A 55,677-nucleotide genomic window follows, 5' to 3' on the forward strand; every position below is an offset into this window, starting at 1 on the left:
GCGCTGGCAGGACATACCCGGGTGGTTCACCTGGCGAGATGCCCAGGAAGAAGCGGTCGCGCACTTTCCCGCGGGCAGCACCTTCGTCGAAGTCGGCAACTATCTCGGTCGCAGTCTGTGCTCGCTGGCGGAGGTCGTTGCCGAGAGCGGTAAAGCGTTCACCGTCGTCGGCGTCGATTATTGCCGCGGTAGCGGACCGGAGGGAGTTCGCGGCATCAACGCGCACGGCAAGGCGGTCTCCGCCGGTGGCGGCACCTTCGCGGGTCTACTGCATCGCAATGTGATCGACTGCGGCTTCGGTGACCGAGTTCTACTCGTGGTCGGCGATTCCGAGGCCACCGCGGCTCTGTTCGCCGACGCCTCCCTCGCCTGGGTGCACATCGATGCCCGGCACGACTACGAGAGCGTGGCCGCGGACATCACCGCATGGCGGCCGAAGGTCAAGCCCGGCGGCTGGTTGTCGGGCGATGACTACATTCCCTCGGCCTGGCCGGGCGTCGTCGCCGCGGTCGACGAACTCCTCCCCCGAGCCCAGCCGTGGTCGGCCATCCAGTGGCGCTGGGTGAACGAGTAGCCCTCTCGCCCACCAGGATCGACCGCTGCCTGAGGTGGCGGCTGCTGACTACGGGCGGGAACCCGCCCGTAGTCGATTCGCATGGCGCGCAGTGTCGGCCTGGCCGCCGCACATCCTTCCGATGGTCAGTCCCGATCGGCCGTTCGATCCTTCGCACAGGCATTCGTTTGCTCAGTCGCGAAATCAGTGCCGGGCTTGCCGAACCAGCGAGTGAGGTGGTCGTCCAGGTGCCGCTGATCGTCACCGAGCCAGGCGATATGGCCGTCGGGGCGCAGCAGGACGCACGGAACATCCAGTGCCGCAGCAGGATCCGCGAGGTAGTCGACGCGGTCCGACCAACCGCCGACGGTCAGGCGTCCGGTGCGGTCCAGCAGCAGGCCGCGGCCGCGATGCAGCAGACCGTAGAGGCGGCCCTGTTTCAGATCTATGTCGGGCAGGCGGCGGCCGAGCAGGTCGGGGCCCTCCCCAAAGTCGTAACAGATGTCGATCGCGGTGATCTGCCCGATCAGATAGCGGTTCACCTCGTCGAAGTCCATCAGTTCGGTGAGCAGCCTGCGCACCGCCTGTGGCCCAGGTTCGGTGGAGTGCAGTTCCATTTGTGCGCGGGTGTTGTCCAGCACGTCCGCGGCGACCGGATGACGTTCGGCCTGGTAGGTGTCCAGCAAAGATTCCGGCGCCCAACCGCGAATCTGCGCGGCCAGTTTCCAGCCGAGGTTGAACGCGTCCTGAACGCCCAGGTTCAGGCCTTGTCCGCCGGTGGGCGGGTGGATGTGCGCCGCGTCGCCGGCCAGCAGCACCCGCCCGACTCGATAACGCTCGGCCAGCCGAGTGGCATCGCCGAAGCGGGACATCCAGCGCGGAGAGTGCACGCCGAAATCGGTTCCGGCGAAGGCGCGCAACTGTTGTTTGAAATCGTCGAGGGTCGGCGGCTCGGCACGATCGCTGACTCCTGCGGCGGGGACCACGACGCCGTAGGACCCCTCGCCGAAGGGCTGGACCCGGAAACGCTTATTGGTCGCGTAGATCTCACCCGCTATGGCGGCGATCTCTTCCTGCGGCACACCCACTTTCATCTCACCCATGAGGGTGTCGTTGCGTGCGGGCTCGCCGGGGAAGCCGACGCCGAGCAGTTTGCGTACCGTGCTGCGCGCGCCGTCACAGCCGATGAGGTAGCGCGCACGCAGCTTCTCCCCGTCGGCCGACTCGACGGTCACGCCCTCGTCGTCCTGCTCGAAATCGGCCACCGCGCAACCGCGTCGGACTTGCGCGCCCAATGCGATCACATGTTCCTCGAGCAGCTGAACGATGACCGGCTGCGGAATGCCCAGCAGATAGGCGTGCGCCGAATCCAGGCCCTGAGGCGCGGGTTTGGGGATGGCGGCGAAGATTGCGCCGACCGGACGCCGCCGTCCGCGTTCGAGCAGATGATCCAGCAGTCCGCGCATCGCCATCAGCTCGAGACTGCGCATATGCAGACTGACTATGCGCACGAATGACACGGGCTCAGGTTCCTTCTCCAGAAGGAGGACTCGCACATCGTGCAGCCGCAGTTCGGCGGCCAGCATCAAACCGGTCGGCCCGCACCCGGCAATGATCACATCGAACGTCAGGGGCGTGCGTTCGCTGCTGGAGGCCCGTGACCGGAGACCGGAGACGTCACCGGCGGTGACATCGCGCTCGATCGCTGCGTTCGACGACGGGGTGGACTGCGGAGAATTCACAGGTGTTGCCTTTCGGAGCGCTGGTGAACGGCGCTCCCGGACGACGACCTATCGCCCGACCATGACCCACGAGGGGAGCACCCATGTCGATAGTGCGTTCACGGATACCACCTCCTCGGTCTCTTGCACGGCCTCCGAAAGGTAACAGCGGTCGCCGTGGTTCGCCAACAGGTTTTGCGGAGTTCGAGCGCCCAGCGGCCCGCCCTCATCGACAGCCCAGCCGCACTATCGCATCCGGAACTGCCGAATCATCCTCTACCGGCGCACATCCCGAACTTCGTTGGACCACTGGGACCCCACAGGTAGGCTCGTCGGAGGCAGTTGCCTGACGAGCAGGTGAGCTGCATACGGGAAGGCATCCAAGGTGGGGCAAGTACGGATTATCGCTCACTTGACCACCTACTCGCCCGCCGTGCTGCGGTCGATGCCGGATCGCCCCGGAGGAAAAACGCTGGAGCAGTGGAGGTATCACTTCGGCGGGTCGCTGGAAAGTGAACTCGCGGACCCGTTCGGCGGTCGACGCCGGATATCCCTCGCACCGCTCGCCGATCTCTCGGACGACACCTACATCGACCTGATGTTCGTGCACTCGCGCCCGGGCGGCTTCCAGCCGGGCGACAACGGCCCGGATTCGGTGGTTCTGACCGAATTCGATGCTCCGCCGGACACTTCCACACTCGGCTGAGTCAGGCCGGATGCCTGGCACACCGGTCTGACTCCCGCCTCGGCCTGTCAGAACCGAGATTCGGCCTGCGGCGTGAGCACGACGATCGGGATCGTCCGGTCGGTGTGCTGCGCGTATTCGTCGTAGAGCGGGAAGATCTGGGCCATCTGCGGCCACAGGGTCTCGCGCTCGGCGGCGGTGGCGACTCGGGCGTGGGCGGTGAATCGGCGGGTGCCGGCCTGGACTCCGACGCTGGGGTCGGCCAGGAGATTTGTGAACCATGCCGGGTCGTGAGCCGCGCCGCCGTTGGAGGCGACGACGACGAAATCTTCACCTGAGCGACCGTAGATGAGGCAGGTGCGGCGCGGTTGACCGGTGGCGCGCCCGGTGGTGGCCAAAACGAGCGCGTGCACTCCGTCGTTCACGTGCCCCTCGGTGCCGCCCGAGGTCATATAGACGCGGGTTTGCTCGGCGACCCAATCCAATGGTGAGTCGGTGGCATGGTCAAGGTCTTCGGCGACGGCCATGTCGGCGGTCCTTTCCAGATCGCAATGAGCGGTGGTCGCGGCCTGCGATGGCCGCTGTACCCCTGGGACGGAGCCCGCACCACATTCTCGACATCCAGACTCCGCTCCGCTCGCCGAATGTGGCGTGGCGGGAATTCCGCGCGCCGGGCGGGTGATCGATCGTCGCCGATACTGTCCGTTGCGCTACAGCCCTGGGTAGCCGACACCTTCGCCGAGCAGCCTGCTGCTCGGACAGATCAGCGAAAGTTGTCTACTGACCAGGTCTTTCGAACGAACGCGGGCAGCCGCGGTCAGCTGTTCATGCCCAGATCGATGATGGCGAGATCCTGCTCGATCTGAGCTTTGGCGTCGAGCACCAGCGGAGCGAGGGTCCGGCCGACCAGTGCGGGGAAGCGATCCGCGCGGCACGACAGCGACAACGCGCCGATCGCACCACCGTCACGGTCGGCGATGGCCGTGCCCACCGCGGCCACCCCTCGTTCGGTGGCCTCGAAATTGACGGCGAAGCCACGCCGCCGCGTGGCCGCCAAATCGGCACGCAGGGCATGGAATTCGCGGTCGGTGAGCAGTGGCTCGCGGCCGGATCGGTAGAGCTGGGTGAGCTCGTCCTCGGGCAGCAGGGCCAGCAACGATTTGCCGCCCGACGCCAGGTGCGCGGGCATGACGACACCGTCGCGATCGTGGGTGGCATACATCGACTGGGCGCGCACGGTGCCCAGGAACCGGACGCTGTCGCGGACCCGGATCATCAGGTTCGCCGATTCACCGCTGCGCCGCGACAGCACCTCCAGATGCGGCTGGCACAGCGCGCGGAAACCCTTGGTCCACGCCAGCCGCGCCGGCGCCGCGTCCAGCGACGGTCCGGGCAGGTAGACGTGCGCGTCGTCCTGCACCGCGAAACCGCGGTAGGCCAGGGTCTGCAGCAGACGATGGGCACTGGACCGCGAGATGTCGAGGTGGGCCGCGGCGTCCATGACCCGCAGGCTGCCGTAGTCGCGCAGTAACTGCAACAACCGCAGGCCACGGTCGAGCGAACCCACCGCCGTGGCCGGTCGCTCGGGCAAGGGGGGATTTCGCATAGCGGAATCATATTCCGTCGCCGGACCCGCCAGGCCCACACTCTCCCGCATGGAAAACTGTGACTCAGGTAACGACCGCGCGCTGGTGGTCGGCGGCGGAATCGGTGGTCTGGCCACCGCACTCGGTCTGCTCAAGTCTGGAAAAAAGGTCGTTGTGCTGGAACAAGCGGCCGAGTTCGGCGAGATCGGCGCGGGACTGCAACTCGGCCCGAACGCGACGCGAATCTTGGACTCGTGGGGTCTGCTGGAACAGGTGACGGCGATCGGAGTCCTGCCGCGCAATCTCGTCATGCGGGACGCGATCTCGGGGGCGGAGCTCGGCCGGCTTCCGTTCACCGCGGAATTCACCGCTCGCTTCGCAGCGCCCTACGTGGTGATCCACCGCACGGACCTGCACGCGATCCTGCTCGACGCCTGCCGCGCGGCCGGGGCGGATCTGCGCACCGGAGTCCGGGTCGAGCACGTCGAGGACGGCGGCTCGACGGTCGTCGCCGAGGACGGGCGCACCTTCAGCGGGGAGGCGACCATCGCCGCCGACGGCTTGCACTCGATCCACCGCCGCGCCCTCGTCGGGGACGATCTCATTCCCTCCGGCTACGTCGCCTACCGCGGCACCATCCCCGTCAGCGCCGCCGGTGCCGCCGACCGCGCGCTCGACGACGTCGTCGTCTGGGTGGGCCCCGGCAGCCATCTGGTGCAGTACCGGCTGCGCGCCGGCGACATCCTCAACCAGGTGGCGGTCTTCGAATCACCGTCCTTCCTGCGCGGTGCGGACCAATGCGGTGGCGTCGACGAACTCGACGCCGCTTTCGCCGGCTGCCACCCCCGGGTGCGCGAGGCCATCGCCCATATCGGCAAGCAACGCCGCTGGCCGCTCTATGACCGGCTACCCGCCCAGAACTGGGCCACCGAGCGCCTGGTGCTCACCGGCGACGCCGCCCACCCCATGCTGCAATATCTCGCCCAAGGCTGCTGCCAGGCCCTCGAGGATGCCAAAACCCTCGAACTGCTCGTCGCCGAAACCCCGCAGGCCACCGACTGGCCCGCGGTCATCCAACGGTTCACCCGGGCGCGCATTCCCCGCACGGCCGAGGTGCAGACCAAGGCACGCCTGTTCGGCGAACTCTGTCACGCCCGCGGCATGCACCGCCTGCTCCGCAACGAACTGCTCGCCAAACTCGACACCGGCGATCTGCTCGACTACGCCGACTGGCTCTATCGCGGCCCCGTCTTCGACCTCATGCGGCACACATCCCGCGCCGTCGCCTGAATTACCCACTGCCACAACGAAAGTCACTATCCCATGCGTCTCGCAGTTCTCGACGGCGACCGTGCCGCGATCGTCACCGACACCGGCGTCCACGACATCACCGACCTGCTACCTACCTGCGCCGGCCCCTCCGGCGGACCCTGGCTGCCCTGGCTCGAACGCGGCGGAAGCGTCGCGGACCTGGCCGCTCTGGACCTGTCGCGCTGCCCGGCCCAGCCCTTGGCCACCGCCGCATTGCGTGCTCCCCTGCCGCGGCCCGGCAAGATCGTCGCCGCCCCGGTCAACTATCTCGACCACAAAGTCGAGATGCGCGAGCAGAAGACGATCGCCGAGTACGGCGTCTTCCTCAAGGCGAACACCTCGGTCATCGGCCCGGGTGACACCGTCGAGTTGCCCTACACCGACAAGCGCACCGATCAGGAAGGCGAACTCGCGGTCGTCATCGGCCGTACCGCGCGGCACGTGCCGGTGCGGCGAGCGCTCGACCACGTCTTCGGCTACACCGGCGTCCTGGACATCACCGTCCGCTCCACCGAGGACCGCTCAACCCGCAAGTCCTTCGACACCTTCACTCCACTCGGCCCGTGGATCGTCACCGCCGACGAGGTCGGTGACCCCGGCACCCTGCCGTTGCGCTGCTGGGTCGATGGTGAATTGCGCCAGCACACCAACACCTCCGAGCTGATTTTCTCGGTGGCCGAACTGGTCGCCTACGCGAGCTCGGTGATGACCCTGCACCCCGGCGACGTCATCGCGACCGGCACACCGGCCGGCGTGGGACCACTTCGGCACGGCAGCTCGATCCGCCTCGAGATCGGCCGCATCGGGACTTTGGAGGTCGGGGTCAGCGCCCGCCACGCCATCGACTACGCCGACCGGCCCGGCGCGCACCTCGATTTCCGCGCGGCGAGCGAATGAGCACCGCCGTGGACATCAAATCGCGGATCGAGTCCGCGCCGATGCGGCCATTGCAGTACGCGGTGGTGACGGTGTGCGTGTTGCTGAACATGCTCGACGGGTTCGACGTGCTCGCGCTGGCGTTCAGCGCCTCCCACATCTCCGAGGAATGGTCGCTCAGCGGCGCGCAACTCGGAATCCTGCTCAGCGCGGCGCTGTTCGGGATGGCCGCCGGATCCATCCTGGTCGCCCAAGTGGCCGATATCGCAGGCCGACGCCGCACGATCGTCGTCGCCGCGGTGGTCGTGGCCGCCGGGATGGCGCTGTCGGCGCTGGCGACCGGTTTCGTGATGCTGCTCGTGGTCCGGGTCGTCACCGGCATCGCCATCGGCACGTTGCAGGCCTGCCTCAACGTCATGGTCGCCGAGTACTCCTCGGCCCGCCATCGTTCGATCGCGATCAGCTTCTATACCGCGGGCCAGCCGATCGGCGGCACCCTCGGCGGCATCGCCGCGGGAGTGCTGCTCGCGCACTTCGAATGGCGCGCGGTGTTCGCGGCCGGTGCGATCGCCACGCTCTGCACGGCGCTGCTCGCGGCCGCGGTGCTGCCGGAATCGGTCGATTTCCTGCTGACCCGCCGCCCGCGCGACGCGCTCGCCCGCACGAACACGATCCTGTCCCGGTTGCGGCTACCCGAACTCACCGAACTGCCACCGGCGTCGAGCCGCAAGAACGCGGCAGCGGCACACTGGCGCGACATCACCACCGGCCCCACCTCGGTAACCACGCTGCTGCTGGGATTCAGTTTCTTCGTACTGATGGCCGGGTTCTATTTCGCCAACTCCTGGACACCGAAACTGGTGACCAGCAGCGGGTTCAGCACCGCGGACGGGGTGCAGGCCGGGGTCTGTTTCAGCGCCGGCGGGATCGTGGGCGCGTTGGCGTTCGGTCCGCTGGCCATGCGTTTCGGTGTCCGCCCCGCACTGACCGCCCTGTTCGGTGTGGCGGGTTTCGCGTTCGCGCTCTACGCCCTGTCGATGGGGTCGTTGCCGACCGCGCTGATCGCGGCGGTCGTCCTGGGCATGGCGACCAGTGCCGTCATGGCCGGCATGTTCTCGATCGGTCCGATGTACTACAGCGCTTCGGCTCGGGCGACCGCCGTGGGCCTGATCATCGGCATCGGCCGCGTCGGCGCGATCTTCTCGCCCATCATCGCCGGCGCGCTCATCGACCTCGACTGGGCACCGAAAAGCCTCTACTTCCTGTTCTTCGTACCGCTGATCGCGGGCGCGGTAGCCGTCTACGCGCTGCGCGGCCGTCAGCCCGTACTCGCCGACAGCCGAGGCGCCGTCGATACCGCACCTCTCGCGCATTAACCCCATCCCGCACCGGAGGATTCACATGACCAGCAACAACACCACCCCGGACGCCAGCGCCGAATTGGACCGTCTCTACGCCGATTTCGCGCGCAACTCGACCGCTCCGCTGTGGACCCAGACCGGCAACCTCATGCCGGAAAGTCCCGCACCCGCGGCGGTCCCGCACGTGTGGCAGTGGTCGGAACTGCTCGACATCGCCCGCCGCTCAGGCGAACTCGTCCCGGTCGGGCGCGGCGGTGAACGGCGTGCGATCGGTTTGGCCAACCCCGGCCTCGCACCCACTCCGTACGCCACCCCCACCCTGTGGTGCGCCATCCAGTGGCTCGGTCCTCGCGAAACCGCGCCCGAACATCGCCACGCCCAGAACGCTTTCCGTTTCGTCATCGAGGGCGAAGGGGTGTGGACGGTCGTCGACGGTGATCCGGTCGCCATGCGCCGCGGCGATCTGCTCATCACGCCGGGGTGGTGTTTCCACGGCCACCACAACCAGACCGATCAGCCGATGGCGTGGATCGACGGTCTCGATGTGCCGCTTGCCCATGACCTGGATCTGGGGTTCTTCGAATTCGGGCCCGACGCGGTCAGCGATGCCTCCACCCCCTCGGTGTCCCGGTCGGAGCGATTGTGGAGCCATCCCGGCCTCACCCCGCTCTCCGCGCCCGGCGCACGCGAGGCGACCCCGATCGCGGCCTACCGCTGGGAACACACCGACCGGGCGCTGCGCGAGCAGTTGCTGCTGCAGGACGAAGGGCATCCGGCAACCCTCGAACCCGGGCACGCGGCGATCAAATACACCAATCCGACCACCGGCGGCGATGTGCTGCCGACCATCCGCTGCGAGTTCCATCGGCTGCGGGCGGCGGCCGAATCAGCGGTCCGCCGAGATGTCGGCTCCTCGATCTGGCAGGTGTTCAGCGGCAACGGGCAGGTCGTACTCGGCACCGAACAACGTGCGCTGGCCACCGGAGACATTTTCGTGGTGCCGTCCTGGGTGCCGTGGTCGCTGCGGGCCGAGAGCGACCTCGACCTGTTCCGATTCTCCGACGCGCCGGTCGTCGAGCGATTGCGGTATCACCGGCCATCGAATAGGTGAGCTTCCAACGGTACTGGCGGCTCAGGAGTGGTTCGCGCCCCCGAACGCTTTGAGGAACGTCGCGGCCGCGGCGTCTGTGCCCGTGCGGATTTCGGTGTCGGGAACCGCGCGGGTGCCGAGCCGGGATCGGCTGTCCAAGCCGCCGGTGAGCAGGGCGGTGAATTGGGTGGCGGCCATTTCGGGGTCGTCGATGTGGAGGCTGCCCGCCAGTGCGAGGCGGGCCAGCCGGTCGGCGAGCGCCTGGGTGACCCGGCGCGGGACCGCACCGACGATGTCGAGCAGGTCGGGGAACTGCGCGGCTTCGGCGGCGACCAGGCGGCGCAGGACGCGCGATTCCTCGGCGCAATAACACCGGGCGAGTTGAAATCCGACCTCGCGCAGGGTCGCCGGGAGGTCGTCGTTGTCGACCAGGTGCTCGACCGCGGCGAGGTTGGCCGCGAGGGCGGTGTCGGACAGTGCCTGCACGACTTGACGGAACAGCGTTTCCTTGTCGCCGAAGTGGTTGTAGACGGTGGCCTTGGCGACCTGCGCTTCGGCGGCGATCTCGTCGACTCGGGCCTGGGCGTATCCCGAGCGTGCGAACACGGTGAATGCCGCCGTCAGCACGGCTTGCTGTTTGTCGATACGTCCGCGGGGCGCGCTCATCGGTTCATCCTAAGGCCGATAGCAGACCTATTGAACACGCGGTCCTGTTTACTTGTACTCACGAGTCTGTATAGACTCGTGAGTCTAGTTAAGCAGACTGGTCAGTGTGTTCGTAGAGGAGATTCGTGTGAAGACCGTGGTCATTTCCGGTGGGACCGATGGCATGGGTAAGGCGCTCGCGCTGACCTACCTCCGACGGGGCGACCAGGTGGTCGTCATCGGCACCAACGCCGCGAAAGGGCAGGCGGTTCTCGACGCCGCCACCGAGCTCGATGCCCGCTCGCGCGTCGAGTTCATCCAGGCGGACTTGAGCTCGGTAGACCGGACTCAACGAGTGATCGACCGGATCACCGCGACGCATCACAGCGTGGACGCTCTCGTCCTGGGCGCGCGATACTTCCGTGCGACACGATCGGTCACCGCAGAGGGCTTTGAAGCCAACTTCGCGCTGTTCTATCTGAGCCGATACCTGCTCGGGCACGGCCTCGTCGCACAACTCGAGCAGGCCGACGCCCCGGTGATCCTCGACCTGTCCGGCCCCGGCGGCGACCTATCCCGAATCCGCTGGGACGACCTGCAATTCGCCCATGCCTACAACCCGGACGAGGTCATGGGCCAATGTGGCAAACTCAGCGACCTGCTCGCCGTAGCCTTCACCCGCCGCTACCCCCACACCCCCATCCGATACGTCCTCCTGCACCCCGGCCTCACCGCAACCGGTTTCACCGGCGAATACGACGCCGCCACAGCCGAATTGGTGGCCCGCATGCGCCAACAGGGCCAACCGGTCGAAGCCGCCCTGCACCGCATCCTCCGACACCTCGACCACCCGCCGGCCGCACCCCTTTCGGCGTTCATGCAAGACAACCCGGTCGACGTACACAGCGCACCATTCGACCCCGCGGCAGCCGACCGATTGTCCGCGCTAACCGCCGAACTCCTGCGCTGAGGCCACGGTCGCCCGGGTCGACTCACACCGCGCCACTCGGGCGCTCCTCGGCACTGTTGAGCGGCTATCACTAGATCCCGCTGGCCGGAACCGAAGGGTGCACCAGAGCGACGCAGGGTTCATCAGTCGAAATGCCAAACCCTGCCTGTGCCTGAATCAAGGTCCTGCTCTTCCTCGAGCTGCCTGTCGTTCTCGTCATTCCACGCTTGATGCGCTGGACTGATAAGCCGTACCTCGACGGCTTCGCCGTCGGTCGCTATCTTGATAGCGACTTGGCGGAGGTCCCAGCGCAACCCGCGGGTCGGCTTGGTCCACGCCCCTGTCGGCCGCTGCCCTACCGCCTCGAACACGCGCTGAGCGAGTTCCTCGAAGGCCTCCGACATCGCAGGTTCGACGCTCGGGTCATCCAGGACGACGTCGCTGGCGTAAAACCAGATCGCGTCCAGAGCGCGCGCGGCACCGTGTTGGCCGACGCGGTCGAGGAAGGCCGTCGCGTCGGTGCGGTTGATATCGAAATCGGTAGTGATCTTCGGGGCGAGCTGATCGATATCGCTCAGTTGCCAGCCGAGGCGTTCGGTGAAGCCGGGCAGGTCCTCGATGGTCCAGGTCCAATCGAACTCTGTGGCTACGCGTACCGCCTGGGTGGCGCGGTCTAGGTCTACTCGCATCGGTCAGGGATTGCTTTCTCGTCAGGGTGGGGGTACCACGCGGTCGGGCACGAATCCCAGCCACGGCAGCGTGCACAACGCGATCGCGATCCCGAGCTGATCAGCCCGACCGCGGCCGCGCCAATCCCCATCCGCGAACACCCGCGTTGCCACGAACCTCGACCTCCGGCACCAATCAATAACGTTGCGAGCCAAGCCAACCAGCAACCGGCGATCATCGCAGGCCGAACCCGCAATTCAGCCGCAGCCCACCGCGGCTACGCCATATCCGTTGTTTTTTCGGCGATTGCTACCGGAACCCCGAGTACCGGCACGCGAAGGGGCGCGGTCGCGCACACACGCGGGTCAGCGGCCGCGCCGCGGTTTACTCAACAACGCACGGCCGCGTTCCGGGGTGAGGCTGTACGCCACCACCGGGTCGGCAAGCAGCGCGACCGGAGCGATGTGGTCCGGAGTACGGGGCTGCCAATGCGGCATCGCCTCCCCGAGCGCGTGCCACAGCGCGGTGGGGTCGGAGCGGTGTTCAGCGAGCGCGTCTCGCACCGCGGTGTCGAAGGTTTGGTTTCCGTAGGAATGCCGATAGCCGGGCTGCCGCACCCGCGCTCGGTGCTCGTCGATGGCGCGTCCAATCTCTAACCCTTGGTCGTTCTGAGTCATTTCGAGGAGTTGGGCAACTTCGAGCTCGGAATACCCCGAGTGCTCATCGGCGGCGTGCCGCTGGGCGATGGCGAGGGCTTGGCGGTGTCCGGCGTGTGCGCGATCTGCCAGGTACTGAGCGGTCTCGAGCGCGGAGGCATACCAGGGTTCCTTATGTTCGTGGTGCAGGAACATGCACGGCAGGAAGTCTTCGGTGAACAGCGGACCGGGAAAGAATCCATCCGGGGCGGATTCCGGCGGCAGCAGATGCGAGAGCAGCCTGGAGGCCTCGTACGGGGAGGAGGTAGCGAGGAACATCTGGAGCTGGACTTGTAGAACTTTGGCACGTGGTCGGCCGAATTCTTGGGCTTTCGCCAAGTGCGCCATGGCGGTGTCGATGTCCCCGGAAAGAGCCTCGCCCCGAGCCTGTTCCACCACCAGATCCCAGCTGTCACGAGTCTTACCCATCGGCTGACGTAACTGATGAAAGCCTTGGTACAGCGATTCCATGAGGGCGGTGAAAGACGGGTAGCGCTGCGGGGACTCGGCCCAGGAAAACACGCTGTAGGCCGCCCACTCGCCGTTCCCGTCACGGTCGCCCGGGTCCAGGAACAGCACCCCGGCGTCGGCGTGCAGCGAGATCAGCAGCCCGCGATCGAACGGGTTCCCCGGCGCGCCGGTTGGCGGCTCGGCGATCAGATCGGCCCACGACTCCCAGTGCGGTTCGAGGTCACGCAGCCACCCCAGATTGGTGGTGTCCCGCATCTGCGACACGAATTCCCCGGCATGGCGCCACCCGTCGGTGGTCAGCAGGAAGCCGCGATAGGAAGGCGGCAACCTCAGACCGAGACGCTGCTCGACCGCTTCGATGTCGGCCTCGGCGGCCGGGGCGTATCCGAGCCAGCGCTGCCGCACGATCTCCGGCTCCAGCTCACCAGGAGCACTGCCGGCGATCTTTTCCTCGCTCCATAGCTCCAACCACGCTCTCCAGTTCATTCCGCGAACGCTACGAGCAGCCACCGACAATATGCGGGGCTGCCGATCTGGTGTGGCGTGGTGAGCCTTGAATCGATGTGCACGCGATCCATTTCAAAGGACGAATACCAGAGCCGTGGCGCAAAGCCCCACACCTCCGATGAACTGATGTCTACTGGCGGCGTGTCGTTACTCGCCCAGTTCTTTTCCGCCGGAGCGCGATTCGCCAATCGACGTGGCATCTACGCGGGGCGCCGCTTCACCAAGGTGCACGTACGCTGCTATCGATGGTCGAACGGCAGGATCGGCGGGCACATCCCTGGCCGACGCGACGCGCGCATTTTGCTGCTCGATCATGTCGGCGCGAAAAGCGGTGTGCGCCGGACCTCCCCGCTGGTCTACATCACCGACGGCGCGGTGACAGCAGTCGCGGCGTCCAAGGCCGGGCAACCGACCCATCCCGCCTGGCTGCACAACCTGCTCGCGCAACCGCACACCACCATCCAACTCGGCGCTCGATCGTGTCGAGTACGAGTTCGTCTCGCCAATGCTTCCGAGCGCGAACAGCTGTGGCGCCGGTTCGTGGAAACGGTCCCCGACTACAAGTTCTATCAACAGCACGGCGGGCCCCGGACTATCCCGATCGTGATCCTCGAGCCGCGGTAGGGATCGAATGCTCTTGGGCCGCAACGACGGTGGGATTCGCGGTGGCCAGTGCCGCCGCGATCGACATGCCTGTACGGTCGGCCAGAATCAGGCGTTGGCGAACGGCGGCCGGTGTGCGGGGGCCGATAGCCCGGCCCGGTGCCGCAGCATCCGCCGTGGAAGTGGAGCCCGGAGTCGAGGACCGCCGCGAGCGCGCGCCAGCCAGCCCGGTCGACTCGCCTGGGCACCTCCAGGTGCGGGCCGGCGTCGATGAGTTCGGCATGGCAGCGCAGGCAGTGGTTGGGACCGTGGGCGATCGGATGTTTGTAGGAGACCCGGCAGGCCGAGCACACGGAGTGGGTCCGGCTGGGGTAGACGCACATGGGGGCAGCGTAGGGCCGGACAGTCCGTGGCGTCGATCGATTATTTCCCCGCAGCTGTTGGGGCGCTACGGGATTGGGCGCGGCGCTAGTTCGCGTCCCGCTCCCGCTTGATCTTGCGCCAGCCGCCCGCGCGGTTGTTGGCGATGATCTGCTCGAACATGGCGGTGAGTGCGGGGGCGTTGATCTTCTCCCCTTCTCGGAACGCGACGGTCCTGGCGGTTTTGTTGTCGTGGCCGGCGGTGATGATGCCTTCGGGATCGGGCACGATCGCACCGTCGTAGAGGAAGACGTTGACGTGGGTTTTGGCCGCGAGCAGGGCGCAGATATTGCCGTCGAGGACGAAATACGGCTGTCTGGTGCGTTTGATGGTCTCCACGACCGCGGGGTCGGCGGCGTGGACGAGCGCGCGGACTTCGTGGCAGATGGCTTGCTGCCACTCGGGCAGCGCGTCGATGTAGGCGTCGACGCGGGGATCGGCGAGATATGTCATGGGGCCCTTCGGTGCCGGAGGTCGGCGGTCTACCCCAGTCTGGCGTCCGAACCTGAGCCGGGCCGGACAGACACGCGGAAGTCGGCGCCAGGGGTGGGCGGACGCCGGATGCCCGCCCACGCTAGGCCCTAGCTGGAGACCAAGGAGACGATGTCCTCGATCCGCACGATCTCCCCGCGCGCTCCCCAGTTGCCTTCGGGGATCTCGTTGATATGCACCCACGCGGTGGCGGCCTCGGCGAACCGCGCCGGGTCCTCGTCGGCATCGGCCAGGACGCGGGTGACTCGGCGCACGATGTCGCCGCGCTTCTCGTCGTTCATCGATCCGGCCGGAACCCCTACGCGCACGACGTATTTCGGCTTCTCACCGGCGGGGAGCCGACGTCCGCCGACGAACCAGGCGTCGATCTCGTTGACCACCAGCCAGGAAATGGAGCGCGCCGCTTCGGTGTCGGGCGCGCCTTCCGCGAGCATCACCTCCGACACCAGCCGGCCGCCGATCTCCTCGCGGCGGTCTTGGTCGAGCGAGCCCTTGGGAACGAACAATTCCACGAACGGCATCAGTTAGTCCTTTCATTGAACTCTGTCGCCCACAACGTATACCTGCTGAGTTCAATCAATCAACCCTCTATACTTGATGCATGCAACGAACCAGCTTCGCGGAGATGCACTGCTCGATCGGACAATCCCTGGAGCGGGTCGGGGAATGGTGGACGCCGCTGATCGTGCGGGACATCTACCTCGGCCTGCACCGGTTCGACGACATCGCCGAGAATCTCGGCATCTCCCGCAATCTGCTCACCAGACGACTCGAGGCGCTGGTCACCAACGAGATCGTGGAGCGTCGGCCCTATCAGGAGCGGCCGGTGCGCTACGAATACCACCTGACCACCGCCGGCCAGGAGCTCGTCCCGGTCCTGATGGCGCTGATGGCCTGGGGCGACAAGTGGGCAACACCCGTGGGCGGGCCCCCGGTCCGATTGGCGCACAACGATTGCGGGCACCAGTTCACCCCGCAGGTCTGCTGCTCGGCCTGCGGAGAACCGGCCACCGCGACGAATGTGACAGCCCGGCCCGGCCCCGGCGCGGCCTCGGGCCCGGGAACCAAAGTGCTCGCACGCCGCAGCGCCCTGGCGATATCCGAGCAGGACGCCGAATCCTGAACCGGGGCAATATGTTCGGGCAGACTCAGTACTGCTCGGTAGCGCGTTTCGCGACATCCTCCAGCTTGTCGCGGTAGCGCTGCCACCAATCCGGGTCGTCGGTGGGCAGGTTGGTGTTGGCGGGCAGCAGGCCGGCGGCGCCGTCGAGGAGTTCGCGGATGATGTCGGCGTGGCCGGCGTGGCGGTGGGTCTCGGCGGTCACGTGCACCAGGATCTGATGCAGGGTGACCGTGCGCTGCTCGGGGTTCCACCAGGGGACCGATCCCTCGGCGGTGAGGTCGAGGGTGTCGATCGTGGTGTCGGAATGAGCCCAGGCCCGGTGGTAGAACGCGACGATGTCGGCGCGTGATTCGTCGGCGGTGGCCCACATATCGGCGGTGGGGTCGGCGACGAAATCGTGCTGGTTGATGGGTTCGTCGTCGGGACGGCCGAAGGTGTCACCGAAGTATCCGTATTCCACCGAGCCCAGGTGTTTGACGAGGCCGAGCAGGTTGGTGCCGGTGGGGGTCATGGGCCGGCGAATGTCGTACTCGGACAGGCCATCCAGCTTCCACAGCATCGCTTCGCGGGCCGAACGCAGGTAGCGATGCAGCACCGTTTTCGGGTCAGAGCCAGTCATGTCGAGCATTCTCGCCCCCGTCGCCGGGTTTACCAGCGGAATCGACCGCACCCTTGACGAGGCGGCTCGCGTCACGCAAGGTGGCAGCTGACTTAGTAAGCGCTCAGTAAGTTGAGCCGGAGCGGATACGCCGACGGCAATCGGTCGCCCGCTTCGACCGCTCGGACTCCGAAAGGACCACGCTGTGACCCGATTCGAGGTGCCCCGATGACTGGTTCACCGGACAACGGCGACCTACCGGGCCTCGATCTGGACCGGTTCACCGGCTGGCTGGCCGTCAATCGGCCGGACCTGGCGAAAGGTCCGCTGCGAGGTGACCTGATCGCCGGCGGCAAATCCAACCTGACCTACCGAATCACCGACGGCACGACCGCGTTCGTGCTGCGCAGACCACCGCTGGGTCATGTCCTGGCGACCGCCCACGACATGGCCCGGGAACATCGGGTGATCAGTGCCCTGGCCGGCACCGGCGTCCCGGTGCCGGCCACCTACGCGCTGTGCGAGGACACCGATGTCATCGGTGCGCCGTTCTACCTGATGGAATTCGTCACCGGCACGCCGTATCGCAGCGCGGCCGAACTCGAAGCGCTGGGTCCGCAACGCACCACCACGGTGTCGACCGGGTTGATCGACACCCTCGCCGCCCTGCACACCGTCGATCCGGCCGCGGTCGCACTCACGGATTTCGGGCGACCGCACGGCTTTTTGGAACGCCAGGTGCGCCGCTGGAAAAAGCAACTCGACGCCTCCCATTCCCGGGACCTGCCCGCCGCCGACGAACTGCACGCGCTGCTCGCCCAACAGCAACCACCGCAATCGGCGACCGGCATCGTGCACGGCGACTACCGGCTCGACAACGTCCTCATCGATGACCGGGATCGCGTTGCGGCGGTGCTGGATTGGGAGATGGCCACCCTCGGCGACCCGCTTACCGATATCGGTCTGCTGCTGGTCTACCAGCGCATGGGCGCATTCCGGATGCCCGGGGTTACCGATGTGGCGACCGCGCCGGGCTTCGGCACCGAAACCGAGCTGCTGGACCGGTACGCCCGCCACACCGGCCGCGACCTGACCCACATCGGTTTCTATGTCGCGCTGGCCTCGTTCAAGCTCGCGGTGATCGCCGAGGGCATCCACTACCGCTACCTGCACGGTCAGACCGTGGGTTCCGGCTTCGCCACCGTGGGCGACATGGTGGATCCGCTGCTGCGCGCCGGAATCGCCGCCCTGCACGACGCCAGCTGACCTCCCCCGCCGATCAGGAGTAGAGATGTTCGAGCTTTCCGAGCCCGCCCGCCGATACCGCGACGAACTGCTCGCCTTCATGGACGAGCGGATCTATCCCGCGGAACCGATCCTGCACGCGCAGATGACCGAATCCGGTGACCCGCATTTCCAGCCGCCGATTCTCGAGGAACTCAAAACCGAAGCCAAGAAGCGCGGCCTGTGGAATCTGTTCCACCCGCATCCGGAGTGGGGCCCGGGCCTGACCAACTCCGAATACGCGCCGCTGGCCGAAATCATGGGCCGCAGCCCGCATTTGGCGCCCGAAGCCACCAACTGCAGTGCGCCCGACACCGGCAATATGGAGGTGCTGACGCTGTTCGGCACCGAGGAGCACAAGCGGGAATGGCTGGCGCCGTTGCTCGCCGGCGATATCCGCTCCGCCTTCGCCATGACCGAACCCGGAGTCGCCAGCTCCGATGCCACCAACATCCAGTTGCGGATGGACCGCGACGGCGACGACTACGTCCTCAACGGCCGCAAATGGTGGACCTCCAACGCGCTGCACCGGAACTGCAAGGTGCTGATCGTCATGGGCAAGACCGACTTCGACGCGCCGGTGCATCGCCAGCAGAGCATGATGGTCGTCCCGCTCGACACCCCCGGCGTGACCGTCGTGCGCGGTCTGCCCGTCTTCGGCTATCAGGACCGCGAAGGCCACGCCGAGGTCGTGTTCGACAATGTCCGGGTGCCGCGCAGCGCGCTGCTGGCCGGTGAAGGTGACGGATTCATGATCAGCCAGGCGCGACTGGGTCCCGGCCGCATCCATCACTGCATGCGCGCCATCGGCATGGCCGAGCGCGCCCTCGATCTGATGATCGATCGGGCCCAGGCCCGCACCACTTTCGGTCAACCCGTCGCCGATCGGGCCAATATCCAGGACTGGATCGCCGAGGCCCGCATCGAGATCGAGATGGTGCGGCTGCTCACCTTGAAAGCCGCGTACCTGATGGACACCGTCGGAAACAAGAACGCGCGCACCGAGATCGCCGCCATCAAGGTCGCGGCACCGCAGATGGCGCTGAAGGTGATCGACCGCGCCATCCAGGTGCACGGCGGCGCCGGCGTCTCCGATGACTTCCCGCTGGCGAGCATGTACGCGCACGTGCGGACCCTGCGGCTCGCCGATGGTCCCGACGAGGTACACAAGCGGACCATCGCACAGCGCGAACTGCGCCGCCGCGACCCATCCTGGGGCCGGAAAGCCTGAAATACCAGACCGATTCGACAAGGAGTTGTGCATGACGAAAACCCAGCAGGTGCGCCTGGCCGAACGGCCGACCGGTCTGCCCACCGCCGACACCTGGGAGCTGACGACGACCGAGCTGCCCGACCTCGGGCCAGGTCAGATCCTGGTGAAGGTCGCCTTCATCTCCCTGGATCCGGCCATGCGCGGCTGGCTCAACGATGTCCGCTCCTATGTGCCGCCGGTCGGTATCGGCGAGGTGATGCGCTCGCTCGATATCGCCACGGTCGTCGAGTCGACGCACCCGGATTTCGCCGTCGGCGACACGGTCAGCGGCACTTTCGGCGTCACCGAATACGCGATCAGCGACGGCCGCGGCGTGCAGCAAGTCGACCTCGGCCTCGCCTCCGGCCCCACCTGGCTGGGTGCGCTCGGAATGCCCGGCATGACAGCGTATTTCGGCCTGCTCGACGTCGGCAAGCTGCGCGCGGGCGACACCGTGCTGATCTCGGCGGCCGCGGGCGCGGTCGGCAGCGTGGCCGGTCAGATCGCGAAAGTCAAGGGCGCCACCGTCATCGGTATCGCGGGCGGCGCCGAGAAGTGCCGGATGCTCACCGAGGAACTGGGTTTCGACGCCGCCATCGACTACCGCGCCGGTGATGTGCTGAAGCAACTGCGCACGGTCGCACCGGACGGCATCGACATCTACTTCGACAATGTGGGCGGTGAGATCCTCGACGCCGCGCTGGCCAACCTGCGCCGCGGCGCGCGCATCGTGCTGTGTGGAGCGATCTCGGCCTACAACGAGCAGAAGCCACCGCCGGGGCCCTCGCGCTACATGTCGCTGCTGGTGTTCCGGGCGACCATGACCGGATTCGTGGTCTTCGACTACGCCGACCGTTACCCCGAAGCCGGTGCGCAGCTGGGGCAATGGCTGGCCGAGGGGCGGATCCAGACTCGCGAACATGTGGTCGAGGGTGGGGTGGCGCGGTTCGGTGAGACCCTGAACATGCTGTTCACCGGCGCGAATACCGGCAAGTTGGTGCTGGCGGTCTGAATGATCGAATCAGCGGACCGCTCACGAGCGGACGAGACGCGGGCGCGACTGTTGGATGCCGCCGTGATCGCCTTCGCGGAACGCGGCTTTCACGGCGCCACCACCCGCGACGTCACCTCGATCGCCGGTTTGAGCACCGCGGCGATCTACGTGCATCATCGTTCCAAAGAGGAACTGCTCTACCAGATTTCGCACACCGGCCATCTGGACATCCAGGCGCGGATCCGGGCCGCGCTCGCCTCCTCGACCCACCCCACCGAGCAGCTGATCGCCCTGGTCCGGGACTTCGCGATCCACCACGCCCGCGCCCACACCGTCGCTCGCGTCATCAACTACGAACTCGCGGCGCTCAGCCCCGAGCATCAACGTGAGATCAAGGACATCCGCCACACCATCGACACCGAAGTCCGCGCCCTCATCGAAAAGGGCGTAGCCGAAGGTTCTTTCGACCACCCGAATCCGCACATGGCCGCGGTCGCCATCCTCTCCCTCGGCATCGACATCGCCCGCTGGTATCGCGAGGATGGCGCCTGGACGCCCGAAGAACTCGGTGACCACTACGTAGACCTGGCGCTACGCATCGTCGGGGCTCACGCTCCCTCGTCAGGGAAGTAGCGGGCGGCGATACCGTCGAAGAGCAGCGCCAGGCTGTTTTCGAAGAGGCGGTCCAGATCCAGGTCCGGACCGCCGGTTTCGAGCTCGATCAGGCGGGTCAGCGTCGGGTGGGTGTCCGGGCCGATCAGGGCCGCCATTTGCTCAGCGGTGGACCCGGGGCCGAGCGGGCGGCGTTCGGAGACGACCAGCAGCGCCAAGCCTTGGACCAGGCCCGAGACCGTGAGGTAGATCGTGAGCAGGGTTCGCGCCGACATCCCCGGTCGATACAGGGCCGTGAACGGTCGCTCCAGGGAATCGATGAGCACCGGACCGACCGGTGGGCGGGTTTGGGCCAGCAGCGGAAGCATCCATGGGTGCCGCCGATAGAGCTGCCATTCGCCGCGCGCCTCGTGCGCCAGGCTCGCGCGCCAATCCGCTGGACGCGCCGGCGGAGCGATCTCGGCGAGGGTCAGCTCGGCCATCTCGGCGAGCAAGCGGTCTCGGTCGGGAAAATGCCGGTACAGGCCTGCGGTCGCCACACCCAACTCGGTGGCGAGACGGCGCATGGACAAGCCCTCCAAGCCTTCCCGGTCGGCCAGCGCCACGGCCGCGCGGACGATCGCGACGGTCGTCAGCCGCGGCGGCGCGGTGCGCCGCTCCGGGGGCGCGGGACGGCGCCGGGCCCGGTAAGCCCGCGCCTGACAGGACCGCGAGCAGTACCGGCGACGGCGGCCCCGCGCCGGATGCGCGAACTCCGCGCCACACACCGCACAGGCCGGCACCTCGAATTTCATCACACCTACCAGTGTGACGAAATTGTCGTAATGGCGTCGGTAGCGCCCTATCTTGGCGTTCGTAGACACCGTTCACATCGGAGGTTGCAGATGAGCACACAGGTGCGGATCCATCGCGCGGAACTGGACGAACTCGACGTCGTGGCACGCGTCATGGCCGAGGCCAGCGTCGACGAAGAGGTCCTGAGCTGGGTGATGAAGGACCATCCCGACATCGCCGAGCAATACCGCAACCAGCACGCGCGCGGCATGGTGGAGGCGGCGATGCGCGAGGACGAAGTCTGGGTCGCCGGGGACGGCACCGACATCTGGGCGGTATCACTGTGGCAGACGGTGCACGACCGCGACCGGCTCGAGCGCGAGGCCGCCGAGATGCGCGAGCGCTACGAACAAATCCCGCTCCCGCCCTTCCGGCGGCTGCGCGCACTGATGGGCATCCTCAAGCAGACCCATCCGAACGAATTCCCGCACCGCTATCTCCAACTGATCGTGACCCTGCCCGAGCATCGCGGAAAAGGCGCCGGCGCGGCCATTGTCACCGAACGCGCCAAAGCGGCCGCCGACGCGGGCCTGCCCGCCTACCTGGAGGCCAGCACCGAACGTTCGTCCCGGCTGTACGCTCGCTGCGGCTTCGTCATCGAGGGCGATCTGATCCCGCTGCCCGAAGACGGCCCGGTGCTGCGGCCGATGTGGTTCCGCGGCTGACCCTCTGCGCACGCCCTGCGCGGTTCTGTCGCGGAACCCGCAGGGCGAGAACCATTCTCGTCGTGTGCACCACGCCACGAGGCGGCAGTCGCGTCAAGATCGGTACCTTTGGTGGGATGCACAGTGGCTCCTCGGCTTTCGGCACCGAATATCGCTCGACCACGCACGGAGTTCGCTGATGTTCGCGCGCTGGGGCGCGCTCGTCTCGCGGCTCCGGTTCCTCGTGCTCGGCCTCGTCACCGCCGCGCTCATGGCACTCGGGACATACGGCGCCGGACTGGCCGATCACCTCAGCTCCGGTGGACTGTTCGACCCCGGTTCCGAATCCAGCGAAGCGGCCCGTATCGCCGACGCGGCCTTCGGCCGCAGCCACGAATTCGATGTCGCGGTGCTCTACACCGCACCCGCCGGAAAAACCGTCGACGACCCGCAGTTCAGCGCCGCGGTCATCGACAGCCTCAACCGGCTCCCCCGGGAACGCCCCGGCGAGATCGGCGGCATCAACGCCACGTACTGGCCCGCCGTCACCGCCCGAATCACCGGCGCCGCGGCCACCACGCCCGACAAAACCAAGGCCATCGCCCTGATCGCGCTGCGCGGTGAGAACGACACCGACATCATGCGCAGCTATCGGAAGGTCAAGGACGCCTTCACCATTCCCGGGATAGACGTGCGGGTCGGCGGTCTGCAACCACTCGCCGGGACACTCAACGACAAGATGGCCGAAGACATCCACCGCGTCGAGATCCTGGCGCTGCCCGCGGTCGCCCTGCTGCTGTTCTTCATCTTCGGCGGCGTCGTCGCGGCCGCGTTACCACTGATCGTCGGCGGACTCACCATGATCGGCGCGAACGGACTGGTACGGTTCGTCGCCAATTTCACCGAAGTCAACTCCTTCGTCGAACCGATCGTCACGATGATCGGGCTCGGCCTGGCCATCGACTACGGACTGTTCATCGTCAGCAGATTCCGCGAAGAACTCGACGCGGGCCACGACACCCCGGACGCGGTGCGCCGCACCGTCATGACCGCCGGCCGCACCGTGGTGTTCTCCGCCACGATGATCATCGTGAGCCTCGGCGGCATGCTGCTGTTCCCGCAAGCCTTCCTGAAATCCATGGCCTACGGCGCGATCGCCACCGTGTCGCTGGCCGCGCTCACCGCCATCACCGTGCTGCCCGCCATGCTGGCCATCCTCGGACCGCGCGTAGACATGCTGGGGCTGAAGCGATCCCGCACCACCGGCAAGACCGACAACGGGCTGTGGGAACGCTCCACGGCGTGGGTGATGCGCCACCCGCGCAAGCTCGCGGTCCCCCTGTGCGTGCTGCTGCTGTTCCTGACCGTCCCGGTCGGCAACCTGATCTTCGGCGGATTCAGCGAACGGTATCTCCCGCCGGACAATCCGACCCGGCTCGCGCAGGAAGCGATCGACGCCGCCTTCGCCGAAAAGCGTTCCGACCCACTGGAACTCGTCTTCATATCGGACAACCACACCGGCATCGGCGCGGTCGTCAAACAGGCCAATCAAGCACCCGGGCTGGCCGAAAAGTTCAAGATTCCGTCGCGCTCGACGATCCAGCGCGACGTCTTCCGCACCCACACCCTGCTCGTCGATTCCGCCCAAGCCGGCAAAACCATCGACTACCTACGCAAGATGGACGTCCCCGACGACGTCACCATGCTCGTCGGCGGCATGCCCGCCATGCAGAAGGACAGTATCGACGCACTGCTGTACCGCATACCGATCATGGTCGCCCTGGTCCTGTTTCTCACCACCGTGCTGATGTTCCTGACCTTCGGCTCGCTGGTGTTGCCGATCAAGGCCGCACTCATGAGCGCCCTCGGTCTCGGCTCCACCCTCGGCATCCTCACCTGGATCTTCGTCGACGGCCACCTCGCGGGCCTGCTCAACTTCACCCCGCAACCCATCCAGTCGAACATGCTCGTGCTGATCATCGCGATCATCTACGGACTGTCCACCGACTACGAGGTCTTCCTGATCTCCCGCATGGTCGAAGCCCGGGCCCTCGGCGCGAGCACCAGCGACGCCATCCGCATCGGCACCGCCCAGACCGGAAACATCATCACCGCCGCCGCGCTCATCCTGCTCGTGGTCACCGGCGCGTTCGCCTTCTCCGATCTGGTGATGATGCAGTACATCGCCTTCGGCATGATCGCCGCACTGTTCATCGACGCCACCCTGCTGCGCATGCTCCTCGTGCCCGCCGTCATGCAGTGGCTCGGCGACCGCTGCTGGTGGGCGCCGGGCTGGATGCAGCGGATCCAACGCCGCATCGGGCTCGGCGAACCCATTCTCGACGATGAACGCCCTGGTCCAGCCCGTTCCGGTGCACTTGCCGAATCGAGCAGCTAGTTCGAAAAGAAGCCGTCCAGACGAGGTTGCGCATACCCTCGGCGTGAGGTGCCAGAGGAGCGCGCTCGCATCCGGAATGACGCACCTGCGGGCACTTGTGAGGACAGTTCGGCGGCTCATTCCAACGCGCCCGTCCCGTCTGTGTCCCGTCTCCCGTCGGTACCGTCGCCGCTCGTACCCCCGTACCCCTCGGGGGTAGGCTCGGATTCAGCGGCGAACAGTGTCTCGATGGCCTCACGCGTGTGGGAATCCTGGTCTGGCCACAGGTGCGTGTAGACCCGCAGCGTCGTATTAGCATCGGAATGACCCAGGCGCACCTGCACGGTCTTGACCGACGCTCCGGCCTGAATCAGCGCAGACGCATAGAAGTGCCGCAAGTCATGCCAGGTGAAGTGCTTGGGCACCTTTGCCCTCGCGGCCGCTTTGCGGAACTCGGTGAGGTTCCCCCTCTTTCTTGGAGAGCTCCAACCTGTGGTCCGATAGGACCGGAAGGAGTTCATCAGTGGCGGCACCGAAGAAATACCCCGACGAGTTGAGGGCGCGGGCGGTCAGGCTGTATCGGGAGTCGGATCCGAAACCGACGATCCGGAAGCTGGCCGCGCAATTGGGGGTCCATCACGAAGCGCTGCGGAACTGGATCCGCCAAGCCGACGCAGATGCCGGCGAGCGGCCCGACCGGCCCACGACCGACATGGTCGAGGAGAACAAGGCGCTGAAGAAGAAGGTCGCTGAGCTCGAGCGGGTCAATGCGGTATTACATTCTGCGAGTGCGTATTTCGCCTCGGAGCTCGACCAGACCCGGCGGTGATCATGCGGTTTGTGAAAGATCACCCGCACTACCCGGTCGAGCTCGTATTACGGGTGCTCGAGGTTCCTTCCTCGACGTTTTATGAATGGCGCCGCCGCGCGGAGCAGCCCTCGGCGCGACAACTCGAAGACGAGCATCTGCTGGATGAGATCGTCGATATCCATACCAGCTCCGGCGCCACCTACGGCGCGCCGAGAGTGCACGCGATGCTGGCTCGGCGCGGGATCGGGGTGGGCCGCAAGCGAGTCGAGCGGCTGATGCGGGGCGCGGGTTTGCAGGGTGCGTTCCTGCGCCGGAAATGGCGCGGCCCGTCGACCCGCCAGGACCCGCGGGCCACCCCAGCCCCGGACCTGGTCGAGCGTGACTTCACCGCGGCCGAGCCGAACCGGTTGTGGGTCGCGGACGCGACGCGGATCCCGTGCGGGCGAGGCGTGTTCTGGCTGGCGGCAGTGCGCGATGCGTTTTCCAACCGGATCGTGGGCTGGAAGACCTCCGACCGCTGTGACACCGAGCTGGTGCTCGGCGCGCTGGAATACGCGGTCTGGTCACGCGATGTCCGCGACGGGCAGTTGGTCCATCACTCCGATCGCGGGTCGACCTACACGGCATTCAAGTTCTCGGCCCGGTTGGCCGACAACGGGATTGCGCAATCGATGGGATCGGTCGGCGACTCCTATGACAACGCGTTGATGGAGAATTTTCTCCACGCTCGAGACCGAGCTGGTTTACCGGCGGTCCTGGCGGACCCGTGACGAGGCCGAGAACGCACTGTTCGCCTACATCGACGGCTGGTACAACAACCAGCGCATCCAGAAGAAGCTGGGTTGGCGATCACCGGATGAATTCGAATCCAGTTACCATCAACGGGTTCCGGTCGGAACCAGATAATCCGCTCTCCGGATTAGCCGGGGGAACCTCAAGATCAGCCGCGACGGCGGCAGTGCCCATACACGCGTCGCACCACATCCGGTAGTCGTAGTCGAAGCCTGCGAGGTTCCACCGATTCTCTGCCGCACCGTCATTGGCCACGCTTTACAGGCAATCGAAGCGCGCCGCCAGGTACTCCCCGGCGGCGTTTCGCCTATCAGGGGCTAAACCCACGGTGGACTAGCGTATAGGTCGAAGTGCATTGCAGCACGCGTCATCCCGAGTACTTGGCGATGGTTGCGTGTTTCGCAGCAGCAAACTCGGCTGCGTCGAGAATTCCCTGGCTGTGCAGCTCCGACAGGCCTTTGAGTTCGTCGGTCAACCCGCTCGATGGAGGCTGTGACTGCTCCTGCGGTGATTGCACACCGACATTAGGCCGTTTCGCTTCGGCGACCTTGCGTTGCAGCTCAACCAACAGCGGTAGGGCCAGCTTGTGGTCGGGCCGACTGAGGGGGAGACAGTTCGAGAGCGTCCATGGATCGTCGGATGCTTTGTTGCGATCCTTGTGTGACGATCGCCAGAAGTCATGGTTCGCGGTCCCCTGGTAGCTCGGAGTGAGGACTTCAAGGACACCGTTCACCATCCCGCTGTTGTACTCGATGCTGGTGATATCGGTGTAGGAAAAGGTCGTTACGCGACCGCCGCCGAACGAACCCGCCATGAGGCTGGCCATACCGCTGACCTTCGCGATTATGAGGCGATCTTCGAACGCGGCGAGGAAACCTGTTCCGCCCCCGGGGTTGATCACGAACCACGGTAGCTCGGTCGCCGCTGCGTGGGAGTGGAGTATCTCCCACTCCTTGTCGCTGAGTGGGCGGCCGATCCTCCGCACTTCGCGGCGACCTTCCTGCCGTGCCTGCTCCTGTTGGGCTCGTTCGGCCTGCGCAGTGAAGGCGGCCGCTCTGATCTGCTGTGGGTAACCAGCGGAAGCCAGCTGATGGACGAAATACTTGATGAAGTCGACTTCGGCATCGGGCACGGTCCCGAGCGAGATCTCGCCTCGCGTGCGTGAGGTCACGACGAAGACCTTGCTCGCGAACTTCTTTACAACCTCGAAACCGCTGATTTCGTCAGCGTCAACGGCCACCTTGGGCCCCTTGCCGGCTACGTCGCTGCTCAGAAATCCGATGATGCGAGCATTGGTGACGGCGATACCGTCGATCAGGGGCCTCAGGTTATTCGTCTTCGCGAAGGCCCACACGACCTCGCCGGGATGGAGATGCCCACTGAGCGCCGTGTTCCAGGCGTCGGCGGTCTTCTCTTTGAGCTTCGGCGACAGCTGAGGCGGCATAGACAGTCCTGTGGGGAAGGCAGGCGGGGTTGTGCGTGCAGTTATCTCATCGCAGCGCGATCTACGCGCGTTTCATCGAGCGCCGACTGGCTCGAGCGAATGAGCTCAAGTCCATGACGCATCAACCGGCACACCTGGCAAACCGGCAGAAGATGCAATTTCACACGGGCCGGCAGTCGATGGGTTCAGGAGGAGCAGATTGATTGCCCGGCAGCAGATGAGCGAGACATAATATGGAACCCATTCGGTGGGCGGGTCACTCTGGCATGGTGCCGACCCAGTTCTCCCGGCGGTCGCAATGACTATGGTCGTCTGACGGTGACGAGGCGGGAGGCAGCGGAGGATGACGACGATCGCGTTCTCGGACGAAGCAGGTGGCCGAGACCGTACGGAAGCGCTCCTGTGGTCTGCCCCTACAGGGCCGCTGCCGAGGCCACCGATCGACACCAGGGCTCAAGTGCTGCCTATCCGTGAACTGGAATGGGCAGACGCCGAGCGCCTGTTTCTGAGGCTGCTGCACACCGTCCGACCTGTCCAGTTCGCCAAACTCTTCGGTGTACCAGGCCAAGCCCAAGCTGGAATCGACGCCTATGCTCGGCTCCCTCTAGACCTGGAGCACGGCGAGTCCGGCGGTAGGGACTACGTAACCCTGCAGTCTCGGCGGATCGAAAAGCTGACCGCAGCTAAGATCACAAAGGCTGTCGACGACCTGCTGGAGGGTGAATGGGCGGACAGGACGGCAGCGTTCTACTTTGCTACCTCGTTCGACCTGCAGGACACCAAGCTGGACGACGCGATCCGCAAGCAAACCGAACGTCTCGCCAAAATTGAGATCACCTTTGTTCCGTGGGGTGTGCAGGAGGTCTCTACCCTGCTGAAGTACCAGCCACGAATCGTCGATGACTTCTTTGGCCGCACCTGGGTCGAACGATTCTGTGGCTCGGACGCAGCCGAAGCCCTCGCGAATAACCTGTCGAACCAGGACGCCAGAGACCTCCGTGCAGGGCTTGGCCATCTCTACCGCGCAGTCTTCTCTGCACAGGGCGGAGTCCACCTGAGCGAAGAACCAGAACCCGGTGGCGAGTTCGTCATTTTGGACGTCGACCCCAACCGCCAACGGGCCGATGTCGTCGACGCCGAACAGTCTGAGTCGCCCGTCGAAAACCAGCACCCGGCGGAAAGCTCAGGCGATGGACACACTTTCATCGCCTCGCGACTGGGTGCCCGCCGACAGTCCTTCAGATCCGCACGCCGCCTAATGAAGCGCAGAAACCAAACCGTTCCAGCGACGGTTGGCGCCGTTGCGGCTGACGAATGGCTGGCCAACGGGAAATATCAACTACTGATCGGCCGTCCAGGAGCTGGGAAGTCCAGCCTTCTGCGGTTCGTCGCATCGGACCTGCTGTCGTCCCAACCGCAGTCCATCGCCCTGCAAAGGAAACATGGGACTGACCTTCCGATCTGGCTGCCATTTGGGTTTCTATGCCGCCACCTTGAAGCCTCTACCGAAAACTCGCTCGTCTCGGCCGCGGAGGCATGGCTGAAATCGCAGAGCGCCACCCACCTTTGGCCGCTGGTCCAGCACGCTTTACGGGACGACCGCTTGCTTCTGCTGGTGGACGGCGTCGATGAATGGAGCGACGTCGGCGCAGCCGAACGCGCCCTCGGGATCATTGAAGCGTTTCTAGGTCGCACCAGCGCGTCGGCGATTCTCTCCACACGCCCTTATGCGGTTGACCGGCTCAACTGGAGGCGTCCTTGGTTCCAGGCTGAGATCACGCCACTGACCGATCGGCAGCGCTGGACGATCGTGGCCGGGATCCTTCAGCCTGTCGCGCAGTCGGAAGCCTCTCCGGCCGGACCATTGATGTGGACGGTCGGCGTCGAACCATTCCTCGACCAACTGGATGCCATCCCGGAACTGGCCGAGCTTTCCAGGTCGCCGCTTTTCCTGACCCTGCTGGCCGCGACGTGGCAGGGCGAATCCCTACCCCGTCAACGGTTCAAGATCTACGCTCGCCTAGTCGAGTTGCTCATCGAGAAGCATCCTCAGATGCGGCAGCGTGCCTCGCAAGCCAGCGGGGCTGTGCTGCCTGCCACCGAGGTGACCGCGTTGTTCGGCGCAGTGGCCTACCGTCTTCGTGTCAAGGATCCGTCCGGCACTGTCACCAAGCCCGAGATGCGCACGCTCATCGTGGAGTCGATGACCGACGACACCGTCCTGGGCTATCAGCATGCCGAGGCCCGCCGGATTGCCGACGCTGTGCTCGCCATGGCGGAAGACGAGTTCGGGTTGCTCGTATCGCATGGCGCAGGTGCCGTCGGCTTCCTTCACCGAGTGGTGCTCGACCACCTGGCTGGCCAGTATCTCGCCACGCTCGCTGCCGAAGTGCAGGTCGAGGTAATGCAGAGGTTCGTGCACGATCCAGCCTGGCGAGATGTGCTCCTCGCGCTGCTGACTGCGCAGGTCAGCTCTCACGCCGCCGAGCCACTGCTTACCGCAGCCCTTGATACGGGCAGCCAACGATGGGCGGACCTTGACGGATACGAACTGCTCGCCGAGGGCCTCGCCGCCGGTGTCAAGCTCACTCCGAAATCCCAGTCTGGATATATCAACCAGCTCGTCGACCGGGTGGAGACCCATCCGTCGCTACGTCATCGAGCGAACCTCATCACAGCGCTTGCCGGCACGCTCGCGAGCCACACTGCGCAAACCCATCTGCTGCCGATCATGAAGCGCTGGCTGACCGCGCCCCGCCCGGACCCCTCACCGACTATGTGGCTCCTGCGTGATCTCGCCATCGCCGACGAGGTCGCTGCCGAGTACCTGCTCCGGGGTGTTCGGCATCCAGAAGACAACGTGAAGGTCAATGCAGCGCTGGCCATCGCCGGTCGATTCGGTGGCCAGCAGCAACTGCTGGAGCGGCTGATGGCGTTCACAGAGACCGGACCATCCTCAGCGACCCAGGCAGCTGCCATCCTCGCTCTCGGCTGGGGTTGGGATGACGCACCCGAGACCCTGAGGTTGATCGACTGGGCACGTATTCAGCCGTCCATGTCACTTCGGCTGGTTGGTTTGCACCTGCTGCAACGCGGCAGCCCGCATGGTGATGCCGCGCTGTTTCGGCCAGAGGAACGCAAATGGCTGCTGTCATTGCTTCGTCAAGAGGGCCAATTCTCCGCACCGTGGCCTGGCAAGGACCTCGTCAACCTGGCCGCCACCGGGGACTCGCAAGCGGCAGACTTCGCGTATGAGACTTTGACGACCAACGGCGAAAGTGGCGGCGACCGCAATCTGGCATGGCACTTGGCTTGCAACGCCTTCAGCGACAATCTCCGCTTCAAGGACTGGGTGGCCGCCGAGCTCGCAGATCCGGAGGAACGCGGCCTGATCTTGTACGACATTGGCATGATCCCGAAGGTATGGAGCCACGATCCGGAATTCGCGCGAGTTCTCCGCTCCTACGTGGAGGGCAACGTGCAAGATACTTCGCCACACGGCGTCGCTGGTCTCGCCACAACATTGCAACCCGCCGACGCGCAAACGGTGCTGTTGCAAGGCTTGGACAGCTGGAGGCCATACGCCGCGGCACGTGCGCTGGTCGAGCAGCACACCAACGACGAGCGCGTCCAGACTGTTCTCGCCGACCGGCTCCGTGGCGACCTTGCTCAGGCCGCACCTATGGCCTACGTAGCCGTCGACGTGCTCGGTCCAACGGAAGGCTTCGCCGTCCTGGTATCCCTGCTGCGCCAGCTCAACACACATGGTCCGAGCGAGAATCGCGTCGTCGTTGCCGACGCCATCGCCGATGCCTGGAAGCGGTTCGAGAATACCGTCCAGGAGCCGGAGGCTGAAGCTGACGCCATGCGAGAGGTGCTTGCAAGCTACGACCCGGCCGAACTGGCAGCGCTGTGCACGGACGTTAGCCCAGACTTCTTGATGTGGCACGTCCCTGCGGTCATCGCCGCTTGGCCCGGGCAGCCATCTGTCCAGGAGTTCGCCGAAAAACTTATCCACGACCCTGGGCCCATCATTGCGGGGGTTCCGGATACCATTCCGGCCGCAATTCTCAGCGCGTACTGCGCCAGGACCGACGAAGCCGCCCTCCGGATCCTTGACAAAACCCTCGACCTGCTTAAGCACCTCGAGCCAGAGCTGCGCGAAGTCCTGGCGTTCGAACTCGCACGCAGCCCGCTCCTTGCGCCGGACCTCATCGACGTCATGGCGGAATGGAAGAGCGATCCGGACACCGAGGTACGCCGGAACGCCTTCATCGGGCTCATTCAAGCAATCATCCGCGACCAGCAGGCCCGCAACGACCTAGGGGGCACCGACACACGCTCGGCAGAGATGAAATGGCTGCGTGAGGAGATCAAACGGGATCTGTGTGCCTACGGCCCTGAACTCGACGAGCGCCGACGACTAGCGTGGATCGGCATGCTCGCGCTCGGCGACCTCACATTGATTGACGGCATCGTGGAAACGCGGGGCAACTCCGGCGCGCCCGGCGTCGAACTGACTGTCCTCTTTAGTGACGTAGATCAGATCCTCATAGACCTCGTCGCCGACAACTGGGAACAGTTGTGTGATCACTTCGGCGACGATATCTTCGCGCGGCTGACTCGAAATTCCGACGGGCGTCGAACGGCCAGCAAGCTCCGGCACCACGTCATGTCTTCGCTCGCGACAGTCGCTTCCCGGTACTCTGCCATCGCCGAGATGCTCCGTCACGAGGCCGACAGCGATGCAGCGCTTCGCGAAGATCGGAACTTTCTCTTGTGGGCCAAAGAGGAGAATAGGGGTGACGACGGCGTCCTTCGTGCACTCGTGCCAAAACTCGGCCACCTAGTGCACTTCCAGCACAATCAGGTCCTTGAGTCGGTGCTGGACCGAGAAAGCTGGAATGTGCCCGACGCGGTGTTCAAGGCCATACTCGCCAAGGATGCCCTTGACACCCAGCTTGGTCACACCTACCCGAGCGCAGAGCTATCTGTCTACACCCAGCTGTTTCCGACGGACAGCGTGGCTACAGCCGCATTGCGAGACCTCGAAATATGGTTCGACACTGATCCCGCAACTCGTGGGTGCCGTCGCTGGAACGATATGCTGGACATCGCCTTCGGTGCAGCCGAGCCGCAGGATCTGCCGGCTATAGCGACCCGCGTTCACAACCGGATTAGAATGGGCATGCCGGACTGGTACCTGCCCATGTTCACAAGGCCGCTGATGCGACGACTGCGGGTAGACGCAGATGCCGTCGATGCGTTCCATACCGCCCTTCAAGATCCAATGGGGATTCGTGAGACCAGCCCCATAATGGCGGCCCCCTTTGATCCGATTGCCCACGCACACTTGGAACTGCAACCGCTGCAACGTACATACCTGTTCGCCGTGGTATTACGCCAAGCGGGTGCCCTGCCGCGGCTGGGCGCGGCATCGGCCATCCAGGTGCTGGAGTCCGCGTCGCTGGACCTCGTCGTGCACAACCCCTTCACCCACCAAGAGGGCCCACTCTGTCTCGCTGTACTCGATCTCGCCGCGCACTGACTGCGACTGTCTTTCAATCTGATGCACCGCGGGTCGGAGTGGCGGTCGCGTTGTCTATTCAATGCTCGGGGAGAGGGAACGGAGCTACGCGGTAGTCGACATGCTTCGCGGTATGGCTTGGCACGGGGCTCCGCGGCGCGTTTCCTTCCTGCGTCGCGCATGCACACTGCTATACATCAATGACCAGCAGCTTTTGACGATGTAGCGCGTGGGCGTAGTGGTCGTGTCCCCCCTCCGGCACACACCCCACACAGGGCAGTTGTCGAGGCGAGATTCACTTGCGGCAGCTACTCACTAGCTGACGGACGATCGACGAGGCTCAAGTTCACGGGGTGGGGCTGACACAAGTTCTCCGATGCTGCTTTTGCATCGGCGTCGGACGAGGCGGGGCCGGCCGAACTCGGCGTCGGAGGGTAGGGCGTACGAGCGAACGATGGATGGGGCGCATCCGAAATTGAGGCGTCATAGCGAACACGTGGCCGGCGACCTTGGCCGCGGCGCCGTGAAACAGTTCGCTGCCCAGTTGCTGATTCCGAAAATGCTCTGGCGTGTCGCTCAGCGACACGCCAGCAGCATCCCGCTCACTGCGAACGTCTGCGAACGTTTTCGCGAACGAATTCAGCCTCAGCGGCCGTGATCTCGCAGTATGCCTGGTAATGCCGACGCGCGCCCTCGGCCAAGTGACCGAAACCCATACCCATTACGCGGCCAGTGGACCTAGCGATCTTGGACAAGATCGCCGGCACGGGACAGCAAGAGTGTGATGCTCATCCAGCTCCGCGCAAGGGTTGCTATAAGGAATTTGCTGGAGGCACTGAGGCCAATGTGTAGCAGCTCCACCAATCAGGGGTGTTTGTGGACGCCGGGTCATCGACGTCCACCACACGGCTGTGCGTTTATACCCCGTACCGGTATACGCAGTGGCCCGTCATTCTCCCGTCACACCAGTAGAACCACTGCGTTTCAATGGGAAACAACAGGCCACGACGAGTTCGCCGTTTTCGCAGTTCACGGCGCAAAACCAGCGCCTGACCCGACTTCCATCGCGCTAGGCCCGATCATGATGCAGTACATCGCCTTCGGCATGATCGCCGCGCTGTTCATCGACGCCACCCTGCTGCGCATGCTCCTGGTCCCCGCCGTCTTGCAGTTACTCGGCGATCCCTGCTGGTGGGCGCCGGCCTGGATGCTGCGAATCCAGCGAAGACTCAACTTGAGTGACGCTCTACCAGCCGAAACGCCGACCAGCAGCCTCGTTGCAGGCCGCCGGTGAACGTTTTTCGAACGTTTTCCACCTAGCATCCGCGTAGTCGATCACCGGCCGCAGGCTCACACAGGCCTGCGTCGTCATTCTCGGCTGTTCTGCGGCCGCTTCGCCCGCTGGCGCTCATAGGAATCTGATCGACGCGAACCGAAAATGCGGGACACCATAGGCGGCGGGTGCGTTCGCGGCAGGCGCTACGCGGTTGACACTCAACCGGTTTGGGGCGGAACCGTATGCGGTCGTGGTCATCGGGCAATGGCGGCTAGAACAGATACCCGTGACGCCTGTCTCGCGGGCCAGAACGCGGCGAGTACTGCGGCAGTCACCATGCCGAGCAGCGCCAGCGCGATCGTGCCCATGGGGATGGTGGCGTCGAGTATTCGTTGACCGAATACGACGTGCTGCATGACCATGCCAGCCCACAGTCCGACCACAACGCCGAGTACCGCGCCGAAAGCGCAGATCAGCAGGCTCTCTGCGGTGATCATCCGCTGGATCAGACGACGCTGCGCCCCGATGGCGCGCAGCATGCCGATCTCGGGTATCCGTTCCCACACAGACAGCAATAGCGTGTTGACCACGCCGAATACCGCGACCAGGATAGCGAGCCCGAACATGGCGTAGAGCAGCACGAACCCGAAGCGCTGGGCGCGGACATAGTCATCGGCGAGCACGTCACGATCGAGCACGGCAATGTCGGGTCGGTCGCCGACCGCGCGCTCGATCGCGGCTCGGGCTTGCTGGGGGTCCACCCCGGTGGCATAGATCAGCGTGATCCGGTCCTGCAGCCGCTGCGGGACTCGGTTCACGTCGAGGTACACGCTGGATTGCAGTTCGGTCGCCTCGTAGATGCCGGTCACCACACTGCGGATCGGTGTGCTGCCCGGCAGCCGCAACGTCACCTCATCGCGCACCGCCAACCCCAGCATGTCCGCCTGATTCCGGGACACCAGGATGCCGGAGCGTAGATCGGCACTACCGGCGATGAGTTCGGGGGTCAGCACCGAACCGATGGCCTCCGGTTCCACGATGGACACCTGGCGAATGTCGGTGCCGCCCGAATGATCGATATCGGCGTACACATTCCGGGTGGCGGCGGCCGTCCGTACCGAGGGCAGCGCCGCGATCGCCCGCAGTGTCTCCGGGTCCAGCACCGAATCACCGCCGGCCGCGGAGCGCAGGATCGTGGTACTCACCGGCACGTTGTCCCGCACGCTGGAGCCGACCAGCGAATCCAGCGTGGCGCTCAGTGTGGCGAACGCGCACACCAGGGTCAGGCCGATGGTGATCGCGATTCCGGTTCCCGCGGTGCGCCGCGGATTGCGTGCCGCGTTGCGCACACCCAGTCGAAGCGCCGGACCGGACCACCGGCCGACCAGCCGCAGCACCGGGGGTAAGCCGACCGCGGCCAGCCGCGGCGAGAGCATCACCACCCCGATCACGCTCAGCACCGCTCCGCTCAAGCCGATAATCCGGGACTGGTTGTCCGCGCTGGGATCTGCGGTCAGCAGCACCAGCCCCACCCCGGCCAGCACAGCGCCGGTCCCCACCCAGGTCCGCAGGCCGCGCTCGGCGACCGGCGACACCGCGTCCAGGCGCAATGCGGCCAGCGGGGACACTCGGCCGGCGCGCCGCGTGGCACCGGAGGCCGCCAGGATGGTCACCACCAGCGCCACCGCATACCCGAGGAGCACCGCGACCGGAAACCCCGCGTACACGATCTGCTGATCCGGCCGCATGATTGCCAACAACAGCGGTGCCAGCCCCACCCCGGCCAGCACCCCGAGGGTGCCGCCGACCAGTGCCAGACCCACCGCCTCCAGGATCGTGGCCGCCTGAATCTGGCGCCGGTGCGCGCCAACCGCGCGCAGTAGGGCGAACTGCCGGATCCGCTGGGTAGCCAGCATGGTGAAGGAGTTGGTGATGACGAATATGCCGACCAGTACTATGATCCCGGACAGTGGCAGTAGGACCAGCCTGAGGTCGTTGGCCTCGCTCTTCGCCTCGTCAGTTGCCGCCTGTGCCGGTTGGTCCCCGGTGAATGCATGGCCCTGCGGCACCAGGAGGGCGGCCTGATTTCGAACACCGACCGGGTCGGCGCCCGGCCGCAATGCCAGTTCGATCCGAACCAGGTCGCCGCTTAGGACCGAGGCCACCTCGTCGGCGGCGAACGCGGCCACCGGGACCTGGTCAGCGCTCGTTTCGTCGTCGGACTCCGCAGACTGCGGGCCCAGCGTCCGGTAGTCGAAGAACCCCACTATCCGAGCGGTCAGTCGGCGCTGCTCGGACAGCAGCACTGTCGCGTCGCTGTCCAACACGAGCCCCCCGGCCTCGGCCGTAGCCCGCTCCACCGCGATTTCCCCGGCATGCGGTGCCCGTCCAGCGGTGAGCGTGAACCGGCCGGTGTCATCCCAGCCGGTGCCGGCCTGTTCGGGCACGGTGGCCGAGGCAACCAGTTTGCCGTTCGGGGCGACGACACCGGCGCGTCCGCGTTGAACCCCGGTCGCCCGAACCACCTCCGGCAGGGCCGCGAGCCGCGCTATGTCCGGCGCGGAAAATGCCGGTCCGGTGGAGTTCATCTGCACCGATACCCCCACATCGGCGCGGGTATGCTGCACGCTCAGACTGGTGGCAATCGAATCGCTCATTATCCAGCTGCCCACCGTGGCCGCGACGCCCAGCGCGATGGCCACCACCGTCAGCAGCACCCTGCCCCGATTCGCCAGCAAGTCACGGATCAACGCTGTCCGCATCAGCGCAGCCCGTCCAGCGAGTACATCCGCGCCAGCACCTGATCCGCTGTCGGTTCGCGCAGCTCATCCACAATGCTGCCGTCGGCGAGAAACAGGACTCGGTCGGCGTAGGCCGCCGCGCTCGGCTCATGGGTAACCATGACCACGGTATGCCCGAGCGAATGCACCGTGGTGCGTAGCAGTTCCAGCAGCTCGGCGGAGGCCGCGGAGTCCAATGCGCCGGTGGGCTCGTCCGCGAACACCACTTCCGGCCCGGTGGCCAGCGCACGCGCCACCGCCACCCGCTGTTGCTGCCCACCGGAGAGCTGGGTGGGACGATGGCTGAGCCGATCGGACAACCCGAGCTCGGCCACCACGCGATCGATGGCTTCGGAATCGGGTTGCCTGCCCGCCAGACTGAAGGGCAGCTCGATGTTCTCCAGCGCGGTGAGCGTGGGTAGCAGGTTGAACGCCTGGAAGACGAACCCGAGGCGGTCCCTGCGCAATTCGGTCAGCTCGACATCCCGCAGTCCAGTCAACTCGACATCACCCAGCAATACTCGGCCCGCACTCGGTTGGTCGAGCCCGGCCAGACAATGCATCAGCGTGGATTTTCCGGAGCCCGAGGGCCCCATGATCGCGGTGAACTCACCGTGCCCGAACGCTGCGTCCACCTCGTCCAACGCGACCACCCGCGCTTGGCCGCTGCCGTAAATTTTGGTCAGCCCGATGGCGCGCACGGCTGTCTGTGTGTCGTTCATGGTCGTCCATGCTCGGCGGCCGGCCCCAGCGGTTCATCCTCCGAAATGCGAAAAGTGCCACATACTTTCGATCCGGATGCGGCTCCGGTACCCCGGACGTCGCTACAGTCGTGACGTGAATGAAGGTGTGGAACGGGTCCGGCATGCCGGGGTCTACCTCGCCGCGGCGCTCGTAGTCGGATTGACTTTCTTGCCGACCCATACGCCGGACCCGTGGCCGGCGGCGCTGCTCGCGCCGGTCGTGTTCGTCTCGATCGTGCTGTCACCGCGGCTACCGTGGCCGCTGCTGGCGCTGCCGTTCTTGGTTTGGCCGGTGAACGCCGCGTTATGGCCGGTGAACGCGGTCGCCGGTTATACCGCGGCGAACACGCTGTCTGGGTTGCGCCACGTGCTCGGCTACGGCTGCGGGATCACCGTGGTGTTCCTGGCTCCGGAATTGATCAACCAGCTTCGGTTCGGACTCGACACCGAACAGCTCGGGGCCACCTGCGGGGTCACGGTGATCTTCGGCTGGGGTCCGATCTTGTTCGGGCTGCTTCTGAAGGCGCGGCGGGAGGTGGTGGCCGGACTGCGGGCCAGGACAGCCCAGCTGGAACGAGAGCAGACCGCGCGTACCGAGCAGGCCAGGGCGCAGGAGCGAGCCCGGATCGCCAGGGATATGCATGATGTTGTCGCACACCGGGTCTCACTGATGGTGTTGCATGCTGGAGCGCTGGAAACGGGGACATTCGACGAGCACAGTGCGGCGCAGGCGAGACTGATCGGGACCGCGGGCCGGGAGGCGCTGGCACAACTGCGCGAGGTGCTCGGGGTGCTGAAGGAAGCACCGGGAGAGCTGGCGCCGCCGGCCACGCTCGCCGAACTCGACCTGCTGCTCAACGAGTCCCGGTTGGTGGGCGTACCCGTCGTCCGGATGGATCTCGGTGACCCGCGCCCACTGCCGATCATGGTGCAGAACACTGCCCACCGGGTGGTCCGTGAGGCGCTGACCAATGTGCACAAACACGCTGGCCTGGTGCACACCGAGATCCGGATGACCTATCACCCCGACGCCCTGGAGGTACAGGTGAGCAACGAACCCGGCTTGGAGCGGGCCGACCGGTTACCCGGCAGCGGGCTCGGCCTCATCGGCATGACCGAGCGAGTGAAACTGCTGGGTGGCGGACTGGATTTCGGCTCGACCGCAGGCGGTGGCTTCCGCGTCCGGGCCTGGCTGCCGACCGGAGAGCCCGCATGATCCGGGTCCTGATAGTCGACGATGAACAATTGGTCCGCACCGGGCTGCGGATGATCCTGGAGTCCAGTGCGGATATCCGAGTGGTCGCTGAGGCGGCCGACGGCCGCCAGGCCGTGCGAACCGCAGCGACCCACCGGCCGGACGTGGTGCTGATGGACGTCCGGATGCCCGGCATGGATGGACTATCAACACTCACCGAGCTGCGCCGCACCGATCAGCGGGCAAAAATTGTCATGCTGACAACCTTCGACCTGGACGACTACGTGCACACGGCACTACGGTGCGGGGCAGTCGGCTTCCTACTCAAGGACACCACACCCGGCGACCTGATCGCCGCTGTGCACGCGGCGGCCGAGGGCAGCGCCATCCTGTCTCCCCGCGTCACGAGAAAACTGATCGACGCCTTCGCAACCCGGGCCCATCCCAATGCTGCCGAGGCCCGCCGCAAACTGGCCGCGCTGACCGAACGGGAACGCGATGTCGTCAACGCTGTCGCCCGCGGACTGTCCAACGCGGACATCGCCAAGGATTTGTTCATGAGCGAGCCGACAGTGAAGGCCCACGTCAGCCGTTCCCTCACCAAACTCACCCTCAGCAACCGCGTCCAGCTCGCCCTCCTCGTCCGCGACGCCGAACCACCCAGCTGACCACCTGACGCCGAGCGGCCCTACAGCAGCGGAACGACCAGACTCAGCTCACCAACCCAAGGTGACCGCGAAATCGGTTGCCGAGAACACGTGTTCGTAAGAGACACGAGTATGCAGAGGTTCATTGCGCTGAGACGGCCGACTGGTGTCGTTCACAGGGGGTCAGCGCGGGTGGCCAGTCCCCAGTGAATGAGACCACTCGGTATTGGAGTCCTGTTGGCCCTGGTCAGGGCTGGAAGAGACACTGAGTGACATGGCAGGACGCAAGCGGCATTCCGCGGAGGACATCGTGCGGAAGCTGCGCCGCGCCGATGAGCTGGCCGCGGCGGGTAAGTCCGGGGAAGATATCGCCGCGGAGCCGGGGATCTCGGCGGCGGCGATGTACAACTGGCGACGCCAGTACGGCGGTGTGGATACCGATGCCGCCAAGGAACTCAAGGAGCTGCGCGAGCAGAATGCCCGGCGATACCGGAGGCGACGCTCTGGCGCAGGCGATTTGGGGTCCGGTGATGAGCACCCAGGTCGAGAACGAGCAAATCCTGGGAGTCCTCACCCATGGCGGCAGACTACGCATGACCATGACCAGTCACGGGGCGATGGCCGGCATCGTCGCGCAACTCACCGCCGCCGTCTCCTGAAGGGCCATGCAGCGCACGACCTTCACGCAGCGGTTGACTCTGCCCCGAGGGCACGGTTCAGAATGTGCTCCACAGCGACCGGCACCAGGCACGGGAGACGACATGGGATGGAGCACTCGCGAACTCGCTGAACTCGCGGGCGCGACGGTGAAGGCGGTGCGGTACTACCACGACGTCGGTGCCCTCGACCAGCCGGTCAGGACGTCCAACGGCTACAAGCAATACGGCGTCACACATCTGCTCCGGGTGTTGCAGATCAAGCGGCTGACGGCTCTCGGATTTTCGCTGGCTCAGGTCGCGGCCATGGGCAACGAGATCGATCATCCGGAGCACTCCCTGCGCGCGCTGGACGCTGAACTGGAGGCGACGATCGAACGCTTGCAGCGGGCGCGGGCCGAATTGGGTTCGATCATGCGGGATTCCGCCCGGCCGGATCTGCCACCCGACATCGCCCTGGCGAGTCGAAACGGTGGTCTGACCGATGCCGACCGGTCTTTCGCTACATATCTGAGCAGAGTGCTCGACCCGCCGGCCCTCGCCGCGTACGGCGAATTACTTCGAACCCCCGCCGGAGCGGATTTCGACGAATTGCCCGCCGATGCCGACGAATCGACTCGAGCCGATCTCGCTCGCCGCATGATTCCGGAAATCGCGGCACTGGCGGAGAAGCACCCGGGTCTGTTCGGGGCACTCACCGTCCGCGGCCCACGCACGAAACAGGACGTGGTGGATGTGATGTTGGAGCTCTACAACCCAGCTCAGCTCGACGTCCTGCGCCGCGTGGGTCTCGGCCTGCGTGACTGACGCCGACCTTTCCCACCATTCACGTTGTCTTTCCCGATAGGAGCTCCATACCCATGTTCAGATCAAGACGAAAGCGCGCGGCTGCCACGATGGCGGTGGCGTCGACGATGATCGTGGCTCTCGGCGCGTGCGGTTCCGGCTCTACGCCCCCCGGTGCACGAAGCCCCGAGCCCGAGCCGTCGATCGAACTCCAACGGTTCTACGATCAGACCCTGAACTTCGAGTCGTGCGAGCGATATGCGACGACCTCCGCCGACCGGGACACCTTCACCCGAGACCCCAACTTTCAGTGCGCGCGTACGCAGGTGCCACTCGACTATGACGATCCCGAAGGGAAGACGGCGTCGGTCGCGCTCCTGAAGACGCCTGCCAGAGGCAAACCCATCGGGTCGCTGGTGCTCAATCCCGGTGGCCCCGGCGGAGCGGGGATGGGGATGGCTGCGCTCGCGGCCGGATCGCTGAGCAAGAGCCCAGTGACAGAGAACTTCGACCTGGTCGGTTTCGATCCACGCGGGGTCGCGGCATCCACCCCCGCGATCGACTGCTTCTCAGACGCGGAAATCGATGCGGGACAAGGTAGTACGACCGTGTTGACCGGTTCCGGATCTTGGACCGAGACGGAGACCCGGACGATCGTGGAACGGTGCTCGCAGCGCTCCGGTGGTGACGATATCCTCGCCGGCGTCGGGACCCGCAACGTGGCCCGCGACATGGACATTCTTCGCGCGGTACTCGGTGACGACCAGCTCACCTTCCTGGGGCGCAGCTACGGCACGAGGCTGGGCGCGGTCTACGCCGAGATGTTCCCGGCCAAGGTCAGGGCGATGGTGCTCGACGGCGGCATCGACCCGCATCTGGGCACGGCCGAACGCCGGGTGACTCAATTCCGGCAGTTCCAGCGAGCTTTCGACGACATGGCCGTCGCCTGCGCATCGACGCCGGACTGTGCGCTCGGAACCGACCCGAGCCGGGCCGTCGAGGTCTTCCATGGCATCGCGCGACCACTGATCGACAAGCCGATCGTGACAGCGAACGGTCGACGCATGGATTTCGACGCCGCCTACGGCGCGGTGACAGCGGGCCTGTTCGACTCGAGGGTGTGGCCGATCATCACCAAGGGTATCGGCGAACTTCGCGACGGATCGCCGGAGACGCTGCTGCGGATCAGTGACGTGTTCAGCGGGCGCGGACCCGACGGCGTCCACCCGAACTTCTCCGAAGCGAACTTCGCGATCAAGTGCATGGACGAGCAGCGCAACACGCCGGAAGAGGAAGCCGAACTCAAGCGCAGAGTCCAGGAGGTGGCGCCGTTCACCGATGCCGGACTCGGCACCGAGGGCGCGCGGGACGCCTGCGAATCCTGGCCGGCCGCACCGGGTTTGGACTACCCGTACGCCACCGGCATCAGCGGACTATCGGACACGCTGACCATCTCGATCACCGGTGATCCGACCACGCCGTACGACGGCGGCGTGCGCCTTGCCGACACCCTGGGCGGCAGCCTGCTCACCGTCGACGGTCAGCAGCACACCATCGCAGTAGACGGCACCAACAAGTGCGTCGACGATATCGTCGCCGACTACCTCGTCAACCTGAAGTCCCCCGCGGAACAGGCCCGATGCAGTCTGTGACGCTCCGCCCATCACCGCGAAGGATGGACGAAGCGCCTCGGTGCGGACCAAAAACGCACCGGCACTGGTGATTACGGCTGTCGCGGTGGCAAGCATGAGGTACAGGTCAGACGGCCCCAAGCTCGCCACGCGGCACTATCGCTCACTTTTGGCTACTCGTCAGTTGCCGTCGATGTGAGTGCTTGGGCGAACATAACGAGGATTCCGCTCGGCCCGCGCAGGTAGGTGAGCTTGTAGACGCCCTCATAGTTGGCCACGCCCCGGAGCGGGTAGTGACCGTGCCTGGCCGCGATCGCGAGGGCCTCGTCGATGTCGTCGACGGAGAAGGCGATGCGGTGCATGCCGATCTCGTTGGGCAGCGTAGGTGGAGTGTCGATTGCCTCTGGATGGATGTACTCGAACAGTTCAATCTGCCCGGAGCCGTCCGGAGTCTGGAGTACCGCAATCTTGGCATGATTGCCGTCGAGGCCGACAGCGGTGTCGGCCCACTCACCGCTGACCGTGTCTCGGCCGAGGACCGTGAGGCCGAGGTCGGAAAAGAACCTGATCGTGGCCTCGATGTCGCGGACGGTGATGCCGATGTTCTCCAGCTTGATGGTCATCTGTGGGTTTCCTTCGATTGGTTGAATGTTCCGGTACTGGGTGACCTGCCGGCTCACCCAGTGGTTCCGACCGAGCTCATGGTGACTCGTCCGGGGTGGACCAGTTTGTTAATGCGTCGGTCGAATCCAGACGGTCGTCAGCTGACTCGCCTTCGCATAGGCCGAGAGGTTCATGGCTCATGGTCAGTCCTTGCCGGTCCGGGCCGCCTTGTCGGCAGTGTTCACTCGGGAGACGGAACTGATCGCGATTTCTCGACATAGAGAAGGCCGGCTCGACCCCAACGCAAGCGTGCTCAGCGCGGCCTGGGCGAACTGCGGCTGCCCCACGGCCCGATCCGGCTCTGCTCGTACTCCCTCGACATCCCGGTTTCGCGGATGCTCGAAGTCGCCGCCGAGCACCCACTCCGAAACTCGATGAGTTGCGCGCGATTCGAGCGATAAGCGGATGTTGACGCCAGATCAGAGGCTCGGGGGTCGGCGGTCGGTTGGGCCGAGAATGTCCAGTCGTACGTCGAAGACGAAGGGCACATCGTCGGGTCCACCGGACAACCACCATGTGCTGACGGTAGCTATGCCGTCGTTGACGTCCTCGATCGTGCACTCGATCGTGGTCGGGCAGGGATAGGTCGATGTCGGAAACAGTTCCCCACCGAACATGGCGGACTTGCCGACTAGTTGGTGAGGTCGGCCGTACGCGTCTGCCAATTCGACCAGGACGATCCCCGGTTGCGGATCGTCGTTGAGCCAAAGGACAGCGGTTGCAGGCAATTCACAACCATCGCCCTTGCCCAAGTTCGCTTCCACGGCAACACCTTATCGGCCACCCTGCGATCCGCTGAGCGTGCCCGATAGTGGCACTATCGTGCGTTCACCGGCGCGCGCTCAGCGGCATGTGCGGACGTTCATATGCCGACCGTTCGTAAGTGGGACACCGAGGAGGGTTGGATTGAGGCGAAGTCGGGGTCCGAGAGGTTGAGATGGCCGTATTTGATTGCAGCTCAAGGCGATTCGGCTAATCGTCTGCGCTGATCCGCGAGGGGATGTCACGCTGTAGGTGCTGCGGCGTCACCCCAAGCGGCCTGATGGATGTGAGGAAGTACAGACGATGCCTGAAATCACGAAGTTGAGTACCGACGAGGCCCTGGCAAGTGGTGGTACCGAGGTCATCGTGACAGGGTCAGGATTCGAAGGAACCAGCCGGGTCTTCTTCGAAGATGTCTATAACAAGCAATTCGACGTGCAGAAGTACACGGTGGAAAGCGCCAGCCGCATCACTGTGATCAGTCCCGCCACACCCGGGGCAAGTACCACATCTTCGTCGTCGCCAACGGGCAGGAGTCCACCGTTCCGCAGGTGACCACCATGGTTCCTGACGGCGACACCGGGCCAGGGGGAACCCACGGAGTCACCGCGACATCGCAGCCCGGCCGTGCCGCCGAGATCCAGGTGGTGGCCGAGCTCACTAACCTCGATGACGTGTTTAGCGTCCCCACCATGTGAAGGCCCCTGTCTACTAGAAGCCCGTCTGAGCAGCAGTGCGCACGTCGAGAATCGTTCCGTTCTCCAGCTCCCGCTCGGCCGCCCACACGTCCTGGATCGGTTGCCACACGGTGTCGAGAAACGTGTCGTGAAGGCCTGGTGCCGAACAAAGTGCGTTGACCGATTTCGGACGTTCACCTCCTGGGCGACGCACGAAATCGGCATGATGGCGCATTGCCGGGGCCGAGATGCTCCACACCCGTTTGTGCGTAGGACCGCGAGTAGCCCGGCGGAAAATACCCGCCGGGCTACTCGTCGTCCCCCTGGGGCTATGGGGATACGCCCAGCGCCTGACAGATCGCCTGAGTGCCCATCCCATCGGTGATGAAGGCATAGATCTCGGGGGCGTTCTCGTTGACGAAGGCGGTGCGCTGGTCGCTGAAACTGCCCTGGTTACGGGCGATCCCGAGCATCAGTTCCTTGACCTCTGCCTCAGTGCTGTTGGAGGTGATCTGGTCTCTGATGTTCTCCACCAGCGCTTCACAGAACTCGAATTCAGGGTTGGCCATTCGTCGGGATCCTCTCTGCGGAGGCCGGGCCGTGCCGACGCGGCCTAGTCTGAAGCAGATCATGGACCGGGACTCGCCGTGGTCACTCGGAGATCTTTCCGGATCGGTGGCTAGATTCACGCACTAGCGGTCGACACCGAGATCGACTGTCCGCCAACAATTATAGACCGACCAAACGCGCGGAAATCGGCACTATCGGATGTTCCGAGACCGACTGGCGGCCAACGGCTACGGCTCACCGATCGCCCGGAAGGTGGCACTACAGAGTGTCGTCGCGGGCCGCTTCCACATCCCGGGTGGGAACGTCTGCTGCGTCGTCGGTGGCGATGCAGAAGGGATGACCGGCAGGGTCGAGGAGAACACGAAAGCGTTCGCCGCCAGGTTGTTGGGAGGCGAGCTCAGCCCCGTTGCTGACCAGGAATTGTTCGGCTTCCCAAAGGTTTTCGACCCTGAAGTCGAGATGGAGTCGCCGCGGCGCGGCGCGGTCAGGCCATGGAGGTGACCGGCGGTTGGCGACACGTTGAAAGTCCAGGCGGACGTTGTTGCCGCTGGTCAGCACAACGTAATCTGGATTAGACGAGTGCAAATGCCCACCGACGAAATGCAGATAGAACCGAGCAAGGTTTGCCGGGTCCGGACAGTCGATGGTGACGGCGAACAGCAGGGCGAAGCTAGCCATCTGGAACTCCTACCATCTGCGGGATCGGTCCGCAGTCAACGAGCCGATACCCGCTAATCGGCAGGAGCGGATGTTCTGAGGGCCAACGGCTCTGATCTCGCCGGCTACCTCCGCGTGACCGCTTCGCTCGGCGCGCACAGCGGCTACTTAGCATTGGCGGCAGGGCCCGTTCCCTGCCAGGATCGGGCCCCGGTGCCCGACGGGAGGCTCTCCAGCGGCTGCCATTATCGCTCACTTGCTCCAACTGAAGTCAGCCCCCGCGAGGCCGATTGAGACCGCTTTTACGTTGATGAGCCTGCGGACTCGGCAAACCGATCGCGGCCAGCGCGGTGAGCAAGAGCGCGCACCGTGGGTGGCCGGCAGACGGCTCCTTCGGCCATCTTCCACGCACCCGCGCTGGCCAGCCCGAAACACACGGTTAGCGCCAATGAAAGCAACAACTGGTGTGGTGGACCGGGTACCGGTTCGACAACCCTCGGTGGGTGGGTTGTCAGCAGGCCTCGTCGTCGACCAGTGACGTCAGATCATCGCCAGGTCACGCGATCCAGAGGCAACAGCGCTTGCCTGCTGGTAAATTCTTGATTTTCAGGACCGATTTCCCGCAGTCCGCATACGTGACTTCCCCGCCGTACTGCTCGCATTTGCGTATCGCGTTCTCCGTCGAGGGTGACGTATCCGCGAAGGCGGGTTGAGCTGTGGATAACAGTGCACTCGCTACCGTCGCTGCGACCAGAACGGCAGTGCATATACCGCGTCCTGAAATCATGGGCCTCCTTCAGTTCGTCCCACTCATCCTTTGTCATTCGGAATCACCGATTATTCGGCACGGTGTAGCAACCGGATGGCACCCCGCTGGTAGACCGCGCGGCATGAGGGTGTGTTCGATACCGGGAACGGCGACGGTCCGCTCCGCACTGACCGGTTGAATCTCGGCGCCGATCTCGATCTTGCGTCCATCCAGGGGCTGCCCGTCCTCGAATACCTAGTGTTTCGTCCCGCCGAGAAAGGAACCGCGATGCGATCAGGACACCAACCTCTCGCTGCTCTGGCCACAGTGTTCATCGCCGCAGCGGCCAGCACACTGCCCCAGGCGGACGCTACGCCATGGCCGATGGCGCCAATCCAACATGCGGCTGCGGGACCCTCGGGGGCGAAACTGACGATCGATCCGGACAAGGTTCGCATCCAGTCCGACACCAGCAAGCTCAAGGTGGGAGGCACTTACACCTGTACACAGAAAGGTGAAACCAACCGTATCTCGATCCGCGGCAAGCAGCCGACGATCCAGCCAGATTTCGTAGGTTACACCGCCACGTGGGTCTCCTGCCCAGGCACCGATCAGCCGTGGGAAGCCACCATGACGCCGATCAAAGACCTCTACCGCACAGAACAGTACGGCAACTGGAAGCCCGGTTACTGGGCCGACATTTCCGCCTCGCTGACCGTCCGGAAAGGAAAGATCGGCGACTATTTGGAATCTGCCAAGGCCGAGCCCTACGGCGGCTATTTGAGGATGGAAGGCGACTGACCCTGCGACGCAGGTATTAGCTAACTTGCCACCGTATCCGCGCCTCGCTTCCACACCTGCAACCCACGTCCATGCGACTGCTTGTGGTGCTAGCAGAAGTCCCCGGTCGAACGTTCCGGGATCGGCAGTTCGTATTCAGCCCGCCGAGTTGATCCCCGGGGTGTGGTCTTCGGGGTTGCCACCTGGCGGGTTCGAACGCGTGCCACGCGACGCGACCTCAGCGGTAGTTGTAGCGGCGACGCTCTTCCCTTGATGCAACATCCGGGCGACCCATCCGCCGACCCCCGTGTTGACGAAGTAAGTTCGGGCGCCTCGCCCCTCTGACGTGATGGACTCAACGATTGGGAGTGTGTTGATGCAGAAGATCACCAGGCGCGCCATTGCTGGTTCGGGTGTCGCGATGGGTGCGTTCCTTGCCCTCCTAGGCGGCGCGGAGGCGAATGCGAAAAGGACCCAGTACTCCAGATCACCGATGTGCAATTCGTGTCCGCCGAACAAATCGATGTCGCCGTCAAGTACGTATGTGCGGGAAATGAGGCCGCCGCGGTGAACGCCAGGGTGGCGGAGAATCCGGAAGACCTTGCGAAGTCTCAAACCGTGGGGGTTGCCCACGACATCGTGATCTGCGATTCACAGGATCATGAGACGACCATCCCGGTGTCACCGGAACAGGGCGAGAAGTTTCACACCGACGGACGCTGGACCGTCGCATCCGCCCTCGTAAATGATCAGAAGAACCCGGTCGCGCTGGCCGTGGGAGAGTTTGCCGGCACCGAGGGGTAGCGGCGGAAGGCCGCTGCGCGAACGCGATACACGTCTACAGCGGGTGGCTACCTGCCCGATAATCGGCAATATGGTGCGTTGCCGACGGTGAAATGACTCATGACCTCTACTCGTTGATCTTCCGGACTGCGCTGGCCGCTTCGGATCGATCGATCATCCCAGGAATCTGGTAGGTGCATCAGCGGGCGGTCACTGAACCGCTGTGAACCTATGCGAGAACGCGGTATCGAAGGTGTGCCTCGCTGGCGAATGCCGATGTTTCGACACGCTCCAGCTTGATGCGCTTACGCAGACCGGTGAACAGTGAAATCCCTTCTCCGAGCAGGATCGGCACGACGTGCAGCTGGATCTCGTCGACCAGCCCGAGTTCGAGGCATTGCCTCGAGATGCTGCCGCCCAACAGGCTGACCCACCTGTCCCCCGCGGCCCGTTTGGCGGATTCAACAGCCTGTGCGATGTCGTCGACGACAAATGTATATGTGACGCCGTCCTTTTCGATCGGCTCATGAGCACTGTGGGTCATCAGGAACACTGGCACCCCGAGCATGCCCCCGTAGGGAACTTCTCCCGCGTCTATGGTCTGCGCCCTGTTCGCGCCTCCGACGATGGCGCCGAGCTCTTGGGTGACCCTGTTGACGACGTCTTCGTCGCCGGGGGCCGACGGGAATCCGTTCATCCAATCGACCCCTCCGTCCACGTCGGCCATGAATCCATCCAGGGTCACAGTCGCGTGAATGATCACTTTCGCCATTGCTACTCCTCGGGCACGTGAGAGGTGAGTCATTCGACTCACCTCTCTGAGAGTAGCGACCAGATAGTCGTGAGTCAACCGACTCACCTTTACGTCATAATGGTTCGCATGCCACGCGAACCCTCTGCGTACCACCGACAAATCGCCGCCGACAACCGTGCGGCGATACTCGACGCCGCCGCCGAGCTGTTCCTCGAACTCGGCTACGACCGGACGTCATTGGCCCGGGTCGCCGAGTGCGCCGACGTCTCGAAGGCGACATTGTTCAAACAGTTTCCGACCAAGGCGGAGCTCTTCGAGGCAACGGTGCTCGCCGCGGGCGACTCGCCGGACACCGAGCCGTTGGAGCCGCCGTCCGGCGATTTCCATGCGGGCCTGGTCAGTCTCGGAACGGCGTATGCGGAGCTGTTGTCCCGGCCCCGAATAGCGGACTTGATGCGGGCTGTGATCGCCGAGTCCGCAAGGTTCCCCGAACTGCGCAATCGGACTTTCGATTTCGGCACGATGCCCGTCCTGGCGGCGCTCCGGCGCTTCTTCCAGGCGGCGAACGCAGCAGGAACCGCGAATGTGAACGACCTCGACGTAGCAGCGGCGCAGTTCCTCGGCATGATCGCCACCGTCGTGTTCTGGCCCCGCCTCGTCCACGGCAACTGGTCGCTTACCAGCGAGGAAACGCGCCACACCGTAGACGAAGCCGCTCGTACGATCGTCGCACGCTACTCCCTATCCAGATGAACGTATGCAAACTTGACAATCACCTACGGCCGCACGGAGATCCGTGCGGCCGTAGGTGACCAGTCGGGACGATGATCCAGCCGCTAACGGGATGCCGGGACCAGTTGTCGGCGTCGGGGTGCTCGGAGAAGGCGTCCGCCTCGACGCACCCGTTCTCAGTGGCCGACTCCTGCCCCTCAGCCTCGCGGTATTGCCGAGTCACCCAACACGCGCGCCCACGTTTCGTGTGATGGATATGAACCATCACAGTTGCGCGTTCGATGTGGAGGCTAGAGTCGCCGCGGGCGGTGAGCTAACCGGCCGTTGACTCTTCCTGCTCCGGAAAGCGGAAGCGCTTCACGTCTCATATGCGAAGCGCTTCCGCCGGGGCCATGGCACCGTGTTTACAGTTCGCGCACTGTGCCATTCGGGTCGATATCCCACGCCTTGGCGGTGGTAGGGGGCGAGGTCTTGATGTTGCTCGGCCGGACAGGTGTAGTCCCGGCCAGCCAGACGCGTTGGGCGCGGAAGTCGTAGCCGTCCTGTTCGGCTGGTTCGAAGTCGAACTCGACGTGTTCGCCTGCGATGAAGTGCCGTCGGTCCGACATCACCGAGGTGAACGACGCCCAACACCCGCCAGGCGTAGCCGGGGAGTCGACCACACCCCAGCCTTCCTCAACATGCCACTCCCTGATCGTTCCCGCAACCCTCATCATTCCTCCCGTTGTGGCACTGGAATTTTGCTTGCATTCGTATTGGCAGGTTCTCGTATCAGGCGCCAGCCGCGCCTTGTGATTGCCACGGCAACGGCAGCTGCGATTGCCGCACCCGCGAAAATGGCGGCGACACCCAGAATCCACGGGCTAGGTGTCCCGTTCAGCTCAGCTAACGGGGTTCCGGTAGTAACCGCCGAAAAACCAACGGATATGGCGTAGCCGCAGCGCGACTGCCGGTGAGGTCCGGTTCGGCCTCCGGTGGAGGCGGACTACTGGTTTGCTTGTCTCCCAGCGCTATTGGTTGGTGTGGGAGGTCGGTTTCGTGGCGACGCGGGTGTTCGCGGATGAGGAGTTGGCGCGTCTGCGGGAGTTCCCGGAGATCGGCCGTGAGGAGCTGTTCCGGTTCTTCACGCTCTCGCCGGCGGATCTGGCGTTCGTCGATCCGGGGCGCGGGCGTGGTCCGGCTGATCGGCTCGGTATCGCGATCGCGTTGTGCACGTTGCCGTGGCCGGGGTTCGTGCCCGATCGCGTGGTGAGCGCCCCGCCGGTCGCGGTGGCCAGGTTGGCCGATCCGCAGCTTGTCGGCGGGTGCTGCCCGCCCACTGGCGTCCGGAGTGCCAGCTGATCACCCGCCACACCCGGCCAGTGGGAGCCCGATATATGCAGAAGTCAGGACTTACTGCGTGCGAAAAGAATCGCTTGCTGAGCTTTCGCATCCGGGTCGAGCAGCATCTGGGCCTCGACCACGAATCCGGCATCGTGCAGCCAGGATGCCACCTGGTCCGGCTGGCGGCGGTGGACATGGACCTTCATCGGGTGACCGCCGTAGCCCTCCGTCTTCAACAGCGACTCGTCGCCGACGTGAAACAGGAGTTGCAACGGTCCGCCGGGACGCAATGCTCGGTGGAAGCGCTCGAATACAGTCGGCACCTCGTCGTCTGGGATGTGGATCAACGACTGCCAGGCGAGCAGGCCGGCCACCGAAGCGACGGGCAGGTCCAGTTCCGTCATCGAGCCCACCTCGAACCGCAGGCCGGGGTGGTCGCGCCGGGCCACGTCGATCATCGCCGGGGAGAGGTCGATACCGAAGGCGTCGACACCGAGCTTATGCAGGTGGGCGGTGACTTCACCGGGGCCGCAGCCGACGTCCGCGACCGGTCCGCCGCCAGCGGCCCGCACGCTGTCGGCGAACAACGCCAGAGCCGCGCGAAGGTACTGGTGTCCGGCGAGGGCGCCGCGCACTTGGTCGGCATAGCTGACCGCGACCGTGTCATAAGAGGTTCGGGTGTCGGCCAACCAGTCATCCGTGATCATGACCCGCACGATATTCCATGATCGCGGCGGACTCTGCGCTACCCGGGAACGACGAAGGTGCCTCCACCCGGCCGCGTGGAGGCACCGGTAGGCAGGACGGCATTGCTCATTGCGCGGGCCCCGAGAGACCTTGGCCGACTCTGTCATCCGGTGGCGTGGGCATCGGTGACTGCGGCGACCCTAACGTGCCGGGGGCGTTGATTTCGATGCGTAGGTGGGCGTGATACACCCACCCAAGCCCTGGCAGCGGCACCGCCGCACCTGGTTTCGCGCCTTGCCAGGGTGTGCGGCACCCAGGCGGGCCGCGACCTGTTCGCGCTGTCAGGACCTGGACAGAATCGAGTCATGCATTCGAAGAACACCATCGACAGAGCAGACGTAGTCGGCATGTGGGTGACCGGCGACGGGCACATCCGGCAGGAATTGCGCGCCGACGGTCGCTACGACGAAGCCCGGGGCTCGCGCCGCAGCGCCTACACCGGCCGTTACACGGTGACCGGAAATCATCTGGACTACATCGACGACCTCGGTTTCACCGCGACCGGGGAGATCCGCGACGGCGTGCTGTACCACGAGCACCTCGTCCTGTACCGCCAGGACCGAGCGTCATGACCTAGACCGAGACGGTGCTGATCACCGGAGCCAGGGTCGAGTGGTCAGTGACCGATGGTGTCCAGTTCGGCCACATCCTCATCGGAGAGGAGGAGCCCGGCTCCGGCGATGTTCTCGCGCAGGTGAGCGATGGACGACGTGCCGGGGATGAGCAGGATGTTCGGCGAGCGCTGCATCAGCCAAGCCAACGCGATCGACATGGGCGTCGCCGCCAGTCGGTTCGCGACCCGTGAGAGAGCCTCGGACTGCAGCGGCGTGAAGCCTCCCAGTGGGAAGAACGGCACGTAGGCGATGCCATCGGCGGCGAGGTGGTCGACCAGGTCGTCGTCGTGGCGATGGGCGAGGTTGTACATGTTCTGTACACACACGATCGGGGCGATGCTGCGCGCTTGGGCGACCTGCGTGCCGGTGACGTTGCTGACGCCGAGGTGGCGGATGAGTCCCTCTTGCTGAAGGCCGGCAAGCGTCTCGAATGCTTCGGTGATCGAGCCGGGCTGGGGGCCCTGCGCGTCGCCCATACGCATGTTGACCAGGTCGAGGGTCTCGACTCCGAGCGATTGGAGGTTCTCATGGACCTGCTTGCGCAGCTCTTCGGGGCGCCGGGCGGTGGGCCAGCCGCCCTGGGCGTCGCGGGTGGCACCGACCTTGGTGGCGATGAACAGCGATTCCGGGTAGGGGTGCAGCGCTTCGCGGATCAACTCGTTCGTGATGTGCGGCCCGTAGGCGTCACTGGTGTCGATGTGGGTGATCCCGAGGCTGATCGCCTCACGCAGCACGGCCAGGGCGCCGTCGTGGTCGGCGGGCGGGCCCATGACCCACGGGCCGGCGAGTTGCATTGCGCCGTAGCCGAATCGGGTGACGGGCGAGTCACCCAGCGTCCAGGTTCCACCGGGAAGAGGTGTGCGGGGCGTGTTCATCGTGGTGCCTTTCACTTCATGCCAGGGGTGGTGTCTCCAGCCCCCTTGCACCAGTATTGGAGAGGAACTTCCTGCCGGGAAGTAGGCACTTTGAAGTGCGTAACAACCCAGAAGGCGAGAGGCGAAATCAGGTGGCAACGACGAAGGCCGGCGAAAAAGCGCAAGCCAAGGCGGAGTACAACGCGTTTCTGGCGGTGTGCCCCAGCCGTCAGCTGCTCGACCGGATCTCAGACAAGTGGGTCGTGCTGATCCTGTGTGCATTGGGCGGTGACACATCCGCACAGTCCGGTGCATCGCCCACTCCGAAGGCGATGCGCTACTCCGAGCTGGCTCGGCTATTGGTTGGCGTCAGCCAGAAGATGCTGACCCAGACCCTGCGTGCTCTCGAACGTGACGGCTTGCTCATCCGCACCGTGACACCCACGGTCCCGGTCACCGTCACCTACGAGCTGACCGACCTCGGACTTTCACTCCACCACCTGACACGCGGGCTCAGGCAGTGGGCCCAAACCCATATGGAACAAGTCCTCGCCCATCGCGAGAGCCACGACTCGCGAGCCTCCTAGCATCGCAGCGTTCCCCGGCTCCGCCACCGGACCGACTGCAGCGGACAAGGGCCAAGTCGAGCCCGCATTCGCCTCGATTCCGCGGGCCCGCGCGAGTCAGGGCGTCTCGATCGGATGGACTCGCCGCGGGATGGGCTGTGATCGGGTGGTCAGGGCACGATGCGGGCGACTGCTCCGGTTTCCAGTGCTGTCCACACCGCGCCGTCGGGTCCGACGGTGATGCCGTGTGGTTCGGATACCGTTGCGGGCAGGTCGAATTCGGTGATGGCGCCGGTGGGGTCGATTCGTCCGAGGCGGTTGGTTCCCCATTCGGTGAACCAGCAGTCACCGGAGGGCAGCGCGGTGATGGCGTGGGGTTTCGCTGTCGGGTCGGGCAATGGGAACGTGTTGATCGTGCCGTTGGGAGCGATGTTGCCGATCCGGCCGGCGGCGATATCGACGAACCATACTGCGTCCGGGCCGCTGGTGATACCTACCGGTGCGCCGGAGTCAGGTAGCGAGTACCGGGTGATGTCGCCGCCGAGGTCGATACGGCCGATGGCGCCGGCCTGGTTGAGGGTGAACCACAGTGCGCCGTCGGGTCCGCGGGTGATCATGGAGGGGAATCCGCCCGGCACCGGGAGGTCGTAGTGGGTGATCCGGCCGTCGGGGGTGCGGCGGCCGATCCGGTCGGTGTTCATTTCGGTGAACCACATGGCCTCGTCCGGACCTGGACAGATACCGAAAGGTCCACTGCCCGACGGTAATTCGAACGCCGTCACGACACCGTCAGTGGTGATACGCCCGATGTGGTCGTCGCCGGTTCGGGTGAACCACAACGCGTCGTCCATACCCGCGATGATGATCGTCGGTCGGCATCCTCGGGGACCTGCCGAATAGCGGTCGAGCACACCGTCGACGGTGAGTCGAGCGATTTCGCCGCTGTGGACCAGGGTGATCCGGAGCGCGCCGTCGGGTCCTGCGGTGATTCCGTAGGGGCCCGCCGCGGCGTCGGCCACGGAGAACTCCTGGACGATGCGATTGTCGGCTCCGTGCGTCATAGGCGCTCCCTTTCACTCGGCAGCAGCGCCGACCTGGCGTATCAGGTCGGCGATGATCACGGCGAGTCCGGCAGGCCGGGTCATCGGCAGGATGTGCCCGGCGTCTCGATCATCTGCGCTGCGGCGCAGTCGATTCGGTATGTCGGTAGATCTGTCGTGTGCGCTCGGCTCAGCGTAGATCGCTCTGCACGACCATGTTCCAAGCTGGCCAATTCAAATACACCATGACGCGTTTTTGAATACACGCCTGGCTTAGATACGCTCGGCCCACATCGAAGGAGGAGTAACCGGTGAGTGAACGCCGCGAGGCTCGGTCAGGACCAGGACGTCCGCGGGACCCGCAACTGGACGACCAGGTGCTGCGAGCCACCCAGGAATTGCTGGTGGAACAAGGTTTTCAAGCCACCACCATTCAGGGGGTCGCGCGCCGGGCCGGGGTCGTCGCCACCTCCATCTACCGGAGATGGCCGAACAAGACCCACCTCGTCGAAGACGCGATCTTCGCCCTCGACGCTGGTGTCGTCCCGCAGGCGACGGGAGATATCGAAGCCGATCTGCTCGCGTGGACCCGCCTGTTCTTCACCGCCGCTACCCATCCCGCGGCCAGATCCGGCATCCCCGGCCTGCTGTCGGCCTATCACGACGACGAGCAGAGCTACCGCAGGTTGCGCGAACGCGGCGAGGGCCTGGCCCGCGCCGGGCTGCGCGCCACCATCGACGCGGCGATCGAGTCGGGTCAGGCATTG

56 protein-coding genes and 3 pseudogenes (2 of these 59 running past the window's edge) are annotated in these 55,677 nt (G+C 65.2%); 35 read left to right on the forward strand and 24 right to left on the reverse strand.

The window, feature by feature from the left end; genetic code table 11:
* Positions 1 to 574: the 3' portion of a class I SAM-dependent methyltransferase gene (locus BJ987_RS24950; RefSeq protein WP_209894746.1), read on the forward strand. It extends 44 nt beyond the left edge of the window; 574 of the gene's 618 nt are visible here — the last part of the coding sequence; its start codon lies off the left edge, out of view; the stop codon is at positions 572 to 574.
* A 125-nt stretch (positions 575 to 699) separates the two neighbouring features.
* Here the strand turns inward: BJ987_RS24950 and rox are convergent, their stop codons facing one another.
* Positions 700 to 2,184, reverse strand: a complete 1,485-nt coding sequence (gene rox / locus BJ987_RS24955) for a rifampin monooxygenase (RefSeq protein WP_281070515.1) — start codon at positions 2,182 to 2,184, stop codon at positions 700 to 702.
* A 502-nt stretch (positions 2,185 to 2,686) separates the two neighbouring features.
* On the opposite strand from rox, the gene BJ987_RS24960 reads away from it, so the two are divergent.
* The gene (locus tag BJ987_RS24960; protein WP_209894750.1) at positions 2,687 to 2,980 is read left to right on the forward strand and encodes a hypothetical protein; all 294 of its coding nucleotides are present in this window, start codon (positions 2,687 to 2,689) and stop codon (positions 2,978 to 2,980) included.
* A gap of 47 nt (positions 2,981 to 3,027) precedes the next feature.
* Here the strand turns inward: BJ987_RS24960 and BJ987_RS24965 are convergent, their stop codons facing one another.
* A complete protein-coding gene (locus tag BJ987_RS24965) occupies positions 3,028 to 3,486 on the reverse strand; it encodes a nitroreductase family deazaflavin-dependent oxidoreductase (RefSeq protein WP_209894752.1) in 459 nt (152 codons plus the stop codon).
* 290 nt (positions 3,487 to 3,776) lie between these two features.
* Positions 3,777 to 4,565 carry an IclR family transcriptional regulator gene (locus tag BJ987_RS24970; protein WP_209894754.1) on the reverse strand — a complete coding sequence of 263 codons (789 nt, stop codon included), beginning with the start codon at positions 4,563 to 4,565 and terminating at the stop codon, positions 3,777 to 3,779.
* Between the two features lie 49 nt (positions 4,566 to 4,614).
* On the opposite strand from BJ987_RS24970, the gene BJ987_RS24975 reads away from it, so the two are divergent.
* The 4 genes from BJ987_RS24975 to BJ987_RS24990 are packed head-to-tail and all read left to right on the forward strand — an operon-like array spanning position 4,615 to position 9,204.
* The gene (locus BJ987_RS24975) at positions 4,615 to 5,835 is read left to right on the forward strand and encodes an FAD-dependent monooxygenase (RefSeq protein ID WP_209894756.1); all 1,221 of its coding nucleotides are present in this window, start codon (positions 4,615 to 4,617) and stop codon (positions 5,833 to 5,835) included.
* Positions 5,836 to 5,868: 33 nt separating this feature from the next.
* Positions 5,869 to 6,753 (forward strand): fumarylacetoacetate hydrolase family protein, encoded by an 885-nt coding sequence (locus tag BJ987_RS24980; RefSeq protein ID WP_209894757.1) that lies wholly within the window; start codon positions 5,869 to 5,871, stop codon positions 6,751 to 6,753.
* A complete protein-coding gene (locus BJ987_RS24985) occupies positions 6,750 to 8,108 on the forward strand; it encodes an MFS transporter (RefSeq protein ID WP_209894759.1) in 1,359 nt (452 codons plus the stop codon). Before BJ987_RS24980 ends, BJ987_RS24985 begins: the two co-directional genes overlap by 4 nt.
* A 25-nt stretch (positions 8,109 to 8,133) precedes the next feature.
* Positions 8,134 to 9,204, forward strand: coding sequence for a cupin domain-containing protein (locus tag BJ987_RS24990; protein ID WP_209894761.1), 1,071 nt, complete (start codon positions 8,134 to 8,136; stop codon positions 9,202 to 9,204).
* 21 nt (positions 9,205 to 9,225) lie between these two features.
* On the opposite strand, the gene BJ987_RS24995 is transcribed toward BJ987_RS24990, so the two are convergent.
* On the reverse strand, positions 9,226 to 9,849 hold the full coding sequence (locus tag BJ987_RS24995; protein ID WP_209894763.1) for a TetR/AcrR family transcriptional regulator: 624 nt from the start codon (positions 9,847 to 9,849) through the stop codon (positions 9,226 to 9,228).
* A 127-nt stretch (positions 9,850 to 9,976) separates the two neighbouring features.
* On the opposite strand from BJ987_RS24995, the gene BJ987_RS25000 reads away from it, so the two are divergent.
* The gene (locus BJ987_RS25000) at positions 9,977 to 10,798 is read left to right on the forward strand and encodes an SDR family NAD(P)-dependent oxidoreductase (protein ID WP_209894765.1); all 822 of its coding nucleotides are present in this window, start codon (positions 9,977 to 9,979) and stop codon (positions 10,796 to 10,798) included.
* A gap of 122 nt (positions 10,799 to 10,920) precedes the next feature.
* Here BJ987_RS25000 and BJ987_RS25005 read toward each other — a convergent pair whose 3' ends face one another.
* Both BJ987_RS25005 and BJ987_RS25010 read right to left on the reverse strand, forming a co-directional pair.
* Positions 10,921 to 11,466: a DUF6301 family protein gene (locus BJ987_RS25005; RefSeq protein WP_209894767.1), complete on the reverse strand. Its 546-nt coding sequence runs from the start codon at positions 11,464 to 11,466 to the stop codon at positions 10,921 to 10,923.
* 345 nt (positions 11,467 to 11,811) lie between these two features.
* Entirely contained in the window at positions 11,812 to 13,098 is a 1,287-nt protein-coding gene (locus tag BJ987_RS25010; protein ID WP_209894769.1) for an SMI1/KNR4 family protein, read from the reverse strand.
* A 147-nt stretch (positions 13,099 to 13,245) separates the two neighbouring features.
* On the opposite strand from BJ987_RS25010, the gene BJ987_RS25015 reads away from it, so the two are divergent.
* Positions 13,246 to 13,743, forward strand: coding sequence for a nitroreductase/quinone reductase family protein (locus BJ987_RS25015; protein WP_209894771.1), 498 nt, complete (start codon positions 13,246 to 13,248; stop codon positions 13,741 to 13,743).
* Between the two features lie 447 nt (positions 13,744 to 14,190).
* On the opposite strand, the gene BJ987_RS25020 is transcribed toward BJ987_RS25015, so the two are convergent.
* Complete coding sequence (locus BJ987_RS25020) at positions 14,191 to 14,595, reverse strand: DUF1801 domain-containing protein (RefSeq protein ID WP_209894772.1); 405 nt, start codon at positions 14,593 to 14,595, stop codon at positions 14,191 to 14,193.
* A 128-nt stretch (positions 14,596 to 14,723) separates the two neighbouring features.
* The gene (locus tag BJ987_RS25025) at positions 14,724 to 15,155 is read right to left on the reverse strand and encodes a tautomerase family protein (RefSeq protein WP_209894773.1); all 432 of its coding nucleotides are present in this window, start codon (positions 15,153 to 15,155) and stop codon (positions 14,724 to 14,726) included.
* Between the two features lie 80 nt (positions 15,156 to 15,235).
* On the opposite strand from BJ987_RS25025, the gene BJ987_RS25030 reads away from it, so the two are divergent.
* On the forward strand, positions 15,236 to 15,757 hold the full coding sequence (locus tag BJ987_RS25030) for a winged helix-turn-helix transcriptional regulator (protein ID WP_209894774.1): 522 nt from the start codon (positions 15,236 to 15,238) through the stop codon (positions 15,755 to 15,757).
* 25 nt (positions 15,758 to 15,782) lie between these two features.
* Here BJ987_RS25030 and BJ987_RS25035 read toward each other — a convergent pair whose 3' ends face one another.
* Positions 15,783 to 16,376, reverse strand: a complete 594-nt coding sequence (locus BJ987_RS25035) for a DinB family protein (RefSeq protein WP_209894775.1) — start codon at positions 16,374 to 16,376, stop codon at positions 15,783 to 15,785.
* A gap of 207 nt (positions 16,377 to 16,583) precedes the next feature.
* Between BJ987_RS25035 and BJ987_RS25040 the strand changes: the two genes are divergently transcribed.
* Genes BJ987_RS25040 through BJ987_RS25055 form a run of 4 tightly spaced genes read left to right on the forward strand, consistent with a single transcriptional unit; the run spans position 16,584 to position 20,518 of the window.
* On the forward strand, positions 16,584 to 17,621 hold the full coding sequence (locus BJ987_RS25040; RefSeq protein WP_209894776.1) for a phosphotransferase family protein: 1,038 nt from the start codon (positions 16,584 to 16,586) through the stop codon (positions 17,619 to 17,621).
* Between the two features lie 25 nt (positions 17,622 to 17,646).
* Complete coding sequence (locus tag BJ987_RS25045; RefSeq protein WP_209894777.1) at positions 17,647 to 18,870, forward strand: acyl-CoA dehydrogenase family protein; 1,224 nt, start codon at positions 17,647 to 17,649, stop codon at positions 18,868 to 18,870.
* A 31-nt stretch (positions 18,871 to 18,901) separates the two neighbouring features.
* Entirely contained in the window at positions 18,902 to 19,903 is a 1,002-nt protein-coding gene (locus BJ987_RS25050) for an NADP-dependent oxidoreductase (RefSeq protein ID WP_209894778.1), read from the forward strand.
* A complete protein-coding gene (locus BJ987_RS25055; RefSeq protein ID WP_209894780.1) occupies positions 19,904 to 20,518 on the forward strand; it encodes a TetR/AcrR family transcriptional regulator in 615 nt (204 codons plus the stop codon).
* On the opposite strand, the gene BJ987_RS25060 is transcribed toward BJ987_RS25055, so the two are convergent.
* On the reverse strand, positions 20,494 to 21,291 hold the full coding sequence (locus BJ987_RS25060; RefSeq protein WP_209899033.1) for a TetR/AcrR family transcriptional regulator: 798 nt from the start codon (positions 21,289 to 21,291) through the stop codon (positions 20,494 to 20,496). The genes BJ987_RS25055 and BJ987_RS25060 overlap by 25 nt on opposite strands.
* Before the next feature lie 90 nt (positions 21,292 to 21,381).
* On the opposite strand from BJ987_RS25060, the gene BJ987_RS25065 reads away from it, so the two are divergent.
* Together BJ987_RS25065 and BJ987_RS25070 are read left to right on the forward strand one after the other, a co-directional pair.
* Positions 21,382 to 21,996, forward strand: coding sequence for a GNAT family N-acetyltransferase (locus BJ987_RS25065; RefSeq protein ID WP_209894782.1), 615 nt, complete (start codon positions 21,382 to 21,384; stop codon positions 21,994 to 21,996).
* Between the two features lie 178 nt (positions 21,997 to 22,174).
* The gene (locus BJ987_RS25070) at positions 22,175 to 24,373 is read left to right on the forward strand and encodes an MMPL family transporter (RefSeq protein WP_209894784.1); all 2,199 of its coding nucleotides are present in this window, start codon (positions 22,175 to 22,177) and stop codon (positions 24,371 to 24,373) included.
* Positions 24,374 to 24,489: 116 nt separating this feature from the next.
* Here BJ987_RS25070 and BJ987_RS25075 read toward each other — a convergent pair whose 3' ends face one another.
* On the reverse strand, positions 24,490 to 24,873 hold the full coding sequence (locus BJ987_RS25075; protein WP_209894787.1) for a tyrosine-type recombinase/integrase: 384 nt from the start codon (positions 24,871 to 24,873) through the stop codon (positions 24,490 to 24,492).
* Between the two features lie 2 nt (positions 24,874 to 24,875).
* Here BJ987_RS25075 and BJ987_RS25080 point away from each other — a divergent pair, with 2 nt between their 5' ends.
* The 3 genes from BJ987_RS25080 to BJ987_RS38260 are packed head-to-tail and all read left to right on the forward strand — an operon-like array spanning position 24,876 to position 26,069.
* Complete coding sequence (locus BJ987_RS25080; protein ID WP_209894789.1) at positions 24,876 to 25,181, forward strand: transposase; 306 nt, start codon at positions 24,876 to 24,878, stop codon at positions 25,179 to 25,181.
* 2 nt (positions 25,182 to 25,183) lie between these two features.
* Entirely contained in the window at positions 25,184 to 25,933 is a 750-nt protein-coding gene (locus tag BJ987_RS25085; RefSeq protein ID WP_209894791.1) for an IS3 family transposase, read from the forward strand.
* The gene (locus BJ987_RS38260) at positions 25,902 to 26,069 is read left to right on the forward strand and encodes an IS3 family transposase (protein WP_372446953.1); all 168 of its coding nucleotides are present in this window, start codon (positions 25,902 to 25,904) and stop codon (positions 26,067 to 26,069) included. Before BJ987_RS25085 ends, BJ987_RS38260 begins: the two co-directional genes overlap by 32 nt.
* A gap of 253 nt (positions 26,070 to 26,322) precedes the next feature.
* On the opposite strand, the gene BJ987_RS25095 is transcribed toward BJ987_RS38260, so the two are convergent.
* Positions 26,323 to 27,399, reverse strand: coding sequence for a PH domain-containing protein (locus tag BJ987_RS25095; protein WP_209894793.1), 1,077 nt, complete (start codon positions 27,397 to 27,399; stop codon positions 26,323 to 26,325).
* Between the two features lie 343 nt (positions 27,400 to 27,742).
* Here BJ987_RS25095 and BJ987_RS25100 point away from each other — a divergent pair, with 343 nt between their 5' ends.
* A complete protein-coding gene (locus BJ987_RS25100; protein ID WP_209894795.1) occupies positions 27,743 to 32,947 on the forward strand; it encodes an NACHT domain-containing protein in 5,205 nt (1,734 codons plus the stop codon).
* Positions 32,948 to 34,004: 1,057 nt separating this feature from the next.
* Positions 34,005 to 34,220, forward strand: a pseudogene (locus tag BJ987_RS25105) (hypothetical protein); the annotation flags it as partial.
* Positions 34,221 to 34,456: 236 nt separating this feature from the next.
* On the opposite strand, the gene BJ987_RS25110 reads toward BJ987_RS25105, so the two are convergent.
* Both BJ987_RS25110 and BJ987_RS25115 read right to left on the reverse strand, forming a co-directional pair.
* The gene (locus BJ987_RS25110; protein ID WP_209894799.1) at positions 34,457 to 36,964 is read right to left on the reverse strand and encodes an ABC transporter permease; all 2,508 of its coding nucleotides are present in this window, start codon (positions 36,962 to 36,964) and stop codon (positions 34,457 to 34,459) included.
* On the reverse strand, positions 36,964 to 37,704 hold the full coding sequence (locus BJ987_RS25115) for an ABC transporter ATP-binding protein (RefSeq protein WP_209894802.1): 741 nt from the start codon (positions 37,702 to 37,704) through the stop codon (positions 36,964 to 36,966). The genes BJ987_RS25110 and BJ987_RS25115 overlap by 1 nt, the downstream gene beginning before the upstream one ends.
* 115 nt (positions 37,705 to 37,819) lie before the next feature.
* On the opposite strand from BJ987_RS25115, the gene BJ987_RS37845 reads away from it, so the two are divergent.
* From BJ987_RS37845 to BJ987_RS25140, 6 genes and pseudogenes are all read left to right on the forward strand, one after another.
* Positions 37,820 to 38,941, forward strand: a complete 1,122-nt coding sequence (locus tag BJ987_RS37845) for a sensor histidine kinase (protein WP_209894804.1) — start codon at positions 37,820 to 37,822, stop codon at positions 38,939 to 38,941.
* Positions 38,938 to 39,588, forward strand: coding sequence for a response regulator (locus BJ987_RS25125; protein ID WP_209894806.1), 651 nt, complete (start codon positions 38,938 to 38,940; stop codon positions 39,586 to 39,588). The genes BJ987_RS37845 and BJ987_RS25125 overlap by 4 nt, the downstream gene beginning before the upstream one ends.
* Positions 39,589 to 39,841: 253 nt before the next feature.
* A pseudogene (locus BJ987_RS37440) lies at positions 39,842 to 39,991 on the forward strand (transposase); the annotation flags it as partial.
* A gap of 52 nt (positions 39,992 to 40,043) precedes the next feature.
* Positions 40,044 to 40,226 carry a hypothetical protein gene (locus tag BJ987_RS37445; protein ID WP_245367875.1) on the forward strand — a complete coding sequence of 61 codons (183 nt, stop codon included), beginning with the start codon at positions 40,044 to 40,046 and terminating at the stop codon, positions 40,224 to 40,226.
* 102 nt (positions 40,227 to 40,328) lie between these two features.
* Positions 40,329 to 41,030: a helix-turn-helix domain-containing protein gene (locus BJ987_RS25135; protein ID WP_209894808.1), complete on the forward strand. Its 702-nt coding sequence runs from the start codon at positions 40,329 to 40,331 to the stop codon at positions 41,028 to 41,030.
* A gap of 53 nt (positions 41,031 to 41,083) precedes the next feature.
* Positions 41,084 to 42,661, forward strand: coding sequence for an alpha/beta hydrolase (locus BJ987_RS25140; RefSeq protein WP_209894809.1), 1,578 nt, complete (start codon positions 41,084 to 41,086; stop codon positions 42,659 to 42,661).
* Positions 42,662 to 42,813: 152 nt separating this feature from the next.
* Here BJ987_RS25140 and BJ987_RS25145 read toward each other — a convergent pair whose 3' ends face one another.
* Both BJ987_RS25145 and BJ987_RS25150 read right to left on the reverse strand, forming a co-directional pair.
* Positions 42,814 to 43,263, reverse strand: a complete 450-nt coding sequence (locus BJ987_RS25145) for a VOC family protein (protein ID WP_209899042.1) — start codon at positions 43,261 to 43,263, stop codon at positions 42,814 to 42,816.
* A gap of 459 nt (positions 43,264 to 43,722) precedes the next feature.
* A complete protein-coding gene (locus BJ987_RS25150; protein ID WP_209894810.1) occupies positions 43,723 to 44,067 on the reverse strand; it encodes a hypothetical protein in 345 nt (114 codons plus the stop codon).
* A 301-nt stretch (positions 44,068 to 44,368) separates the two neighbouring features.
* On the opposite strand from BJ987_RS25150, the gene BJ987_RS25155 reads away from it, so the two are divergent.
* Positions 44,369 to 44,620, forward strand: coding sequence for an IPT/TIG domain-containing protein (locus BJ987_RS25155; RefSeq protein WP_209894811.1), 252 nt, complete (start codon positions 44,369 to 44,371; stop codon positions 44,618 to 44,620).
* Entirely contained in the window at positions 44,617 to 44,763 is a 147-nt protein-coding gene (locus tag BJ987_RS25160) for a hypothetical protein (protein WP_209894812.1), read from the forward strand. Before BJ987_RS25155 ends, BJ987_RS25160 begins: the two co-directional genes overlap by 4 nt.
* Positions 44,764 to 44,776: 13 nt before the next feature.
* Here BJ987_RS25160 and BJ987_RS25165 read toward each other — a convergent pair whose 3' ends face one another.
* From BJ987_RS25165 to BJ987_RS25175, 3 genes are all read right to left on the reverse strand, one after another.
* The gene (locus BJ987_RS25165) at positions 44,777 to 45,001 is read right to left on the reverse strand and encodes a hypothetical protein (protein WP_209894813.1); all 225 of its coding nucleotides are present in this window, start codon (positions 44,999 to 45,001) and stop codon (positions 44,777 to 44,779) included.
* 70 nt (positions 45,002 to 45,071) lie between these two features.
* Entirely contained in the window at positions 45,072 to 45,311 is a 240-nt protein-coding gene (locus BJ987_RS25170) for a saposin domain-containing protein (RefSeq protein WP_209894814.1), read from the reverse strand.
* A gap of 259 nt (positions 45,312 to 45,570) precedes the next feature.
* The gene (locus tag BJ987_RS25175; RefSeq protein ID WP_209894815.1) at positions 45,571 to 45,990 is read right to left on the reverse strand and encodes a VOC family protein; all 420 of its coding nucleotides are present in this window, start codon (positions 45,988 to 45,990) and stop codon (positions 45,571 to 45,573) included.
* 877 nt (positions 45,991 to 46,867) lie between these two features.
* Here BJ987_RS25175 and BJ987_RS25180 point away from each other — a divergent pair.
* Positions 46,868 to 47,518: a hypothetical protein gene (locus BJ987_RS25180; protein WP_209894816.1), complete on the forward strand. Its 651-nt coding sequence runs from the start codon at positions 46,868 to 46,870 to the stop codon at positions 47,516 to 47,518.
* Positions 47,519 to 48,001: 483 nt separating this feature from the next.
* Positions 48,002 to 48,301, forward strand: coding sequence for a hypothetical protein (locus BJ987_RS25185; protein ID WP_209894818.1), 300 nt, complete (start codon positions 48,002 to 48,004; stop codon positions 48,299 to 48,301).
* A gap of 208 nt (positions 48,302 to 48,509) precedes the next feature.
* On the opposite strand, the gene BJ987_RS25190 is transcribed toward BJ987_RS25185, so the two are convergent.
* Complete coding sequence (locus BJ987_RS25190) at positions 48,510 to 49,052, reverse strand: dihydrofolate reductase family protein (protein WP_209894819.1); 543 nt, start codon at positions 49,050 to 49,052, stop codon at positions 48,510 to 48,512.
* Between the two features lie 108 nt (positions 49,053 to 49,160).
* On the opposite strand from BJ987_RS25190, the gene BJ987_RS25195 reads away from it, so the two are divergent.
* Positions 49,161 to 49,787, forward strand: coding sequence for a TetR/AcrR family transcriptional regulator (locus BJ987_RS25195; RefSeq protein WP_209894821.1), 627 nt, complete (start codon positions 49,161 to 49,163; stop codon positions 49,785 to 49,787).
* A 383-nt stretch (positions 49,788 to 50,170) separates the two neighbouring features.
* On the opposite strand, the gene BJ987_RS25200 is transcribed toward BJ987_RS25195, so the two are convergent.
* Positions 50,171 to 50,374 (reverse strand): hypothetical protein, encoded by a 204-nt coding sequence (locus BJ987_RS25200; protein WP_209894823.1) that lies wholly within the window; start codon positions 50,372 to 50,374, stop codon positions 50,171 to 50,173.
* Positions 50,375 to 50,804: 430 nt separating this feature from the next.
* Between BJ987_RS25200 and BJ987_RS25205 the strand changes: the two are divergent.
* Positions 50,805 to 51,053: pseudogene (locus BJ987_RS25205) on the forward strand (DUF4158 domain-containing protein); the annotation flags it as partial.
* 98 nt (positions 51,054 to 51,151) lie between these two features.
* On the opposite strand, the gene BJ987_RS25210 reads toward BJ987_RS25205, so the two are convergent.
* Positions 51,152 to 51,796: a class I SAM-dependent methyltransferase gene (locus BJ987_RS25210; protein ID WP_209894825.1), complete on the reverse strand. Its 645-nt coding sequence runs from the start codon at positions 51,794 to 51,796 to the stop codon at positions 51,152 to 51,154.
* A 345-nt stretch (positions 51,797 to 52,141) separates the two neighbouring features.
* Between BJ987_RS25210 and BJ987_RS25215 the strand changes: the two genes are divergently transcribed.
* On the forward strand, positions 52,142 to 52,408 hold the full coding sequence (locus BJ987_RS25215) for an Atu4866 domain-containing protein (RefSeq protein ID WP_209894826.1): 267 nt from the start codon (positions 52,142 to 52,144) through the stop codon (positions 52,406 to 52,408).
* A gap of 44 nt (positions 52,409 to 52,452) precedes the next feature.
* Here the strand turns inward: BJ987_RS25215 and BJ987_RS25220 are convergent, their stop codons facing one another.
* Complete coding sequence (locus BJ987_RS25220) at positions 52,453 to 53,325, reverse strand: aldo/keto reductase family oxidoreductase (protein WP_209899045.1); 873 nt, start codon at positions 53,323 to 53,325, stop codon at positions 52,453 to 52,455.
* A gap of 95 nt (positions 53,326 to 53,420) precedes the next feature.
* Between BJ987_RS25220 and BJ987_RS25225 the strand changes: the two genes are divergently transcribed.
* Positions 53,421 to 53,891: a winged helix-turn-helix transcriptional regulator gene (locus BJ987_RS25225; protein WP_307869752.1), complete on the forward strand. Its 471-nt coding sequence runs from the start codon at positions 53,421 to 53,423 to the stop codon at positions 53,889 to 53,891.
* 149 nt (positions 53,892 to 54,040) lie between these two features.
* Here the strand turns inward: BJ987_RS25225 and BJ987_RS25230 are convergent, their stop codons facing one another.
* A complete protein-coding gene (locus BJ987_RS25230; RefSeq protein WP_209894828.1) occupies positions 54,041 to 54,931 on the reverse strand; it encodes a Vgb family protein in 891 nt (296 codons plus the stop codon).
* A gap of 290 nt (positions 54,932 to 55,221) precedes the next feature.
* Here BJ987_RS25230 and BJ987_RS25235 point away from each other — a divergent pair, with 290 nt between their 5' ends.
* Positions 55,222 to 55,677 carry the 5' portion of a TetR/AcrR family transcriptional regulator gene (locus tag BJ987_RS25235; protein WP_209894830.1) on the forward strand. It continues 153 nt past the right edge of the window, so 456 of the gene's 609 nt are visible here — the first part of the coding sequence; the start codon lies at positions 55,222 to 55,224; its stop codon lies off the right edge, out of view.

It is taken from the genome of Nocardia goodfellowii (genome assembly GCF_017875645.1).
Lineage (GTDB): Bacteria > Actinomycetota > Actinomycetes > Mycobacteriales > Mycobacteriaceae > Nocardia > Nocardia goodfellowii.

Excerpts from the sequence above, each read along its gene's own strand:
- BJ987_RS25195 (WP_209894821.1), top strand. The coding sequence starts at position 49,161 with ATGCCACGCGAACCCTCTGCGTACCACCGACAAATCGCCGCCGACAAC.
- BJ987_RS25100 (WP_209894795.1), top strand. The coding sequence starts at position 27,743 with ATGACGACGATCGCGTTCTCGGACGAAGCAGGTGGCCGAGACCGTACG.
- BJ987_RS25135 (WP_209894808.1), top strand. The coding sequence starts at position 40,329 with ATGGGATGGAGCACTCGCGAACTCGCTGAACTCGCGGGCGCGACGGTG.
- BJ987_RS24985 (WP_209894759.1), top strand. The coding sequence starts at position 6,750 with ATGAGCACCGCCGTGGACATCAAATCGCGGATCGAGTCCGCGCCGATG.
- BJ987_RS25020 (WP_209894772.1), bottom strand. The coding sequence starts at position 14,595 with ATGACATATCTCGCCGATCCCCGCGTCGACGCCTACATCGACGCGCTG.
- BJ987_RS25040 (WP_209894776.1), top strand. The coding sequence starts at position 16,584 with ATGACTGGTTCACCGGACAACGGCGACCTACCGGGCCTCGATCTGGAC.
- BJ987_RS25050 (WP_209894778.1), top strand. The coding sequence starts at position 18,902 with ATGACGAAAACCCAGCAGGTGCGCCTGGCCGAACGGCCGACCGGTCTG.
- BJ987_RS25015 (WP_209894771.1), top strand. The coding sequence starts at position 13,246 with ATGTCTACTGGCGGCGTGTCGTTACTCGCCCAGTTCTTTTCCGCCGGA.
- BJ987_RS25215 (WP_209894826.1), top strand. The coding sequence starts at position 52,142 with ATGCATTCGAAGAACACCATCGACAGAGCAGACGTAGTCGGCATGTGG.
- BJ987_RS25010 (WP_209894769.1), bottom strand. The coding sequence starts at position 13,098 with ATGAACTGGAGAGCGTGGTTGGAGCTATGGAGCGAGGAAAAGATCGCC.
- BJ987_RS25210 (WP_209894825.1), bottom strand. The coding sequence starts at position 51,796 with ATGATCACGGATGACTGGTTGGCCGACACCCGAACCTCTTATGACACG.
- BJ987_RS25025 (WP_209894773.1), bottom strand. The coding sequence starts at position 15,155 with ATGCCGTTCGTGGAATTGTTCGTTCCCAAGGGCTCGCTCGACCAAGAC.
- BJ987_RS25200 (WP_209894823.1), bottom strand. The coding sequence starts at position 50,374 with ATGTCGGACCGACGGCACTTCATCGCAGGCGAACACGTCGAGTTCGAC.
- BJ987_RS25140 (WP_209894809.1), top strand. The coding sequence starts at position 41,084 with ATGTTCAGATCAAGACGAAAGCGCGCGGCTGCCACGATGGCGGTGGCG.
- BJ987_RS24990 (WP_209894761.1), top strand. The coding sequence starts at position 8,134 with ATGACCAGCAACAACACCACCCCGGACGCCAGCGCCGAATTGGACCGT.
- BJ987_RS24975 (WP_209894756.1), top strand. The coding sequence starts at position 4,615 with ATGGAAAACTGTGACTCAGGTAACGACCGCGCGCTGGTGGTCGGCGGC.
- BJ987_RS25220 (WP_209899045.1), bottom strand. The coding sequence starts at position 53,325 with ATGAACACGCCCCGCACACCTCTTCCCGGTGGAACCTGGACGCTGGGT.
- BJ987_RS25095 (WP_209894793.1), bottom strand. The coding sequence starts at position 27,399 with ATGCCGCCTCAGCTGTCGCCGAAGCTCAAAGAGAAGACCGCCGACGCC.
- BJ987_RS37445 (WP_245367875.1), top strand. The coding sequence starts at position 40,044 with ATGCCCGGCGATACCGGAGGCGACGCTCTGGCGCAGGCGATTTGGGGT.
- BJ987_RS25035 (WP_209894775.1), bottom strand. The coding sequence starts at position 16,376 with ATGACTGGCTCTGACCCGAAAACGGTGCTGCATCGCTACCTGCGTTCG.
- BJ987_RS25045 (WP_209894777.1), top strand. The coding sequence starts at position 17,647 with ATGTTCGAGCTTTCCGAGCCCGCCCGCCGATACCGCGACGAACTGCTC.
- BJ987_RS25175 (WP_209894815.1), bottom strand. The coding sequence starts at position 45,990 with ATGGCTAGCTTCGCCCTGCTGTTCGCCGTCACCATCGACTGTCCGGAC.
- BJ987_RS25030 (WP_209894774.1), top strand. The coding sequence starts at position 15,236 with ATGCAACGAACCAGCTTCGCGGAGATGCACTGCTCGATCGGACAATCC.
- BJ987_RS25085 (WP_209894791.1), top strand. The coding sequence starts at position 25,184 with ATGCGGTTTGTGAAAGATCACCCGCACTACCCGGTCGAGCTCGTATTA.
- BJ987_RS25190 (WP_209894819.1), bottom strand. The coding sequence starts at position 49,052 with ATGGCGAAAGTGATCATTCACGCGACTGTGACCCTGGATGGATTCATG.
- BJ987_RS25055 (WP_209894780.1), top strand. The coding sequence starts at position 19,904 with ATGATCGAATCAGCGGACCGCTCACGAGCGGACGAGACGCGGGCGCGA.
- BJ987_RS25065 (WP_209894782.1), top strand. The coding sequence starts at position 21,382 with ATGAGCACACAGGTGCGGATCCATCGCGCGGAACTGGACGAACTCGAC.
- BJ987_RS25155 (WP_209894811.1), top strand. The coding sequence starts at position 44,369 with ATGCCTGAAATCACGAAGTTGAGTACCGACGAGGCCCTGGCAAGTGGT.
- BJ987_RS25170 (WP_209894814.1), bottom strand. The coding sequence starts at position 45,311 with ATGGCCAACCCTGAATTCGAGTTCTGTGAAGCGCTGGTGGAGAACATC.
- BJ987_RS24980 (WP_209894757.1), top strand. The coding sequence starts at position 5,869 with ATGCGTCTCGCAGTTCTCGACGGCGACCGTGCCGCGATCGTCACCGAC.
- BJ987_RS25115 (WP_209894802.1), bottom strand. The coding sequence starts at position 37,704 with ATGAACGACACACAGACAGCCGTGCGCGCCATCGGGCTGACCAAAATT.
- BJ987_RS24965 (WP_209894752.1), bottom strand. The coding sequence starts at position 3,486 with ATGGCCGTCGCCGAAGACCTTGACCATGCCACCGACTCACCATTGGAT.
- BJ987_RS24995 (WP_209894763.1), bottom strand. The coding sequence starts at position 9,849 with ATGAGCGCGCCCCGCGGACGTATCGACAAACAGCAAGCCGTGCTGACG.
- BJ987_RS25145 (WP_209899042.1), bottom strand. The coding sequence starts at position 43,263 with ATGACCATCAAGCTGGAGAACATCGGCATCACCGTCCGCGACATCGAG.
- BJ987_RS25110 (WP_209894799.1), bottom strand. The coding sequence starts at position 36,964 with ATGCGGACAGCGTTGATCCGTGACTTGCTGGCGAATCGGGGCAGGGTG.
- BJ987_RS25230 (WP_209894828.1), bottom strand. The coding sequence starts at position 54,931 with ATGACGCACGGAGCCGACAATCGCATCGTCCAGGAGTTCTCCGTGGCC.
- BJ987_RS24970 (WP_209894754.1), bottom strand. The coding sequence starts at position 4,565 with ATGCGAAATCCCCCCTTGCCCGAGCGACCGGCCACGGCGGTGGGTTCG.
- BJ987_RS25125 (WP_209894806.1), top strand. The coding sequence starts at position 38,938 with ATGATCCGGGTCCTGATAGTCGACGATGAACAATTGGTCCGCACCGGG.
- BJ987_RS25075 (WP_209894787.1), bottom strand. The coding sequence starts at position 24,873 with ATGAACTCCTTCCGGTCCTATCGGACCACAGGTTGGAGCTCTCCAAGA.
- BJ987_RS25005 (WP_209894767.1), bottom strand. The coding sequence starts at position 11,466 with ATGCGAGTAGACCTAGACCGCGCCACCCAGGCGGTACGCGTAGCCACA.
- BJ987_RS25060 (WP_209899033.1), bottom strand. The coding sequence starts at position 21,291 with ATGAAATTCGAGGTGCCGGCCTGTGCGGTGTGTGGCGCGGAGTTCGCG.
- BJ987_RS25070 (WP_209894784.1), top strand. The coding sequence starts at position 22,175 with ATGTTCGCGCGCTGGGGCGCGCTCGTCTCGCGGCTCCGGTTCCTCGTG.